The organism is Streptomyces sp. NPDC022910 (assembly GCF_055561075.1).
Map to the genome: position 1 here is coordinate 56275 of NZ_JBVHHL010000008.1, position 57127 is coordinate 113401.

The window sequence follows — 57127 nt, forward strand, 5'->3', positions numbered from 1 at the left end:
CGGCGATCACACGGGTCAGCAGGGTGACGGAGCGGATCGCGTCGTCGTTGCCCGGGATCTTGTAGTCGACCTCGTCGGGGTCGCAGTTGGTGTCGAGGATGGCGACGACCGGGATGTTGAGCTTGCGGGCCTCGCCGACCGCGATGTGCTCCTTCTTGGTGTCCACGATCCAGACGGCGCTCGGCACCTTCTGCATCTCGCGGATACCGCCGAGGGTCTTCTCCAGCTTGGCCTTCTCGCGCGAGAGGACCAGGAGCTCCTTCTTGGTCAGACCGGAGGAGGCGACGTCCTCGAAGTCGATCTGCTCGAGCTCCTTGAGGCGCTGCAGACGCTTGTAGACGGTCGAGAAGTTGGTGAGCATGCCGCCCAGCCAGCGCTGGTTGACGTACGGCATGCCGACGCGGGTGGCCTGCTCGGCGATGGCCTCCTGCGCCTGCTTCTTCGTGCCGACGAACATGACCGTGCCGCCATGGGCGACGGTCTCCTTGACGAACTCGTAGGCGCGGTCGATGTACGACAGCGACTGGAGCAGGTCGATGATGTAGATGCCGTTGCGCTCGGTGAAGATGAAGCGCTTCATCTTCGGGTTCCAGCGACGGGTCTGGTGACCGAAGTGGACGCCGCTCTCCAGCAGCTCCCGCATCGTGACGACGGCCATGGCCGTTCTCCTTGAGTTTTCTCGGTTGTGCCGCGGGTGCCGGATGACACTCGCGCCTGACGCCCGCGATGCGCCGTGCCGCGAAGGACCGAGAGGCGCTGACACCGGCCTCATGAGGGCCTGGTGTCGGGGCGTGCGAAGTCGACCCGGTGACCCGGATCGCCACAAGAAGTGTACGGGACACGCAGAGCAGCGGGTGACCCCGCTGTCCACAAAGGGGCAGTTGTCCACAGATCCGGCCATGATCGCCCGGCGTGCGGGACGGTTCTCGCATGCGAGCGAAACGATGTCTGCGGGCATGGTCCGCGGTGCTGTTGCTGGTGACGCTGAGCGTACTGGCCCCGGTGGCGTGGGCGGCCGTGCCGGCACGGCCGCATCCGGCCATGGCAGCCGCACCGGTCGCCGACGCGCCGGTGCCGGCCGTCGCCCGGGTCTGGCCGGTGGGCGTCCACCCCGTGGTCCTGCGCGGGTGGCAGCCTCCGGCGCATCCGTACGGCCCCGGTCACCGGGGCGTGGACCTGGCGGCGGCTCCGAGTGATCCGGTACGGGCGGTGGCCGGCGGCCGCGTGGCCTTCGCGGGGCGGGTGGCGGGACGGGGCGTGGTCTCCGTAGACCTGGCGGACACCGGCGACCCTCTGCTGCGGACGACGTACGAACCCGTACGCGCATCGGTGCGCGAGGGCGACGAGGTGGCGCCGGGCGAGGTGCTGGGGGTGCTGGAACCTCCGACCACCCACTGCGCGACACCCTGTCTGCACTGGGGTCTGCGCAGAGGGGACACGTATCTGAACCCGCTGTCCCTGCTGCCGCCGTGGCTGCTGCGGGCCGGACCGTCCCGGCTGTTACGGGTCGACAAGGTGCCGTTGCCGTAGCCGCGGGGCGCTCGGCCAGGGCGCCGCGTGCGCTCAGCCCCGGACGCCCCGCAGGGCCATCGCGACCGCCGCTTCGGTGATGTCGGCCGGATCCTCCGCGGCGCCGAGTTCGATGCGCCGCACCGCCGCGTCGACCACGCCCTGAAGCAGCATCGCGGCCAGCCGGGGCTCACGGTGCCCCATCCGGCCGAGCGCCTCGACGATCATCGCGACGAGCCCGCCGTGCGCGGCCCGGATCTTCTCGCGCGCCCCGGCGTCGAGTTCGCTCGCGGAGATGGCCACCACGGCGCGGTGCCGCCGGTCCCCCACGAGCGCCAGCTGCTGCCGTACATAGGCCTCGATCTTCTCCTCGGGCCCGTCCTCCGCGGCCATCGCCGCCTCGACCTCCGCCGCCCAGACGGGGAAGTCGACCGCGCACAGCTCCTCCACGACGGCCGCACGGGAGCGGAAGTACTCGTAGACGGAGGACCGCGCCAGGCCCGTCCGCTCGGCGAGGGCCGGGAAGGTCAGCGCCTCCGTACCGCCCTCGGACAGAAGGGATCGTGCCGCGTCCAGCAGGGCGGCTCGCTGCATCGACCGGTGCTCGGCCACGGAGGCCGCTCGAATCCTTGGCACGTCAACCACTGTACGGACGGACCGCCGCCGAAGGGAGGCGCACCCGCCGTGTGCCCCGGTCCCGGGCTCCGCCCGCGGGGCGTGTAAGAGCCGCGTCCGCCGGGGCCCATCACGCACCCCAGCGAATTCTCAGCGTCCGAAACCGGCCAGTTTGGCCCGCAGCTGGAGCACGGACTTCGTGTGGATCTGACTCACCCGGCTCTCGGTCACCCCCAGCACATTGCCGATCTCGGCGAGGGTCAGCCCTTCGTAGTAGTACAGCGTGACCACGGTCTTCTCGCGGTCGGGCAGGGTGTTGATCGCCCGTGCCAGGAACCGCCGCAGCTCCCGGTCCTCGGCCACTTCCACCGGGTTGTCCGCGGCGGTGTCCTCGAGGGTGTCCATCAGACTCAGCCGGTCGCCGCCCTCGCCGCCCACGTGCAGCAGCTCTTCCAGGGCCACCACGTTCGCCAGCGACAACTGGCTGAAGACGGCATGGAGCTCTTCCACGCCGATGCCCATCTCCGCGGCCACCTCACCCTCGGACGGCGTCCTCCGCAGCCGGGCCTCCAGGGTCGCGTACGCCCGCTCCACGCTCCGCGCCTTCTGCCGCACCGACCGGGGGATCCAGTCCAGCGCCCGCAGCTCGTCGATCATCGCGCCGCGGATCCGCGTGATCGCATACGTCTCGAACTTGATCTCCCGGTCGATGTCGAACTTCTCGATCGCGTCGATCAGCCCGAAGACCCCCGACGACACGAAGTCCGCCTGCTCCACATTGGCCGGCAGTCCCACGCTCACCCGTCCCGCCACGTACTTCACCAACGGCGAGTAGTGCAGGATCAGCTGCTCCCGCAACCGCTCGTCCCCCGTCTCCTTGTACGACCGCCACAACTCGTCGAGCGTCGAGGGAGCGGGCGGGCGCACGCTGCCGCCGTCACGGGCGGCTGGGGGAAGCGCCGCCCGGTCGGACCCGGAGGTGTGCTGGGGCATTCGTCGCCTTGTGCCGTTCTGCTGTGAGCTGGGGGTGGCTGGGTGAGCTGTCGGTCTGATGTCGAGATGCCTGTCTGAGTCGGGATCCTCGTGAGCGTAGCGTGACTGTGGTGTCGCAGTGTGCGAAGGGCAAGGGATCACCCGTGCGCGAAGCAGCTCGGCGGGGCACGTTCCGGGGCCACGGCCGTCGCCCTGTGTGATCGCCGGAAAGAGTCAACTACGGGAATTGCCAAGGCTGTCGGGGATCGCCCGGACGGCCGAACACGCTCGGTCAGCATCGACCATGATCTTGCCGGGCGTCGATCACGGCCTGGCGTGTCAACTTCCAGCCGTCGTCGTGTCGTTCGACGAAACCAAGTGATCGGAGTTCGTACAGCCTCGCGACCGCGTCGTCCTCGGTCGTCTGTGCGCCCCGCGCGATGTCGGACGCCGACGTCGCTCTCCGTGCAGGCAGTGCTGCCAGAACCCGCCGGGCGGCCGGTTCCAGCAGATCACGCGGCAGCACGGGGCCCCGCCGGTCCGGCGCCAGCTCGCCCATGTCACCGACCAGTTCGACCACGTCCGCGGCGTCGGAGACAAGCACGGCCTCTCCGCGCAGCAGTTCGTGCACACCGGCCGAGAGACCGCTGGTGACCGGTCCGGGCACGCCCATGGTGTACCGGCCGAGTCGCTCCGCCGCCCGTGCCGTGACCAGCGCGCCGCTGCGGTACGCCGCCTCGACGACCACGGTGCCCCGGGTGAGCGCCGCGATCAGGCGGTTTCTGAGGATGAATCTGCTCGGCGTCGGATGATCGCCGGGCGGCAACTCGCCGATGACCAATCCCTGGTCGGCGATCCTGGTGATCAGCTCGGTGTGTCCGCGCGGGTAGGACCGGTCCACTCCGCAGGCCAGCACGGCGACGGTGGCGCCGCCGGCGGCGAGGGTGCCCCGGTGCGCGGCCCCGTCCACGCCGTACGCGCCGCCGGAGACGACCACCCAGCCGCGCTCCGCGAGCCCCGCGCCGAGGGTGGCCGCCACATGAGCCCCGTACTCGGTGCAGGCCCGCGCGCCCACGACCGCGACGGATTTGAGGGCCCACATCCGCAGACTGGGACGCCCGCGCACCCACAGGCCGACCGGCCGGGCATCCCCGAGGTCGTCGAGCTGGGCGGGCCACTCGGACGCTCCGGGGATCACGAATCTCACCCCCGCTTCCCGGGCCGCGGTCCAGTCCCGCAGCGGCTCGGCCCGTGCGGCCCGCGCCCGCAGCCCGGCCCACCGTTTCTCGCTCACTCCCGGCAGCGGCTTGCTGCCCTCCCGCAGCCGCCGGGCCACCTCCTCGGCCCCGCGTTCCCGTAGCCAGCGGCCCACCATCTCGTCCCCGGGCTCGACGACCCGGCTGAGGAAGATCCGGGCGAAGCACTCACCGTCCGGGGCGGCGCCGCCGCTCACGTCAGCGCCCCGAGGGCCATCGGCACGCCCCGTGGGACGCCCGTGCGCAGTTGCAGGGCCAGAGCCACGTCCGTCGCGTCCGGCCGGTCATGGCCCACGAGGTCCGCGACGGTCCAGGCCACGCGCAGCACGCGGTCGAGTCCCCGGGCCGTGAGCACGCCCCGCTCGAGACTGCGCTCGGCCTCGTCCATCGCCCCGCTCGCGGCATACCAGCGGTTGCGCAGCTCGCGTCCCGGCACTTCGCTGTTGGTCCTCCAGGGTGTGCCCACCAGTCGCGCGGCAGCGCGCTCCCTGGCCTCGCGGACCCGGGCGGCGACCGTCGTGGTGGACTCGCCCCGCGCGCCGCGCTCGGTGAGTTCGGCGCGGGTGACCGGATCCACCTCGACACGCAGGTCGACCCGGTCCAGGAGCGGGCCGGAGAGCCGCGCCTGATAACGGCGGATCGCCGAGGGCGGGCACTCGCACAGGGTGTCGCGCTGCGAGAAGCGGCCACATGGGCACGGGTTGGCCGCGAGCACCATCAGGAACTTCGCCGGAAAGCGCACGACACCCGCGCTACGGGCGATCACGACGTGCCCGGACTCCAGGGGCTGACGCAGCGCGTCCAGGGCCTGGCTGTTGAACTCGGGCGTTTCGTCCAGGAAGAGGACGCCCCGGTGGGAGAGCGACACGGCCCCCGGGCGGGCGATGCCGGGGCCGCCGCCCACGAGTGCCTGCATGGTGGCCGAGTGGTGCGGGGCGCAGTAGGGAGCGACGTCGATCAGGGGTTTGCCCAAAGGAAGCAGACCCGCCACCGAATGCACCGCTGTGACCTCCAGCGACTCCTCTCTCCTGAGCTTGGGCAGGATGGCGGGCAGCCGCTCGGCGAGCATGGTCTTCCCGGCACCGGGCGGTCCTTCCAGGAACAGGTGGTGCCCGCCGGCCGCGGCCACCTCCGCCGCCGTGCGCGCCGAGACCTGACCCACGACATCGGCGAGATCGTGGCCCTGGTCGTGCTGGGCGGCGCCCATGCTGCGCATCCCGGTGGCCGCGCCGGTGCCCGGTAGACGCAGACCGGCGAGGAGCGGATCCGGGCGGCCCAGCCCGTCCGGCTCCTCGTCGGGCACGGGCTCGTCCGTGAGGACGGCGATCAGCTGGCGCAGACTGCGCACGCCCAGCACGGACACGCCGGGCACCAGCGATGCCTCGGCGGTGGCGCACTCCGGCACGACCACCTGTTCGTAACCCGCGTCCGCCGCGGCCAGAACCGCCGGCAGGATGCCCCTCACGGGCCGGACCCGTCCGTCCAGACCCAGCTCGCCGATCATGACGATGTCGGCGAGCACCCGCGGATCGATCCGCTCCGCGGCGCCGAGCACCGCGCAGGCCACGGCGAGGTCGAACCCGCTGCCCGCCTTCGGCACGGAAGCGGGGCTCAGCCCGACGGTGAGCTTCTTCTGCGGCCACTCGCCCCCCGAGTTCACCACCGCCGCCCGCACGCGGTCCCGGCTCTCCGTCAGGCTTTTGTCGGGCAGGCCCACCAGGGTGAACGCCGCGACGCCCGGTTCGAGGTCGGCCTGGACCTCGACCACCACTCCCTCCACGCCGACCAGCGCCACGGAGCACGTCCGTGCGAAGCCCATCAGGCCACCCCCCGCACGTGCTCGACCACGGCGGCGCCGCGCTCGGGCAGGACGACGCCGACCACGTCGATGCGCACGCCGCCCGGCGGGGCCCCTCCGTGTGCCTGGATCCAGCGTTGGGCGAGGTCTCGCAGCCGCTCGGCCTTGACCGGCGTGACCGCGGCCATCGGATGCTCGAAGCGGCCGCCCCTGCGGGTCTTGACCTCACAGACGACCAGGACGTCGCCGTCCCTGGCCACGATGTCGATCTCGCCGCTCCTGCCGGAGCGCCAGTTGCGCTCCAGGAGTGTCATCCCGGCGCCCGCCAGCCGCCGGGCGGCCAGCTCCTCGCCGTACTTGCCGAGTGCACCTTGTGCGTTCATGTCGGCACCACCTCCGGTGCCAACCGTCACGCATCCGCCTCCACGGAGTGGATCTTGGTGGACAACTCGGCGGTTGTGGACAACTCCGTCACCCTCGTGAGGGAGGCGACCGTGGCCGTCACCCGCCCGGGAGCTCCAGATCGCTCTTGTTCAGCTCCTCGATATTCACGTCCTTGAACGTCAGTACCCGCACCTGCTTCACGAAGCGGGCAGGCCGGTACATGTCCCAGACCCAGGCGTCCGCCATGGACACCTCGAAAAACACCTCGCCCTGGACCGAGTGCACCTGCATCTCGTAGTCGTTGGTGAGGTAGAAGCGCCGTTCGGTCTCGATCACATATTTGAACAGACCGACGACATCGCGGTACTCCCGGTAGAGCTTCAGCTCCATCTCGGTCTCGTACTTCTCGAGGTCCTCGGCGCTCATGGCATGTTCCCCTTCAGCCGTGCGATCCCACCATTGTGCGCCAGTCCCGTGCGCCTCTAGACGATTTCAGTGTCGAGGATCTCGGGCCTGGCCGGGGGACCTTCGTCGAGCAGTGTGCGCAACAGCTCGGCGAGTCTCTTCGGATACACCGTCTCATGCGCCTCGGCCAGCTCCCCGCACGTCCACCACCGTGCTCCGGCGACACTGCGCTTTTCCAGCTCCGTCAGGTTCAGCGCGGCCGTCGCCGTCTGGGCCGTACGGGCCAGGTAATACCACTCGTCCTGGTCCCAGCGGCGACCGGCGAAGGGAAACGAGCACGTCCGCCGCCACAGCACCGGGCCCAGCTCGACATCCGTGATTCCGGTCTCCTCGGCCAGCTCGCGCAACGCGGCCTGCTCACGCGTCTCCTCGCCCTCCACGCCGCCGCCGGGTGTGAACCACCAGTCGTCGGCCGGATCGTCCGGCTCGTGCCCGTGGAGCAGCAGGATGCGGTCCTGCGGATCGAGGAGCACCACCCGGGCCACCTTTCGCAGCCCGCTCGCGTACGAATCCTGCGGCGGCGGTGAAGCTTCAGCGGGCACCGGCCGGCTCCGTCCGCGGGGCGCTGCGCCTGCCGCCCGCGCGCTTGGCGATCGGGCCGTACGCCGCGCCGAGCATCACCAGCACCCCGCCCGCCACGATCGTGCCGACGATCGGCCGCAGGGGTCCGGGCGACGAGATCGCACCCAGCGCCTCGAAGCCCGTCGGTCGGTCCAGCATGCCGTTCATCGGCCACACCACGGCGTCCACACGGGCGTCGACCGCGCTGCGCCCCACCGTGCCGTTGAAGGCCTCCGTGAGGTGGGCCGTGGAGTCGAGGGAGCCGCTGCGCTCGTCGCCGAGCAGGAACAGCCGGCCCTTGGGGACCGTGATCCTGGGGATGGTCGTGGACTCCGCGGCCTGCCCCTTGGCCAGGTACGACTCGTGGATCTCCTTGCCGTTGACGGTGAGCTTGCCGTCGGTGCAGCAGGCGACCGTGTCGCCGCCGATCGCCACGACCCGCTTGACCATGGGCATGTCGCCCCAGCTCTTCTGCTGGAAGACGACGACGTCGCCGCGCTTGATGTCGGCCGTGTCGATGCGCTGGGCGAGGACCCGGTCACCGGCCATGATGGTGGGCGACATGGACTCGGTCGGCACGGTATAGGGCTTGTAGACGATCCCGCCCCAGACGAACCCGCCGAGGAAGAGCACGCAGCCGAGGGCCACAGTCAGTCCTGACAAGGTGCTGCCGAGCCGTCCGCGGCCCTCGCCCGTACGACCAGTCCTGCTCATCCCAGTGCTCCCCAGGTCGGAGATTCGATCCCGTGGCCCATACGGGGCCACGGAAGATCGGCGATCTGGGACGGCACCCTACCGGGCGGTACCGCTGCCAGAAACCCTCGGGTTTCCGGCGGTAAGGCGCGCAGTGATCCGGCGCCTGCGCCACAGCACCAGGGGAACCGCGCCCGTCAGACCGAGTGCTCCGGGGGCCGCCACGCTCAGGCCCTGATCGAAGGTGTCCGGGATCGGCAGCGTGTTCCAGCGGGTGGGGGGCCAGGCGACGACGACGGCGCGGCCCACGACGTTCCCCACGGGCACGAAGCCCTGGTACTTGTCCTGCTGGTGGTAGCGGGAGTCCAGCGAGTTCTGCCGGTGGTCGCCCATGACCCAGATTTTGCCCGCGGGAACGGTGACCTTGAACTGGCCGCCCTGGTCGTCGACGCTGCACGGGGTGTTGCCGGGGTACACATACGGCTCGTTGAGCGCCCTGCCGTTGACCATCAGCGGGCCGGTGCCCTTGCACTCGATGGTGTCGCCGGCGACGCCGACGACCCGCTTGATGAGGTCCTTCTCCTCCGCCGACGGCATCAGGCCGATCCAGCTCAGGGCCGTCTGAAGGGCGTTGGGGTTGGCGGTGGGCTCGCCCGCCAGCCAGTTGTCCGGGTCATGAAAGACGACGACCTCGCCGCGCGAGGGCTCGGATCCGAACCACGGCGTCAACTTGTCGACGAGGACACGGTCACCCTGCTGGAGGGTGTTCTGCATCGAGTCCGAGGGGATAGAGAACGCCTGCACCAGGAACGTCTTGATCAGCAGCGCGAGCACCAGCGCGATACCGATGAGGAGCGGGAGTTCCTTCCAGAAGGAGCGCTGCTTCTTCGACTGGGGTGGCTGCCTGTCGCTGTCCCCCGTGCCGCCGTCCGAGGAGTCGCTCCCGGAGCCTACGTGGTCTTCCGCGGCAGGGGCAGCCGTCCCGTCGGGTCGCTCCGGCCGCTCCTCGGGACCCTCGTGTCCGGACCGTGCGCCGACCGCCAAATCCCCCACGTCCACTCCTCACTCCGTATCGCCGCCGGCGTCCAAGTCGACGCAGGCCCACCACTCCCATAACGAGCGGGAGTTCCGCAGGGCTCGGGAGGGGGATCAATCCGTATCGATCCGCGGAGGCCACCCTATGCGACGGACCGAGTGCGGTGATCGACCCGCTGGGCACCGATGTGTAGGTGTCCGGCTCCTTCAGGCGTGTCCAGTGCCCGATGGGCCAGGCGATGACCATGGCGCGGCCGACGACGGACTTCTCGGAGACCGTACCGCTGAACGCCTCCGTGCGGTGGTAGCGCGAGTCGGCGGAATTGGCGCGGTGGTCGCCCATGACCCACAGACGACCCGAGGGCACGGTCACCGAGAACGAGAAGTCGGAAGGCTTGTTCCCCGGGTGAACGTAGGGCTCGTTCAGCGGCGTGCCGTTGACAGTGACGCGTCCTTGCGTGTCACAGCACTTGACGGTGTCTCCGCCGACCGCCACGACCCGTTTGATGAGGTCCTTGTCGTTGTCGGAGGGCAGCAGACCGATCCAGGTGAGCCCTTCCTTGATCTGCTTGACGACGACGGGGTCGTTCTGCTTGGTCGTCTTCTCGCCCGCGAGCCAGTCGCCGGGGTCCCGGAAGACGACGACGTCGCCGCGCTGCGGCTTGGAGCCGAACCACGGGGTCAACTTGTCGACGAGGACGCGGTCGCCGACCTGGATCGTGTTCTCCATGGAGCCCGACGGGATCACGAAGGCCTGCAGGAGAAACGTCTTCAGGACCAGCGCTATGAGGACGGCGACGCCGGCCAGGAGAGGTATCTCCTTGACGGCGGAGCGCCTCCTCTTGCGCCTGACCTTGCGCTGGAGCTTGCGCCGCTCGGCGCGGCTGCGCCCGGTGGGGACGCTCCCTCCGGCGCGCCGCGAGCCGGTGGGCAGGAGGTTCTGGGTGACGGTGTCGACCGGCATGCCGCGCGGTTTGCCGCGGTTACCCATGGACACCGTCCACGGCGGGCACATGCGCGTAGGCGCCGGGACGCGTGATGCGCCGCCAGTGTGCGGTGGGCCAGACCACCCAGTCGGCCCTGCCGATCACGACGTCGACAGGGATCATTCCGCCGCCCGGCGAGCCCAGATGGTCGCGGGAGTCGCTGGAGTCGCTGCGATGGTCGCCGAGCACGAAGAGTGTGCCGTCGGGCACGACGACGTCGAAGGAGACGTCGGACGGGCTGTTGCCGGGGTAAAGAAACGACGACTCGTCGACCGTCCGGCCGTTCACCTCGAGCCTCCCCTCCTTGTCGCAGCAGACCACGTGGTCTCCCCCCACACCTACTACCCGTTTGATGTAGTCGGCGTTCCCGAAGTACCCGGTGCCGTCGAACACGACGACGTCTCCCCGCTGCGGCTTCGATCCGAAACGGTACGCCAACTTATTTACGAGCACGCGGTCCCCAACCCTCAATCCGCGCTCCATCGAGCTGCTGGGGATGTCGAACGGCTGCGTCACGAATGTGCTGAGCGTGAGGAGAAAGAGCAGGCAGACCAGCACGGTCAGGGTGATCCGCCCGCCGGGCAGCCACTCGGCGATCCGGGTCACCAACGCGAAGCGCGACCGTCCCTCCGGACCCCGTGTGTCCGAGATCTCCTCGGAGTCGGCGGGGTCGGAGGAGCGGTCGCGCTCCCTGTGCTGTGCTTCGGTGTCCATCGGGGCCAGATGCTATCCGGCCCCGCTTCGAACCCCCGGAGGCGCTCAGTTCTCGCGCTTCTCCTTGATCTTCGCCGCCTTGCCGCGCAGGTCGCGCAGGTAGTACAGCTTGGCGCGGCGCACGTCACCGCGGGTGACGAGCTCGATCTTCTCCACGATCGGGGTGTGCACCGGGAAGGTGCGCTCGACGCCGACGGAGAAGGAGACCTTGCGGACCGTGAAGGTCTCGCGCACGCCGGAGCCCTGGCGACGGATCACCACGCCCTTGAACTGCTGCACACGGGAGCGGTTGCCCTCGATGACGCGGACGTGGACGTTGACGGTGTCACCCGGGCGGAAGGCCGGGACGTCGCTGCGCAGCGACGCGGTGTCGACGGAGTCGAGCAGGTGAGACATTTCGTCTGCTTTCTTCGCCAATGCCACAGGTCATCGGCGGGAGATAGTTTTTCGGTAAGAATCGTGGGCCCCGTCGGGGCGGGCGTCGTGTCCCCCTGTGGCAGGGGCGCACGCCGGACGGAGGACAACAGCCGCCTATTCTTCCACGCCGTCCGGCCTGCGCCAAAATCGGCCGTGCGGTGTGCCGTCCGGGTCGGGTGCCCAGCCCAGGATGGAGAGCATTTCGCGGTCCTTCTTGTCGAAGGCCGCCGGGTCGCAGCGCTCGATCAGGTCGGGCCGGCTGGCCGTCGTACGCTTCAGGGCCTCGTCGCGGCGCCAGCGGGCGATCCTGCCGTGGTGGCCGCTGAGCAGCACCTCGGGGATGCCCCGGCCGCGCCAGGTCGGCGGCTTGGTGTAGACCGGCCCCTCCAGGAGGTTCGCCATCGCGCCGGGTGCGAAGGAGTCGTCCCGGTGGGACTCGGCGTTGCCCAGGACCCCGGGCAGCAGCCTGGCCACCGCCTCGGTGATGACGAGGACGGCGGCCTCGCCGCCGGCAAGGACGTAGTCGCCGATGGACACCTCGTACACCGGTATCCGGGTGGCGTACTCGTCGATGACACGCCGGTCGATGCCCTCGTAGCGGGCGGGTGTGAAGACCAGCCATGGGCGCTCGGAGAGCTCGACGGCGAGTTCCTGGGTGAAGGGGCGGCCGCTGGGCGTGGGAACGATCAGTGCGGGTGCCGAGGAACCGGTCTCGTACCCGTCGGCCAGGACGTCGTCCAGTGCCTCGCCCCAGGGTTCGGTCTTCATGACCATGCCGGGGCCGCCGCCGTACGGCGTGTCGTCGACCGTGTTGTGGCGGTCGTACGTCCAGGACCGCAGGTCGTGCACGTGGACGTTCAGCAGTCCACGCGCGCGTGCCTTGCCGACCAGGGAGACGTTCAGGGGTTCCAGGTACTCGGGGAAGATCGTGACGACGTCGAGCCGCATTACGCCTCTTCTCCGGACGGCTCCCCGGATTCCCCGCCGGATGTCCTGGAGGAGGCGATCTCCGCACGGTCGTCGATCAGACCCGGCGGCGGGTCGATGACGGCACGCTGCTCCTCGAGGTCGATCTCGGTGACGATCTCCTCGACGAACGGGATGAGGACCTCGCTGCCGTCGGGGCGCTCGACCACGAACAGGTCCTGGGAGGGCAGGTGCGAGATCTCGGTGATCCGACCGACCGCCATGCCGCCCCCGGTCACCACGTCCAGGTCGATGAGCTGGTGGTCGTAGTACTCGTCCTCGCCCTCGGGGAGCTCGTCCGGGTCGACCTCGGCGATCAGAAGGGTGTTGCGGAGAGCCTCGGCGGCGCTGCGGTCCTGCACGCCCTCGAAGCGCAGAAGCAGTCTGCCGCTGTGCACCCGGCCGGTTTCGATGGTGAGCGGGCCCGCGGACGCGGGATCGGTGGCCAGTACGGCGCCGGGGGCGAGCCTGAGCTCCGGCTCGTCGGTACGTACTTCCACGGTGACCTCGCCCTTGACGCCGTGGGCTCGGCCGATCCGTGCGACTACCAGCTGCACTTCTGAAGATCTCCTGTCGTAACGACGACGGGCCGGGGACGGCCCAGCGGCCCTCCCCGGCCCGAGCCGGTTGCGATAAGCGTCAGCGGACGTGGTCCACGTCGACGAGGTCGACACGGACACCTCGGCCGCCGATGGCACCCACGACGGTACGCAGAGCGCGTGCGGTGCGGCCGTTGCGACCGATCACCTTGCCGAGGTCGTCCGGGTGGACCCGGACCTCGAGCACACGTCCGCGGCGCAGGGTGCGCGAGGCCACCTGCACATCGTCAGGGTTGTCGACGATGCCCTTCACGAGGTGCTCGAGAGCCTCCTCGAGCATGCTCAGGCCTCGGTCGACTCGGAGGACTCGGCCGCGGCCTCGTCCTTCTTCTCAGCCTTCTTCTTCTGGGTGATCGCCTCACCCTTGCCCTCGTCCTCACCGCCGATAGCCTCGAACGACGGACGCGTGGCCTTGGGCTCGGCCACCAGCAGCGGCGCCGGGGCGGGCTCGCCCTTGAACTTCTGCCAGTCGCCGGTCTTCTTCAGGATGGCGAGCACGGGCTCGGTCGGCTGGGCACCGACGGAGAGCCAGTACGCCACGCGCTCGGCGTCGACCTCGATGACCGACGGGTGGTACGTCGGGTGGTACTTGCCGATCTCCTCGATCGCCCGGCCGTCACGGCGGGTGCGGGAGTCTGCGACGACGATGCGGTAGTGAGGCGAACGGATCTTGCCCAGACGCTTCAGCTTGATCTTGACTGCCACGGGAGTGGGTTCTCCTGGATTTGACGTGGTTGGGCACGGCGGGAGAGCCGCGTGGGGTTGCGGTACCCGAGTGCCCGATGGACGCGTCAGCCGGAGGAGAGAGGGGTCCTGTGCGGCTGTCGAGTACAGCTAGCCATTCTGCCACACCGTGCGGGTCGCTTTGAGCGGAGGTCCGTGGGCATACGTGCGGGCATGACAAAACGGCACCCGGCGCCGGGCCCCCGGGCGGTGGCTACGCCCCCCCGGCGCTCACAGATGCTCTCGACTGCGTGCGGAGCTCGGGTACGGCTGCCACGAGCAGCCGTCGCATCAGCCCGCCGCCGCTCCCACCGGCTCCGGGATGCGGAACGGCTTTCCGCAGCCGCCGCACACGATCGGGGCCTGGGCCAGGACCGACGGAACGACGCGGACGTTTCGGCCGCAGTCGCAGACCGCCTTGACGCGGACGCCGCCTCCGGAGGAGCCGTGGCGGGCGGCCGGACCGCGGAACGAGCGGGCCGTGTCCGCGGCCGTCGCCGCCGAGTGGGCCTTCAGCGCGCGCTGAAGCCGCTCGATCGTCGGGCGGTAGCGCCGCTTCGCCTCGGGGGTCAGCGTGACCAGGGAGAAACCACTGCTCGGGTGTGGTTCCTCGGGGTGGTCCAGGCCCAGCTCCTCGGCGATCGCAAGGAATCTGCGGTTGTGGTAGCGGCCGGCGCGGGAGGTGTCGCGTACGCCGCGTGCGGCGGCGACGCCGTGGACTGCCTCATGAAGCAGTCGCTCGAAGGAGAGTTCGTGCCCGCAGGCGGACGACGACTCTCCGATCAGGGACTCGGGCGCGGCAAGATCGGGCAGCTCGGAGTGGTACCGCTGAATGTCGGCCCACGCCTGCGCCAGCTCTGCGGCGAGAACAGGTGGTGTCGTGCTCACGTAATGACAACGAGCCTGAGCGCCCCCGTGTTCCTATTCCGGGGCATCCCAAATAATTTGCACGTACCAGTCAGTTGCCGCTGATGCGTACGGACGAGGGCGCGTGCGCCGATCTGCGGAGAAGCCTCACAGCTCATACCAAGCTGGTGCGTAGCGACCAGTACGCCCCGGCGCGTAGGCGAACTACGCGCGCCGGGGCACCTGTGAGCTGCAGATGCGCAAGAGGCGTTTCGGCCGCTTCTCCTCGTACCTCAGTAAGCGCGCGCGACGACCGCGACGTTACCCGGTGCGTCGTCGGCGTCGGGAACCGACCCGTCCTCGGCGAGCAGACACCGTACGGTCACCGCGTGCTCACCCAGCTTGGCCTCGCCGTCCTCGCCGAGCACGGCCCACGGAATGCGCGCCCAGCCGCCGGCGGTGGCCGCCTCGACGGCCTCGTCGATCGTCGACACGTCCGCCGTACGGGACACACGGCGCTCGCGCGACTGCTTCAGGAGGAGCGCCTGGTCCTCTTCCAGGATCCCGGGAAGCAGCCCGACCACCGATCCGATCGCCACCGGCTCCTTGCCTCCGGGGATGCGGCGGGCCAGCATCGCCGTGCCGTTCTCCAGGTCACGGGGGCCGATCTCGATGCGTACGGGCACGCCCTTGAGCTCCCAGTCGACCGCGCGGCGGCCGAAGGGTGTGTCGGTGCGGTCGTCCACCTGGACGCGGATGCCGGCTGCCGTCAGCCGGTCTCCGAGTTCGCGGACCTTGGCCAGAACCGCATCGTCGTCCTTGATCGCCAGGACGACGACTTGAACGTGCGCCAGGCGCGGCGGAACGCGGAGGCCGTCGTCGTCGCCGTGCGTCATCACCAGGGCTCCGATCATGCGGGTTGTGGAGCCCCACGAGGTCTGCCAGACGTATTCCTGCGTGCCGTCCTTCGACAGGTAGCGGGTGTTGAACGCCTTGGCGAAGTTCTGGCCCAGCTCGTGGCTGGTGACCATCTGGAGTGCCTTGCCGTCGCCCATCATGCTCTCGAGCGTCAGGGTGTTGACGGCGCCGGCGAAGCGCTCCTTGAGCGTCTTGCGGCCGGACACGAAGTCCACCGCGAGGACGTTCTCCAGAAAGTCCCCGTACACGTTCCGCTGGATGTGCGCGGCGAAGTCGCGGGCCTCCTCGTAGGTGGCGTGCGCGGTGTGGCCCTCCTGCCACAGGAACTCGGAGGTGCGCAGAAAGAGGCGGGGCCGAAACTCCCAACGCACCACGTTCGCCCACTGGTTGATCAGCAGGGGCAGGTCACGGTAGCTCTGGATCCACTTGGAGAAGTACTCGTTGATGATGGTCTCGGAGGTGGGCCGGACCACGGCGGGCTCTTCGAGGTCCTTGCCGCCGCCGTGGGTGACCACCGCGAGTTCGGGCGCGAAGCCCTCGACGTGGTCGGCCTCCCTGGTCAGGTACGACTGCGGGATCAGCATCGGGAAGTACGCGTTCTGGGTGCCCGTCTTCTTGATGCGGGCGTCCATCTCCGCCTGCATCCGCTCCCACAGCCCGTACCCGTACGGTCGGATGACCATGGTGCCGCGCACCGGTCCGTTGTCGGCCAGTTCGGCCTTGCTGACCAGGTCCTGGTACCAGCGCGGGAAGTCGTCCGCTCGGGGCGTGAGAACGGGTGCCTTTGCCATGGCGCGATGGTACGGGGACACCTCCGCACACCGTGAATCATTTGTCTCCCGGGGCGCACGGAGGGCTCACAAGGAGTCGCCGCAACCCCTGGACGTGACGACGGGGGCGGAGTTACCTGGCATACGGAGGGCTACGGGGGAGTGCGAGCGCACGTCACGGGGGCTACGGAATCGGACACAGAGACAACTCTCGTCGGATTGGGGCGCTTTAGATGACACCTACGCTCGTGCGGCAGCACCTGCGCCACGCGGGGGCGGCTCCCCGCGCGGACCTGCGTGCACGCGCGCGTGACTGGGCCGAGATACAGGAGCGGATGCTCGTGCCGCTGTACGAGGCCGTCTACGAGCGGCTGGAGGTGGGCGCCGGGACGCGGCTGCTCGGGCTCGGGTGCGGTGCGGGTCTCGCCCTGCTGATGGCGGCCTCCCTGGGTGCCTCGGTCACCGGCGTGGATCACGGTGCCCGCGAACGGCTGGCCCTCGCCCGGGAGCGGCTGCTGCCCGGGACATGGGACACACGCGCGCGTGCGGACACCCGGATCGTCGACGGCTCCCCGCGGGACGCGGCGCCCGCCTCCGGAGCGCCGGCGTACAACCTGCTGACCGCCTTCGAACCGATCGGATGCGCGGCCGGGGACGGCGATGGCCTCGAGGAACAGCTCGCGGGGGCGACGCCGCTCGCCGAGCGCGGGGCGGCCGTGGTGCTCGCCGGATGGGGCCCGCCCGAACGGTGCAGCACCTCGTCCGTGCTCCGTGTCGCCACGAAACTGGCCGATCCCGAACGCGGCACGGGCAGTTGGCGTCCGGCCCGGCGCGACGATCTGGAGGAAGCGGTGCAGCGCTGCGGGCTGCGGCCGGACGGGTCGGGCCGGGTCGCCTGCCCCTTCGGGTACGCGGACATGGGCAGCGCGGTACGGGGGATGCTCTCGACGGGCTTCTTCGACGCGGCGATCGACGCCACCGACCGGGAGCAGGTCGACAAGGAGCTGACGGAGGCGCTGCACCCGCACCGGCGGGCGGACGGGACGGTGTGGATGCCGAACATGTTCCGGTACCTGATAGCGCGCGTGCCCTAGCCGAGCGCACAGAGGCTTCCCCCCTCCCGTCGGGTGCTCAGTCGTCCTTCCTCGGGCGCAGGACCCCCGCGATGCGGTACGCCTCCGCCTCGTTCAGGGTCTCGTTGACCAGGAGCGCTTCCGCCAGGGCGTCCAACTGGCCCCTGTGGTCGCCGAGTTTGCGGCAAGCCTCCTCATAGCACTCGTCCACGATGCGGCGCATCTCGCTCTCGATCATGTCCAGCGTCTGCGGTGCCGCGGCGAGGCCGTACGCCTGCTGCGCGTCGCTGGGCAGTGCCGAGAAGCGGCCCACCCGTTCGCTCATGCCCCAGCGGGCGACCATGCCGCGCGCGATGTTGGTGACCTGTTCTAGGTCGCTCTCGGACCCCGTGGTGATGACTCCGTAGACCACCTCTTCCGCCGCCATGCCGCCGAGGGCACCGATGATGCGGCCGCGCAGGTACTCCTCCGAGTGCGCGTACTTCTCCACTTCGGGGGTCGACAACGTCACTCCGAGCGCCCGGCCGCGCGGCACGATCGTGACCTTGCGGACCGGGTCTGCGCCGGGCTGCAGCATGCCGAGCAGGGCGTGCCCGCTCTCGTGGTACGCGGTGCGCCGACGATCCTCCTCGGGCATCAGGAGCGAGCGTTCGGCGCCGAGCTGCACCTTCTCCAGGGCTTCCAGGAACTCCGGCTGGGCCACCTGCCGCTGGCCCCGTTTGACCGCCAGCAGGGCGGCCTCGTTGGCGAGGTTGGCCAGTTCCGCGCCCGTCATGCCCGGGGTCATCCGTGCCACCTGGGCGAGGTCCACGTCCGGTGCGAGGGGCATCTCGCGCGTGTGGATCCTCAGGATCGCCAATCGGCCGTCGCGGTCCGGCGGCAGGACGGTGACCACCCGGTCGAAGCGGCCGGGCCGGGTCAGCGCCGGGTCGAGGACGTCGGCGCGGTTCGTCGCCGCGATGACGATCACGCCTTCGGAGCCGGAGAAGCCGTCCATCTCCGTGAGGATCTGGTTCAGCGTCTGCTCGCGCTCGTCATGGCCGCCCACGGAGGCGCCGCCGCCCCGCACCCGACCGATCGTGTCGATCTCGTCGATGAAGATGATCGACGGCGCTGTCTTGCGGGCCTCGGCGAACAGCTCGCGGACTCGGGAGGCGCCGACCCCCACGATCATCTCGATGAACTCGGAGGCGGAGGCGGAGAAGAACGGCACGCTCGCCTCGCCGGCGACCGCCCGCGCCAGCAGCGTCTTGCCGGTGCCCGGCGGGCCCGTCAGCAGCACGCCGCGCGGCATCTTCGCGCCCATGCTGCGGTACGCGTCCGGGTTCTTGAGGAAGTCGACGACGTCGTTCAGCTCGCCCTTGACCTCTTCGATCCCGGCCACGTCGGCGAACGTGGTGCGTTGCTTGCCCGGTCGCAGTTCGACCGGTTTGGGCGGCGCCCTGCGGCCCAACATGCCGCCCGCGCCGCCCAGGCCCGTTCGCACCCGCCGCGCGACGAAGATCCACACCGCCACCAGGATCAGCAGCGGCACCAGCGAGATCAGCAGGTTGGACAGGTTGCTGCGTTCCTGCACCACCGGCTGGGCGGTCACCGTGACGTGGTGCTTGGTCAGGTTCTGCCAGAGCTTGTCGTCCGCGAAGGCCGGGCGCTGCGTCTTGAACTTCGTGTACGTCCCGCCGCCCGGCTTCGGCTGGGCGTTCTTGAGCTGACCCTGGATCGCGTCGCCCTTGGAGTAGACCTTGGTGACGTTGCCGTCGTCGACCTGCCGGCTGAACTCCGTGTACGAGATCGTCGGCTCGTTGGCCGCGGTGAAGTAGGTCACCGCGAGGTAGGCGAGGGCGAAGACGATCACTGCGGCGACGACGAGACTCCACCAGCCGCCCGGCATTTTCCGGCCGCCGAGCCGCTTGGGCGGCTCCTCCGGAGTGCCTTCGGTGCGCCACGGCTGTTCCGGGGTCTTGCGTGGTGGCGCGGCATCGCTCATACCTCGGACGGTACGACACCCTGCAGACCCCGGCACGCGCTGAGGGCGCCCCTGAGGAGAGGGGCGCCCTCGGCGTCGTACGGCACGGCCCGTCGTGGACGTCAGCCCATGAATTTCTTGAACTCGTCGGGCAGCTCGAACTCCTGACCGCTCTGCTGCGGCAGACCGAAGGTGCCGCCGCCCTCGGCTGCGGCGGCGCGGCGCGCGGCCTCCTCCTGCTCCTGCTGCTTGCGCTTCATCGGGTTGCCGGAGCGCTGCTTGCCCTTGGCCTTCTTCGGCTGCTTCTTGGTCCGGCCGGGGCCGCCGCCCATGCCCGGGATCCCCGGCATGCCCGGCATACCGCCGCCCTGGGCCATGCGCGACATCATCTTGCGCGCCTCGAAGAACCGTTCGACGAGGTTCTTGACCGCGCTCACCTCGACACCGGAACCCTTGGCGATACGGGCCCGGCGCGAGCCGTTGATGATCGTCGGGTCCTGGCGCTCGACCGGGGTCATCGACTTGATGATCGCGGCAGTGCGGTCGACGTCCCGCTCGTCCAGGTTGTTGATCTGGTCCTTGATCTGGCCCATGCCCGGCAGCATGCCGAGCAGCTTGGAGATCGAACCCATCTTCCTGACCTGCTCCATCTGAGCCAGGAAGTCGTCCAGGGTGAAGTCCTGGCCCTTCTTGGACGCCAGCTTGGAGGCCATCTTCTCGGCCTCTTCCTGGCTGAACGTCTTCTCCGCCTGCTCGATCAGGGTGAGCAGGTCACCCAGGTCGAGGATGCGGGAGGCCATCCGGTCCGGGTGGAAGGCGTCGAAGTCGTCGAGCTTCTCGCCGTTCGACGCGAACATGATCGGCTTGCCGGTGACCGAGGCGATCGACAGGGCCGCACCACCGCGGGCGTCACCGTCGAGCTTGGAGAGCACCACGCCGTCGAAGCCGACGCCGTCGCGGAAGGCCTCCGCCGTGTTGACGGCGTCCTGACCGATCATCGCGTCGACGACGAAGAGGATCTCGTCGGGCGAGACCGCGTCCCGGATGTCCGCGGCCTGCTGCATCATCTCCTGGTCGATGCCGAGGCGGCCGGCGGTGTCCACGATCACGAGGTCGTGGACCTTGGTCTTCGCGAAGTCGATGGAGTCCCTGGCGACCTTGACCGGGTCGCCGACGCCGTTGCCCGGCTCCGGCGCGAAGACGGCCACGCCCGCACGCTCGGCGACCACGCTGAGCTGGTTGACGGCGTTCGGACGCTGGAGGTCGGCTGCGACCAGCAGCGGCGAGTGGCCCTGCTCCTTGAGCCACTTGGCGAGCTTGCCCGCGAGAGTGGTCTTACCGGCACCCTGCAGACCCGCCAGCATGATCACCGTCGGGGGCTGCTTGGCGAACCGGAGGCGGCGGGTCTCGCCGCCGAGGATCGTGACCAGCTCATCGTTGACGATCTTGAGGACCTGCTGGGCCGGGTTCAGGGCCCGGGAGACCTCGGCGCCGAGGGCCCGCTCCTTGACGTTCTTGATGAAGGTCCGGACGACCGGCAGCGCCACGTCCGCTTCGAGGAGCGCGATGCGGATCTCGCGCGCGGTGGCGTCGATGTCCGCCTCGGAGAGCCTGCCTTTCCCGCGGAGGCTTTTGAAAGTCGCGCTGAGGCGGTCGGAGAGGGTATCGAACACGGCGGCGTCGGTCCTCGGGGTCGGGGTCGTTTTGGGCTGCCCTCCAGGGTATCCGGCCCGGCAAGCAAATCGTCCCCGCCCGCCGGATGCAGCGAGCGGGGACACGATCCGGCCTCGGCGGGATCAGCCGGGAGTCACGCCCGCAACGCCTCCTCCAGCATCCGCGCCACGGACGCGGCGTCCTCCCTCGGCAGCGGCGCGCCCGTGGCCGTTGTCACATAGAAGGCGTCCACCGCGTTCGCACCCAGGGTGCTGACATGGGCGCTGCGCACCTGTACGCCCGACTTCTCCAGCGCCCGCCCGATCCGGAACAGCAGCCCCGGTGCGTCCTGGGCCCGTACCTCGATCACCGTGGCGTGCCGCGAGGCCGCCGGGGCCACCGTCACACGCGGTGGGGGCGCCACCACGCCCCGGCGGCGGGGGTAGGCGGCGTCCCGCTCCGCCAGGCGGGCCGCGATGTCCAGGGAGCCGTCCAAGGCCCGTACCAGGTCGGCGCGCAGCCGAGCGGCCTGCGGCAGCGAGCCGTACTCCGCCGCGACCCGCCAGTCCAGCAGCAGGACCGAGCCCTCGTGGACGCCGTCCGGCAGGTCCAGGGCGCGCAACTCCGCCGTGCGGACGGTGAGGCGGTGCATGGCCAGCACGCCCGATACCGCGGGCAGCACCCCGGGCTGGTCCGGGACGGCGATGAGCAGTTCCACGCCGAGAGGTTCCGGCTCGCCGGACGGCTCCTCGGACGGCGGCTCGGTCTGCGCGCGCAGCGCCAGGACCGGCCCGCCCGTACGGAACGCTTCGATGGAGAGCCGCTCCTGCTCGGCGGTGGGAGTGGCGGCCTCCGGGTCCGCGGGCTCGTCGCCCGCCAGCACCGCCGCGACCCGCTTGACCAGGTCGCTCACCAGCGTGCCCCGCCAGGACGACCAGGCGGCGGGCCCGGTGGCCAGGGCGTCCGCCTCGGTGAGCGCGTGCAGCAGCTCCAGCGTGCTCTGCGAGCCGACGGCCTCGGCGACCGCGCGCACGGTGGCCGGGTCCTCCAGATCGCGCCGGGTCGCCGTCTCGACCAGCAGGAGATGGTTGCGTACGAGGCCGGCGAGGACGGCGACGTCGTCGCGGTCGAAGCCGATGCGGGCCGCCACGTCCCGCGCGATGATCTCGCCCGCGACGGAGTGGTCGCCGGGCCAGCCCTTGCCGATGTCGTGCAGGAGCGCGGCGACCAGGAGCAGGTCGGGCCGGCCGACGCGGCGGGTCAGTTCGGAGGCGCGCACGGCCGTCTCGATGAGGTGCCGGTCGACGGTCCAGATGTGCACGGCGTTGCGCTGGGGGCGGCAGCGCACGCGCTCCCAGTCGGGCAGCAGGCGGGTGATCAGACCCTCGGCCTCGAGGGACTCCCAGACCTCGACGGTCGGGCGGCCGGAGCCCAGCAGGGTCACGAGCTGTTCCCGCGCCTCGGCGGGCCAGGGCGTGGGCAGGGCGCGCGCGGTGGAGGCCATGTGCCGTACGGCGTGCAGGGAGAGCGGGAGACCCGCCTGGGCGGCGGCCGCGGCGGCACGCAGGGGCAGCACGGGGTCGCGCTCCGGGCGCGCGGCGCGTGCGAGCACCACCTCGCCGTCCTGTTCCACCACGCCTTCCGCCAGCGGTGACCGCTCCGGGGCCGGTTTGGCGCCCCCGAGCATGGCGCGCAGCCGCGGCCGCACGGCGCGCGACCGCAGGACTCGGCCCACCTCGCGCCACGTCACATCGCTCGCATACGAGATAACGCGCGCCGCCTCGTACACCTGGCGCAGCAGCGTGTCGGCGTCCAGCAGCCCGAGCTCGGCGGCGACCTGGTCCTGTTCCTGCAGCGCCAGCCGGTCGGTGGCGCGTCCGGTGGTCAGATGCAGCGCGTCCCGTACGTCCAGCAGCCTGCGCCGGGCGTCCGCCAGCCCCTCGCGCGGGGCGTCCGCGAGCCAGGAGGCGGCCACCGCGCGCAGGGCGGTGGCGTCGCGCAGCCCGCCCCGCGCCTCCTTGAGGTCCGGCTCCAGCAGGTACTGCAGCTCACCCTGCCGCTCGGCCCGTTCGGCGCACAGTTTCTGGAGCTCCGGGAGACGTTTCGGCGCCTGGTTGCGCCAGTCGGCGAGGACGGCCGTACGCAGGCCCGCGGTCAGCCCGAGGTCGCCCGCCAGATGCCGCGCGTCGAGCAGGCCCAGCTGCGCCTTGAGGTCCTCACCGGCGGTCTTACGGGCCTCGGCCGGGGTGCGAACGGAGTGGTCGAGGGCGAGACCCAGGTCCCAGACGGGGTACCAGATGCGGTCGGCGAGAGCGGCGACGGCCTTGCTGTCGCCACCGTCGTGCAGCAGAAGCAGATCGAGGTCGCTGCGCGGGGACAGTTCGCCGCGGCCGTATCCGCCGACGGCGACCAGGGCGACATCGCGCAGCCCTTCGGCGCCGGCGGTGAACAGCTCGGCGAGCCAGCCGTCCGTCAGCTCGGCCAGGGCCGCACGGCGCGGCGGCCCGGACTGCGCCCCCTCCTGGAGGAGGCGCAGCCGGGCCGCCGCGTAGCCGCTGGGTCCCGAGCCCTCTGCTTCCGTTCGTACGTCGGTACTCGTCACCCAGCGACTCCTGTTCCTTGGTGCCTTACAGCGCGTCGGGTCCGCGCTCGCCGGTCCGGACCCGGACGGCCGTCTCGACCGGGATGGACCAGACCTTGCCGTCCCCGATCTTGCCGGTGCGGGCCGCCTTGACGATGACGTCGATCAGCTGTTCGGCGTCGTCGTCCTCGGCCAGCACCTCGATGCGGATCTTGGGCACCAGGTCGACCGTGTACTCGGCGCCCCGGTAGACCTCGGTGTGTCCCCGCTGACGACCGTAGCCGCTGGCTTCGGTGACCGTCAGACCGTGTACCCCGAAGGCCTGGAGGGCCTCCTTGATCTCGTCGAGGCGGTGGGGCTTCACGACGGCGGTGATGAGCTTCATGCGTCCACCTTCTTGCTCTCCGTGGCGGCCAGGACCGAAGCGGCGGACCCGACGATGCCGCCGCCCGCACCGCTGAAGTCGTATGCGGTCTCGGCGTGCTCGGCCTGGTCGATACCGGAGACCTCCTCGTCCTCGGGGACGCGCATGCCGATCGTCTTGTCGAGGAGGAAGGCGAGGATCGCGGAGGCGATCAGGGAGTAGGCCAGGACCGCGAAGACACCGGCGCACTGCTTCCAGAACTGGTCCATGCCGCCGCCGTAGAAGAGGCCCTTGACCTCGGACTGGCCCTTGCCGCTGGCGAAGAAGCCGATCAGCAGGGAGCCGATGACACCGCCGACCATGTGGACACCGACGACGTCGAGGGAGTCGTCGTAGCCGAACTTGAACTTCAGGCCCACGGCCGCGGCGCACGCGACACCGGCGATGGCACCGACGGCGATCGCGCCGAGCGGGGAGACCGCACCACCGGACGGGGTGATCGCGACCAGACCGGCGACGGCACCGGAGGCGGCGCCCAGCGTGGTGAACGCGCCGTGGCGGATCTTCTCGTAGGCGAGCCAGGCCAGCATGGCTGCCGCGGTGGCGATCTGCGTGTTGACGAACATCAGCGGGCCGACGCCGTCGTCGTTGCCGAGCCAGGAGCCGGCGTTGAAGCCGAACCAGCCGAACCACAGGAGACCGGCGCCCAGCATGACCAGCGGAAGGCTGTGCGGACGCATCGGGTCCTTCTTGAAGCCGACGCGCTTGCCGATGACGAGGATCACGCCCAGCGCCGCGGCACCGGCGTTGATGTGGACCGCCGTACCACCGGCGAAGTCGATCACGCCGAGGTCGAAGGCCCAGCCGCCGGTGCCCCATACCCAGTGGGCGACCGGGAAGTACACGATCGTGGCCCACAGCACCAGGAAGATCGACCAGGCCGTGAACTTCACGCGGTCCGCCAGGGCGCCGCTTATCAGGGCGGGCGTGATGATGGCGAACATCAGCTGGAAGACGGCGAAGACGAAGACGGGGATGGTGTAGCCGGGCCACAGGTCCGTCTTGCCGATGCCGCTGAATCCGACCCAGTCGGAGGTCCAGCCGACGATCGAGCCCTTGTCGGTGCCGAATGCCATGGAGAAGCCGTAGAGCACCCACAGGATGGTGACGATCCCGAGGCTGATGAAGCTCATCATCAGCATGTTCAGGGTGCTCTTGACGCGGACCATGCCTCCGTAGAAGAAGGCCAGGCCCGGTGTCATGAGCATCACCAGGGCGGAACAGATCAGCATGAAGCCTGTGTTGGCGGACGACAGCTTGGGTGCGTCCGCCGCAAGCATGATGGCTGGTGCCATCGGCGTCTCCTCGTCGGTTGGTACGGCCCCGTGCGGGCGAAGCCTGAGAGCGGTCTGGTCATGAGGGGTGGGCCGGTTATGCGCCACGAGATTGGCGCAGTGCGGTTTCGGTCGAAGCCCCTCGATGTTTCACCGCAGTGACGAAGGCGCTGGGCGTGTTACGGGTTGATGAACTGCCGGATGCCGGCCGCATTGATCGTTATCGTGACGCAACCTTTCGTAAACGTCCCTTCTAGCGCATAAACCGGCGCAGCTGCCGCACCGGCTCGTCGCCGCGGGATTCCTCATTCAAAGGTTGCGGTGCAGGCCGACCGCGACGGCCATCCGATGACCTGGCATGGGGGAGCCGAGTCGGGCAGTACGGGATGGCGGCCGCGGCCGGGGTTCCATGGAGCCCGTGCGAGTAACGGGCCCGGACGGGGTCAGACCGCGTCGGCGGTCTCGGGAAGATGGGTGGCGAGCTGGTCGGTCAGGTCGACGACCTCGGAAAGATCACCGAAATCGCGTACAGCCGTGTCGACAGTCTTTCGAATACGAGTGTTGACACGTTCGGACCGCACCTTTTTGGCGATTTGCATGGACCGCTCGGCCAGCACCGCGCTCTGCTCGGGCTCGCGCTGCAGCAGGTGCACGGTGGCCATGCCGATGAGGTTGAGTGCGTACGACCGCTGGTGCTCACTGTCCCCGGCGAAGAGGTCGACGGCCTGCTGCATCAGGGGCTCCGCGAGGGAGGCGTAGGTGGGGCTGCGGCCCGCGACGTAGGCGAGGTCGCGGAACGAGTGGGAGTTCTCCGCGTGCAGCTCGGCCTCGGAGAAGAAGCGGATCCAGTCGGGCTCGGGCTCGTCGAACTCGAGCGCGTCGGCGAAGGTGTCCTCCGCCATCCGGACGGCACGCTTGCACTTGCCGGGCTGCCCCATGTTCGCGTAGGCGCGGGCCTCCATCGCATACAGCATCGCCTGGGTTCGCGGGCTCGCGCAGTCCCGGCTGCCGTACTGGGCGAGGTGGATGAGCTCCAGGGCGTCCTCGGGCCGGCCGAGGTGGATCATCTGGCGGCTCATGCTGGAAAGGACGTACGAACCCAGCGGCTTGTCGCCCGCTTCCTTGGCGGCGTGCAGGGCGAGGACGAAGTACTTCTGGGCGGTGGGCTGCAGCCCGACGTCGTAGCTCATCCAGCCGGCCAGCTCGGCCAGCTCGGCGGCGACCTTGAAGAGCCGCCTGGCAGTGGACTCGGGCTGGGGCTCCTGGAGGAGGTCGGTCACCTCGTGCAGCTGGCCGACGACGGCCTTGCGGCGCAGACCGCCGCCGCACTGGGCGTCCCACTTGCGGAACATCACGGTGGTGGTCTCGAGGAGGTCGAGCTCTGGCCTGGACAGCCGGCCCCGGTTGCGCGCGGAGGACGCGGGCTCGGGCTCCTCGCGCGGGGCGGTGGGGCCCGGCACGAGCCAGCGCTGCATGGGCTCGATGAGGGCCGGGCCCGCGGACAGGGCCAGCGAGCTCCCGAGGAAACCGCGCCGCGCCAGCATCAGGTCGCTGCGCGAGAACTCACTGATCAGCGCCACCGTCTGCGGGCCCGTCCAGGGCAGGTCGATTCCGGACACGGAGGGTGACTGATGGGCGGTGCGCAGCCCAAGGTCCTCGACGGCGACCACACAGCCGAAGCGCTCGGAGAACAGCTCCGAAAGGATCCGGGGGATCGGCTCGCGCGGATTCTCTCCGTCGAGCCAGCGGCGCACCCGTGAGGTGTCTGTGGAGATGTGACTGGCCCCCAACTGGCGGGCCCTGCGGTTCACTTGACGCGCCAGCTCGCCCTTCGACCAGCCGCTGCGCACAAACCATGAACCGAGCAGCTCGTTGGGGCGCTTGTCAGCGTTCGCGCCGCTTCCGCCGTTGTCGCCCACTGGAACGCCCCCATCCCTCAAACCACTTGTGCGCTGTGTGCGCCAAGCCCTACCAGAATGCCGGTGAATACGGTCCCGCGTCCGGCAGTTCTCACCCGCCGAACGGAAAACCGCCTTGCCTCCGGCATACCCACGAGTGCGTGCGTCCCCAGGACTCGTGCACTCAAAGTAATCCTACGATCACGCACGCAGCCATGGCGATTCCAGAAACGCCACCATTCGCCACCCCTTCGAATGAACTCACCACCGCCAGCGCGCGATTCACTTGACACATGACAGCCGGAAGCGGATGGAGCGGTGCACTTACCGGCGCGCACCGCCGAACGCACCACCCCGGATGCAACGGGAAGCCGCTCGAACAGCACGGCACCCACCGGCGGGCCGGAAACACAGAGTCACGTTTCGCTTCCACCGCGTAACCATCGGCGCGTTGGACCCGTTGGAGGGGGCATGGGCTTCACGATCGGCGGCACGCGGGCCATCCGCGAGATCAGGCCCGGCGCTCGGCGCCGGGGCCGCTCGTCGGAGTGCACCGCCGTGGCCGAGTACACGGGCCTGTGGGGCTGGGACGTGGTGCCCGGCGCACGGGCGGCCGCGGGGGCGTGCTCGTGCGGCAAGAGGGACTGCGGCATGCCGGGCGCGCATCCTCTGGACTTCGCGCCCGTCGTGCGCGCCGGCGCGACACTCGACGAGGCGACCGAGACCTGGGCCGAGGTCCCGGGCGCCGCGGTGATGCTTCCGGTCGGCCGCGCGTTCGATGTGATCGAGGTCGCCGAGGCGGCCGGGCGGCGCGCGCTGATCCGGCTGGAGCGCATGGGCCTCCCGCTCGGCCCAGTGATGGCGACCCCGGAGGGCCGCGCCCACTTCTTCGTCGCCCCGGGCTCCGCGGCCGAGCTGCCCGCGCTGCTGTACCGGATGGCGTGGGACGACACGGCGCTCGACCTGCACGCGCTGGGCCCGGGCACATACATCACCGCCCCGCCCTCGGACCGCGGGGGGCTCGGCCCGGTCCGCTGGCTGCGTTCCCCCGCCCTCGACTCGGCGACGAAGCCGCCGGCCGCGCGCCTGCTGATCGGCACGCTGGCATACGTGGCCCACCGCTCACGCGCATAGCCTTGCCGGTCAGCACCAGCGAAGGGCCCTTGCCGCATCTGCACCGTGCGACGGGGGCCTTTCTCGGCCTCTCGTGCATTTCTCGCCATCCACGCACCGCAACCATCGATCGAGGCACCACGACGGCGAGCGACCAGGTCCGCGAGAGCGACACCGGATCAGGCGCAAAAGACAGCAGGGCCCCAGCCACATCTGCACCATGTGGCCGGAGCCCTTCTTCTCGTACGCCGCCGGTGACGCCGTACGCCGCGTCGTGTGCCGTCAGTCGCCGATAAGCGCATCCACGAACGCTTCCGGGTCGAACGGCGCCAGGTCGTCGGCGCCCTCGCCGAGACCGATCAGCTTCACCGGCACGCCCAGCTCGCGCTGGACCGCGACCACGATGCCGCCCTTGGCCGTGCCGTCGAGCTTGGTGAGCACGATGCCGGTGATGTCCACGACCTCGCCGAAGACTCGGGCCTGGACGAGACCGTTCTGCCCGGTCGTGGCGTCGAGGACGAGCAGCACCTCATCCAGCGGGGCGTGCTTCTCAACGACGCGCTTGACCTTGCCCAGCTCGTCCATGAGGCCGGTCTTGGTGTGCAGGCGGCCCGCGGTGTCGATGAGCACGACGTCGTAGCCCATCTCCTTGCCTTCCTTGACCGCGTCGAAGGCCACGGAGGCGGGGTCGCCGGCCTCGGGACCGCGCACGGTGTAGGCACCGACCCGCTCGCCCCACGTCTGCAGCTGGTCGGCGGCGGCGGCCCGGAAGGTGTCCGCGGCGCCGAGGACGACGGTGCGGCCGTCGGCCACGAGGACGCGGGCGAGCTTGCCGGTGGTGGTGGTCTTGCCGGTGCCGTTCACGCCGACGACCATCACGATGCCGGGCTTGCTGGCCTCGGGCTCGGTCTTGACGGTGCGGTCCATGTCGGGACCGACCAGCGTGAGCAGCTCCTCGCGCAGCAGCCCGCGCAGCTCCTCGGGCGTGCGGGTGCCGAGCACCTTCACGCGCTCACGCAACCGCTCGACCAGCTCCTGGGTGGGCTGCACGCCGACGTCGGCGGTGAGCAGGGTGTCCTCGATCTCCTCCCAGGTCTCGTCGTCGAGGTGCTCGCGGGACAGGAGCGTGAGCAGCCCCTTGCCGAGCGCGTTCTGCGAGCGGGACAGGCGGGCGCGCAGACGGACCAGACGGCCGGCGGTCGGCTCGGGGATCTCGATCGGGGGCGCTTCGACGACGGGCGGCTCCTCGACGACGACGGGAGCGGAACCTTCTGGAAGGTCCACCTCCTCGATCGTCCGGCGCTCCTCGTCGCGCGGTGTCTCGGCCTCTTCGCCGACGTGCGGCTCGGCCGGAGGGGCGGTGATGTCGGGCGTCGTGGGGGGCGCCGGGGGCAGCGGCTTCTTCCGCCGGCTGCCGACGAGGAGCCCGCCGAGCGCGACGAGCACGACCACGGCGATGACTACAGCAAGGATGACGATTTCCATAACACCCCCAGTATGGCGTGACCTCCTGCTCGGCCGTTCGTCGTACGCGCGGGGCCAGAGGCCCCTCCGGGCCGGGCCGGCCCGCGGTCCGCCCTCGCGTCGGCCGGAAGCCCGTCAGGGGCGGAGTCACGACGGGTCCAGTATCCGAAGGCCCGTCGGTTACGCAGAGCAGCGTCCCCAGGGTGTGACACGGCTCATGAAGTGGGCCGTGACACACCCTCGCCCCTCGTTCGGCGGCGGCTCCGGAGATGGCCGCGCACCCCTGGTTACCTGACACCCTGTCAGCTAACGTTTCCCTGCACACCCGCCCGGCGTAGGCGAAGGGGGCCTCTCCATGCCCGTCACGGTCGTACGGTTCAACCTCGTCGAGCCCGGTGCCACCCCCGCCTCGCTCGGCGCCCGCTACCGGGCGGCCCTGGAGATGGCCGCGTACGCCGATGACCACGGAATCACCACCGTGCAGACGGAGGAGCACCACGGGGTCGCGAACAACTGGCTGCCGACGCCCTTCGCCTTCGCCGGCGCGGTCTTCGGAGCGACCCGGCGGCTCGCGGTCACCGTCTCCGCGGTCATCGGCCCGCTGCACGACCCGCTACGGCTGGCCGAGGAGATCGCCGTGCTGGATCTGCTCAGCGGAGGCCGGCTGGTCACCGTCGCCGGAATCGGCTACCGGCCCGAGGAATACGCCCTCTTCGACGTGGAGTGGAAGCAGCGCGGAAGGCTCCAGGACGAGCTTCTCGACACCCTGCTCCGGGCCTGGACCGGCGAGGAGTTCCCGTTTCGCGGCCGCACCGTGCGCGTCACCCCCCGCCCCTGCAGCGACCCGCACCCCCTGCTGCTGGTGGGCGGCTCCTCGAAGGCGGCGGCCCGCCGCGCCGCCCGCCTGGGCCTGCCCTTCTTCCCGAGCGCGCACCTGCCGGAGCTGGAGACGTATTACAAGGAGCGGCTCGTGGAGTACGGCAGCGAGGGCTGGACGATGATGCCCGCCGCCGAGACCCCGCTGCTGCACATCACCGAGGATCCCGACCGGGCGTGGGCGCACTACGGCGAGCACTTCCTCCACGAGGCGCGTACGTACGCCTCCTGGCAGTCGGGCGGCATCCGCTCGGCGGTGAAGTCGTCGGCCACGACGGTGGACGAACTGCGCGCGGAGGGCGTCTACCGGATCCTGACGCCCGACGAGTGCGTGGCCCTGAGCCTGGACAACTACGTCCTGCACCCGCTGTCCGGCGGAATGCCCCTCGACGAGGGCTGGCGCAGCCTGCACCTCTTCTGCGAGAGCGTGCTCCCCCGTCTGGAGGACTGATCGTCGTATGTCGCCGCCTCCGCGCAGCGGCGCGCCCCGGAGGCGAACGAGCCCGAAAACACCCCCGCCCGGCACGGTCAGTGACCGGGCCGGGCGGCGGCAGGATCCGAGGAGAGGGGCAGCGGGGATGCGGCTTTTCTCCCCGAGCTCGAAGCGACGGGTCAGCCCATCTCCTCCAGGGCCTTGCCCTTCGTCTCCTTCACGAACTTCACAACGAACGGGACGGAGAGCGCGGCGAAGGCCGCGTAGATCACGTAGGTCGCGGAGAGGTTCCAGTCGGCCAGTGACGGGAAGCTCGCGGTGATGGCCCAGTTGGCGATCCACTGCGCGGCGGCGGCCACGCCCAGGGCGGCGGCGCGGATCTTGTTCGGGAACATCTCGCCGAGCATGACCCAGACGACCACACCCCAGGACAGGGCGAAGAAGAGGACGAACACATGGGCGGCGATCAGGGCGATCCAGCCCTGGGCGGCCGGGAGCTTGCCGTCGACGAGGTGGGAGGAGAACGCCCAGGCCTCCAGAGCCAGACCGACCGCCATGCCGACCGACCCGACGAGCGCGAGCGGCCTGCGGCCGATGCGGTCCACGAAGATCATCGCGATCACGGTGCCGACGATGTTGATGATCGACGTTGTGAACGAGTAGAAGAACGAGTCCGTCGGGTCGACGCCGACCGACTGCCACAGCGTCGAGGAGTAGTAGAACGCGACGTTGATGCCGACGAACTGCTGGAAGACCGACAGGCCGATGCCGATCCAGACGATCGGCTTGAAGAAGAAGCCGCCGCCCAGCAGGTCCTTGAAGGCCGACTTGTGCTCGCTCTTCATCGCGTGCTCGATCTCGGCGACGCGGGCGTCCAGGTCGACCTCCTTGCCCTCGACCTCGGCGAGGATCTCCCGGGCGCGCTCGCGCTTGCCGACGGAGAGCAGGAAGCGCGGGGACTCGGGGATGGCGAAGGAGAGCAGGCCGTAGAGGATGGCAGGGACGACCATGACGCCGAGCATGACCTGCCAGGCTTCCAGGCCCATCAGCTTGCCGCGCTGGTCGCCGCCCGTGGCGTTCAGCAGACCCCAGTTGACCAGCTGCGAGATGGCGATGCCGATGACGATCGCGGCCTGCTGGAAGGAGCCGAGCCGACCGCGGTAGGCGGGCGGGGCCACCTCGGCGATGTAGGCGGGGCCGATCACGGAGGCCATGCCGATGGCGAAGCCGCCGATGACGCGCCACAGGGCGAGGTCCCACAGGGCGAACGGCAGCGCGGAGCCGACGGCGCTGATGGTGAAGAGGACCGCTGCGATCTGCATGCACCGGATGCGGCCGATGCGGTCGGCTATCCGGCCCGCGGTGGCGGCACCGATGGCACAGCCGATCAGGGCGATGGCGATGACCTGGGCCAGCGCTGCGGAGCCGATGTCGTAGCGGTCCCGGATGGCCTCGACGGCGCCGTTGATCACGGAGCTGTCGTAGCCGAAGAGGAAGCCGCCCATGGCGGCCGCCGCCGCGATGAAGATGACATGCCCGAGATGTTCGGGGTGAGCCGTCCTGGCTCCTGTCTGAGGTGCCTGCGCTGTGCTGGTCACGTGTGTAACTCCTCGGGCCACCGGCAAGGCCGCCGGGGTGGGGGCGAGCCCTGTCAGGTAGCGAGACCTGAAGGTAAAAACAACATTGCAGAGGCTATGCCTTCAAGTTTCGAAGTCAATAGGGCTGAAGTCCTGGCGCTTTACCGCAAGCGCTAGCCGATTGCGTTCAGGAGTTGAATTTTAAGAGAGGCGCAGGTCAGGACACGTGTAGCTCACATGCATCTAGCGCAGCCGTTGGGAGATGACCTTCGACACACCGTCACCCTGCATGGAGACGCCGTACAGCGCGTCGGCGACCTCCATCGTCCGCTTCTGGTGCGTGATAACGATCAGCTGCGAGGCCTCCTGCAGCTCCTGCATGATGCGGATCAGCCGCTGCAGGTTCGTGTCGTCGAGGGCCGCCTCGACCTCGTCCATGACGTAGAACGGGCTGGGCCGCGCCTTGAAGATGGACACCAGCATCGCGACGGCGGTCAGCGACCGCTCGCCGCCGGAGAGCAGGGACAGCCGCTTGACCTTCTTGCCCGGCGGACGCGCCTCGACGTCGACGCCCGTGGTGAGCATGTTGTCCGGGTCGGTCAGCACGAGTCGCCCCTCACCGCCCGGGAACAGCCGGCTGAAGACACCCTCGAACTCCCGGGCCGTGTCCCGGTACGCCTCGGTGAAGACCTGCTCGACGCGCTCGTCGACCTCCTTCACCACCTGGAGCAGGTCGGCGCGGGTCTTCTTGAGGTCCTCCAGCTGCTCGCTGAGGAACTTGTGCCGCTCCTCCAGCGCCGCGAACTCCTCCAGGGCGAGCGGATTGACCTTGCCGAGCTGCTGGTAGGCCCGCTCGGCGGCCTTGAGCCGCTTCTCCTGCTCGACGCGCACGAACCGGCGGGGCTGGTTGCGCGGGTGCTCGGGGTCCTCGGGCAGCTCCTCGCCCTCGGCGGGCGGCGAGGGCGGCACCGGCTGGTCGGGGCCGTACTCGGCGATCAGCCCCGCCGGTTCGACACCGAGTTCCTCCAGCGCCTTGGTCTCCAGCTGTTCTATGCGCAGCCGCTTCTCGGCGCCGAGCACCTCGCCGCGGTGGACGGAGTCCGTGAGCTTGTCGAGCTCCGCCTTGAGGTCGCGGCCCTCGATACGGGCGGCGGCGAGCTCCTCCTCGCGGCGGGCTTTGGCCGCCTCGGCGGCGGTGCGCTCGGCTTCCGCACGTTTCAGGGACACCTCGACGTGGGCGAGGAGCTGCCGGGCGCCGGAGGCGACGGCCTCCGCCACGGCGGCCTCGTGCCGCAGCCGGGCCCGCCGCTGTTCGGCACGCGCGCGTGCCTCGCGTTCGGCACGGGCGCCCCGGTCGAGGGAGTCGGCGCGTCCGGCCAGCCCTTTGACCCGCTCCTCGTGCGTACGGACCTGCAGCCGGGCCTCCATCTCGGTCTGCCGCGCGTTCGCCCCGTCGGCGACGAGCCGGTCGCGTACGGAGGTGTCGGGCTCCTCCTCCACCGGCATCTCCTCGGCGACGGCGAGCCGCTCGGCGAGTTCCTCGACTTCCCCCAGGGCCTTCTCCAGGGCCTCCTGGGCCCGGGCAGCCGCCGCGGTGGAGCGCTCCGCCTCCCCGGCGGCGCCCCGCGCCTGCCCGGCCAGCCGTCCCAGCTGCTGGGCGACGGCGGACTTCTCCCGTTCGGCCGCACGCCGCCGTTCCGCCAGCTCCTCGACGAGGGCGGCGCACTCCTTGCGGCGAACCCCCGCGAGCCGCTGTTCCTCAGTCAATTCCTCGCATCTGACGGCGAGTTCCTCCAGCTCGGCGGCGGCCTCGTCGACGGAGGCCTGCACCTCGAGCAGGCTCGGCGCCCCGGCGGACCCGCCGTGCGCGAAGTGCGCCCCGAGGAGATCGCCCTCGGCAGTGACGGCGGTCAGATCAGGTCGCGTGTAGACGAATTCCTCGGCGTCCTCGAGGGTGCCGACCACGACGATGCCGCGCAGCAGCCGCCGCACGGCGGGCATCAGCTCGGCGGGACCGCGGACGAGATCGGCCGCGAAGGCAGGCCCGTCGGCACGGGACGGCCGGGGCACGCCGCCCAGGGCACCCCGCGCTTCAGCGGGCTCGCCGCCACGGATGACGGCTGGGGCGTCGAGGGCGTGGGGCTGCCTGCCGTCCGAGCCGGTCGCGCCCATGGCAGCTGAAGCGACGCCCGGGCCGTTCGCGTCCCCGCTCGCACTCGGGTCCCCGGCCGCACCGCCGCCGCCGACGCGTGCCTCGCCTGCCGGCTCCTCCGGCGCCCCCGCCAGCAACAGCGCCGCCCGCCCCGCGTCCTGCTTGCGCAGCAGCCTGATCGCCTCGGCCGCCTCGGCCGGGCTCGTCACGGCGATCGCGTCCGCGGCGGCACCGAAGGCGGCCGCCAGCGGCACCTCGTATCCAGGTGTCACCGTCAGCAGTTCGGCCGCCGGGCCCAGGAGTCCGGAGAGACGGTCCCTCGCGCCGAGCAGGGCGCCCGTGCCGTCCTTACGGCGCAGGCCCAGGGCGAGGGCCTCGTGGCGGGCCGCGACGGCGGCGCGCCGGCGCTCGGCGGCGGTGGCCGCCTCGCGGGCCGCCGAGAGGGCCGACTCCGCCTCCGCGAGGGTCCGCTTCACCGCCTCGTGCTGCTCGGTCAGATCCGCGTCTCCGGCGTCGAGTCCGTCGACCTCGGCTTTGAGGGCCTCGTACTCCTCCTGGGCGGCGACGGCGCGCTCCTGCGCCTCGTCACGGGCGGCGGCGAGCCGGTCGATCTCGGCCTGGGCGGAGGCGGCACGCGAACGGGCGGCGTTGACCTGCCCGTTCAACCGGGCCAGGCCCTCTCGGCGGTCGGCGATGGCTCGGGCCGCGTCCTTCAGCCGCCGCTCCTCGATCGCCAGTTCGCGCTCCAACTCGGCCCGGTGCGCGACGGTGTCCTCCAGCGCGCGCTCCGCCGCTTCCAGGGCCGCCTCCAGCTCGGCCTCCTGCTCGCGGATGCGCGCGGCCTCGCGCTCCATGTCCTCGGGGTCGCGTCCGCGCCGCTCCTCCGGGGGCGCGGAGGTCGCGCTCTTGACCCGGGCGTCGGCCAGCGAGACGGTGCCGCGCACCCGCTCGGCGAGCTGCGACAACTCGTACCAGGTCTGCTGGGCGCGCTGCAGACGCGGCGTCAGCCGCCGTACCTCGTCCTCCAGGAGCGCCTCTCGCTGCAGTGCCCTCTTCAGCTCGGCCTCGGCGGCCTCCTTGCGCTCCTTGAGCGCGGCCTCGTCCGCGATCTCTGACTTGAGTGCCTCCCGCAGCCGTACGAGATCGTCGGCGAGCAGGCGCAGCCGGGCGTCGCGGAGGTCGGCCTGGATCACGGCCGCCCGGCGTGCCACGGCCGCCTGCCGTCCCAGCGGCTTGAGTTGGCGGCGCAACTCGTCGGTCAGGTCCTGGACGCGGGCGAGGTTCGCCTGCATGGCGTCCAGCTTCCTGAGGGCCTTCTCCTTGCGCTTGCGGTGTTTGAGCACACCCGCGGCCTCTTCGATGAAGGCGCGGCGGCCCATGGGGTCGGCGTGCAGGACGGAGTCGAGCTGGCCCTGACCGACGATCACGTGCATCTCGCGGCCGATGCCGGAGTCAGAGAGGAGTTCCTGGATGTCGAGCAGACGGCAGGTGTCGCCGTTGATCTGGTACTCGCTGCCGCCGTTGCGGAACATGATCCGCGTGATGGTGACCTCGGCGTACTCGATGGGGAGGGCGCCGTCGGTGTTGTCGATGGTCAGGGACACCTCGGCGCGGCCGAGCGGTGGGCGCCCGGTGGTGCCGGCGAAGATGACGTCCTCCATCTTGCCGCCGCGCAGCGACTTGGCCCCCTGCTCGCCCATGACCCAGCTGAGCGCGTCCACGACATTGGACTTGCCCGAGCCGTTCGGGCCCACGACACACGTGATCCCCGGCTCGAACCGGAGCGTGGTCGCCGAGGCGAACGACTTGAACCCGCGGAGGGTCAGGGCCTTGAGGTGCACGCCGCCGGACTCTACCTTCCGCCGGTATCTCACTCCATGAACCCGCGGTTTCACCCCTGAACGTGCAGGGCACATCATCCGTTAAAGAGACTGAAAGGGTGCCGGGGGCAAGAAAGAAGGGACGCCGAGGCGTCCCTTGCAACCCTGACTGGTGAGCGGTTGATACGGGCAGCCCAACCACTGCTTGTGCCTTTGTGGAGCGATGCAGTGATCAGGTGAGCGCAGGCTCCGCCTGGTGTGCGTCGATGCTCTCCATGATCCTGTCGTGAGAAGCGGCAGCCGTCAGCGCGTCGTTCTCCGCCTGGATCCGTACGAGCTCGGATTCGAGCTCCTGGACGCGCTGCTGGAGCCGTCGCATCTCGGCGAGGAGTCGAGGGTCGGAGCCGCCGACGTAACCGAGAAGCGCCTTTGCCATGATGGATGGTCCTCCACACTGAGTGACCGACCGAAGCGGTGTGGGTCGTGAGGGATTCGCACCCGCGGTGCTTGGCACTCTTGAGTTTTGCGCCGTTCTTACATGCCAAACAGCTAAGGTGCGCGGGGCTTTCAGCGTCTCACCAAAAAGTTTGACGGTCAACACGATCACGCCCTGCATCGGCGGGCAACCCGGGAGTGCGCGGCCCTGGACGGGCGGCGCCACGGCTCCTGCGGGCCCCTGCGGGCGAGGAGATCATCCTTACCTGCGGAGCCTGCCACGACAGGCGATTCTTGGCAACCACCAGGCCCTTTCTGCTCCGGGCAAGTGCCAGTGGCATGTCCCTCCGCCTCCGGGACCGGTTTCGTGGGGTGGTCTCAGCGGATCGCGAAGCCGTCGTAGCCGCCGCGAGGGGTGTCCCAAATCTCAGTGACTCCGTCCACACGTCCGGGTGTGTCGTCGCCCCGCAGCCAGTCCAGCAATCCCTCGCACCCCTCGCGCGGTCCCTCGGCGACCACTTGGACCCGCCCGTCGTCCAGATTGAGGGCGAAGCCGCACAGGCTGCCGATCTCCAGCGCCTTGGCCCGGGTGAACCAGCGGAAGCCCACACCTTGGACACGTCCGCGCACCCACGCGACGAGCCGTGCATCGTCGTTCATGGGTGCACGCTAACCGGCCAATGTCCCACTGGGCACTTCCTCCCCTTGCGTCATGCTGTACCGTCCCCACCCATATGAATCTCATGTGAAACTCACTCGATCGAGTGAGTTGCGCTGACCGCAAGACCAGGAAGGCCAGCAGATGGGACGCCACCGACGCTCCGCCGCCGGACGCGCCGCCACGGGGGGCCGCGCCACCGAAGTCACGCAGAAGCATCAGCCTCCCGCGGAGGGTTACGGTCCGGAGAACCTCTACGGCTTTGCCGCGGTCCTGGAGGCGGAGCGGCGTGCGACCCGCTCGCACCGCAAGAAGAGGGCCGCGACCCCGGTGCGCACGGGTCTGCTGGGCGTCTCCGCGGCCGTCGCGCTGGGCACCGTGGCGGTCGCCACCGGGGTACTGCCGGGCGGCAAGCAGTTCTCGGTGAGCGGTGACTCCGGCAACGCCCAGGCGGGGGGCACCACCCCGTCGGGCTTCGCAACCGAGCAGGGTGGCACGAGCGGCACCGCGGACGGCCGCGGGTCCACCTCCACGAGCCGTGACTCCGACCGCACGGCCACGCCCACCGCGGCCCCATCGGCCTCGGCGTCCCCTTCGACGTCGGCGCCCGCGCAGGAGCCCTCGAAGACACCGTCCCCGACGGCGACCAAGACGGCGACGGCCGCGCCGCCGGCGCAGAAGAACACGAAGAAGCCGGAGACCACCCCTCCGGCGAAGGTGACCACCGAGGCGGCGGCCCAGGCCGAGGTGCTCAAACTGGTCAACCAGGAGCGGGCCAAGGCGGGCTGCAGCCCGGTGACCCCGAGCGGTCCCCTGCGGAAGCTGGCGGAGGCGTTCAGCCTGGACATGGCCCTGCGGAACTTCTTCGACCACACCGACCCGGGCGGCCAGGACCCCTGGGACCGTGCGGCCGCACTCGGCATCACCGACCTGGGCGGCGAGAACATAGCCCGTGGCCAGGCGACCGCCCAGGAGGTGATGGACGCCTGGATGAACAGCCCCGGGCACCGGGCGAACATACTGAACTGCGACTTCCAGACGCTGGGCGTCGGAGTGCACTTCGGAGCCGGCGGCCCTTGGTGGACGCAGGACTTCGGTTACTGAGAACTCCGCAGGTCAGCGCCCTGTGAGGTCTCCTGGGCCGTCGCGGGGCCGTCATCGGTAGTCCTCTGCTCACCGAAGACTGCATCGACGGCGGCCCGCGTACGGGTCGCGCTGGACGGCATCAGGTGCGTGCAGGTCCGCAGGGTGAAGCCGGGGCCATGGTGTCCCAGGTACTCGCTCAGGGCCTTGATGCTCTCCCCCGCGTCAAGACCCGCGCACGACGCGGGCGCGCGCCGCCTCTGCGGCGCGGCCTGCCTCCTGATGGCGCGATAAGACGTCGGGCGGTGACTCATGCCAGGCGTCCTGGGCGAGTGGGCATGTTACGGAGCTGACGGCGGGTGTCCCCGGACGGAACGGATGCTGCCCGACGCTGAGGAGACACCCATGGCCGACCGACCAGCCCCCCTCTGGGTCGGTATCGACGCCGGCAAGGCCCATCACTGGCTGGAGCCGACCTCATCCGCCATCGCAAGGCATTCGGGGCCCATGGCCACCATGGGAACTCCGTTCGCCGCACTCACGCTTGGCTCACCGGGGCGATCTCGTCGAGCAGGCCGCGGACACGCTTTTCGATCTCGTCGCGGATGGGGCGGACGGCGTCGACGCCCTGTCCGGCCGGGTCGGGGAGCTCCCAGTCGAGGTAACGCTTGCCGGGGAAGACGGGGCAGGTGTCGCCGCAGCCCATCGTGATGACCACGTCGGACGCCTGGACGGCCTCAGTGGTGAGCACCTTGGGCACCTCGGCGGAGATGTCGATGCCCGCCTCCGACATGGCTTCGACGACCGCGGGGTTGACCGTGTCGCCGGGTGCCGACCCGGCGGAGCGTACCTGTACGCGCTCGCCCGCCAGGTGCGTGAGGAACGCTGCGGCCATCTGCGAGCGCCCGGCGTTGTGGACGCAGACGAACAGTACGGACGGGTGCTCAGCAGGGGTGGTCATGGCGGGTGTCTTTCTGGGCGGAAGGCGGTCAGGGGAGCGTGGGGGCAGCGAGTTCGGGTTCGCCCTGAAGAGGGACGGTGCTGGCCTGCGCGGGTGCCGGGCGTCCGAACACCGCAATCACCAGCCCCAGCCCCAGCGCGGCACCGACCAGCTGGGCCGCGATGAACGGGCCGAGCGAGCCGGGGGCGATGCCGGCGAAGGTGTCGGTGAAGGCCCGGCCGATGGTGACTGCCGGGTTCGCGAACGAGGTGGAGGACGTGAACCAGTACGCCGCCCCGATGTAGGACGCCACGGCGGCGGGGCCGAAGTGGGCGCGGTCAGTGCGGGCCAGTCCGAAGATCAGCAGGACGAGTCCGGCGGTCGCGACCACCTCGCCCAGCCACAGGTGAGCCGCGAAGCGGTCATGGGCGGACCACTGCACCAGCGGCTTGCCGAACATGGCATCAGCCACGAGGGCACCGCCGACGGCTCCCGCGATCTGGGCCGGGATGTATGCGGCGACGTCCCCCGCTGTCGGGCCGTCACCGCTGCAACGGCCGGTGAACCAGGCCGCGAGCGTCACGACGGGGTTGAAGTGGGCGCCGGAGACCGGTGCGAGCAGCGTGATGAGTACGCCCAGGACGAAGACCGTGGCCAGCGAATTGGCCAGCAGTTGCACGCCGACGTCCCTGGTCAGCTCGGTGGCCTGGATGCCGGAGCCGACGACCACTGCGACCAGGGCGGCCGACCCCACGGCTTCGGCGAGGGCCCGGCGTGCCAGCGAGGCGGCCACGCGGTTGCCTCGGCCGTCTGCGGCGTCTTCAGGAACGCCGCGAGCCGGTCGAGGGTGGCGGGCATCGCCCAGTAGTAGACCCACGTCCCCCGCCGCTCGCAGTCGATCAGACCGGCCTGCCGCAGCAGCTTGAGATGATGCGAGATCGTCGGCTGGGACAGGTCGAAGGCCGGGGTCAGGTCACAGACGCAGACCTCACCGCCCGCCCTCGAAGCGATCATCGACAGCAGCCGCAGGCGTACGGGGCCGCCCAGCGCCTTGAACAGCTTCGCCAGCTCCGCGGCCTGGTCCTCGTCCAGGGGCGCGGTCACCAGCCCTGGGCAGCACGCGCCGTTCTCGTCGCTCTGTCCGAGCACCGCAAGCTCTTGCTTCGACATACGCCTATGTTGACATCCTTCGATCCAAGGCACAAGCTTGCATCGACAAACATCAATGCAAGCCGATGGGAGCCTTGCCATGCCCCGCGCTCAGCTCGCCCTGCGTGTCAGCGACCTCGAAGGGTCGATCGCCTTCTACTCGAAGCTCTTCGACACCGAACCGGCCAAGCGGCGCGAGGGCTACGCCAACTTCGCCATCACCGAACCCCCTCTCAAGCTCGTCCTGATCGAGGGCGAGCCCGGACAGGAGACCCGTCTCGACCACCTCGGCGTCGAGGTCGAGTCCACCGACCAGGTCACCGCAGCAACCAGCCGTCTGAAGGATGCCGGGCTGACCACTTCCGAGGAGAACGACACGTCCTGCTGCTACGCCCTCCAGGACAAGGTGTGGGTCCACGGCCCCGGCCAGGAGCCCTGGGAGGTCTACGTCGTCAAGGCCGACGCCGACACCCTCGGCAAGAGCACCGACCCCAACGCCACGGGCGACGGCTGCTGCACCAACCAGTCCAGCGAGACAGCACCAGCGGCAGCGAGGTGCGCTTGCGGCTGACCACCGCCAACAAGCCACGCAGTGGCACACTGGGGCCGTCGATCAGGGCGCTGCTGGCTCGAGGACGAGGCCCGCACGGGCGCGCGAAGGGCATGCGTGCCCCTTGCGTGCCCGATCAGGCGGCGACCGCCGGGGACTAGCGGGGAACCCCAGTCGGCGCATCGGGAACTCGCAGGTCAGCGCCTCGGCAGGTCAGCACCTATCCGCATACGCGATCTTCCAAATGGGTGCTCCAAGCCCCTGGCAGCGGCGCTTGACTGGGTCATTGAGCCTCCACCGGCCTGAGTGTCGTATGAGGTGTCGGCGGAGGACGTCGAGCCCTCCTGAACCCCCGGTCAGCTACTGGTGATGCAGAAGGGATGCCCAGCCGGATCGGTGAGAACCCGCGCCCTGGCAGCCTCATGAGGCTGGTGATCCGGCTTGCCCGCGCCCAGCTCCAGCAGGCGGGCTTCGACTGGTCAGCGCATCCTGCCGGTTGGCGCTGTGGTCGCGTACGCTTCGAACATGACCACCATGCAGGGGCAGAACCTGCCGTACGACGTGTTCTCCAAGGCATGCCCGTCGCGGGGCACGCTGGAGCACGTCACGGGACGCTGGGGGTCTCTCACGCTCGGCGCGCTGTACGAGGGCTCGTTCCGGTTCAACGAGCTGCGTCGCCGTGTCGACGGCGTCAGCGAGAAGATGCTGTCCCAGACCCTTCACGCGCTGGAGCGCGACGGCCTCGTGCACCGCGAGGCCCAGCCGACGAACCCCCCGCGCGTGGACTACGAACTGACGCCGCTTGGCCGCGAGGTCGCCGAGCGGCTGCTGGCCCTCATCCACTCCGTGGAGGGGCGCATGGACGAGGTGCTCGAGGCCCGCCGCCGGTACGACGAGGCACGGGCGGGCTAGGCGTATGCACAGCGGACGTCTACGGCAGGAGGCGCGGCGTCCGCTGGCACTTCGGGCAGAAGTAGCTGGACCGGTTCATCCAGGGGCGGCGGCGCATCGGCGTGGCGCAGCGCCGACAGGGCAGTCCCTCGCGGCCGTACGCGTCCAGTGACCGGTCGAAGTAGCCCGACTCCCCGTTGACGTTGACGTAGAGGCTGTCGAAGCTCGTGCCGCCCACGGCGAGCGCGGCGTTCATCACGTCCCGTACATGGCTGAGGAGTTCGGCGGTGCGCGGCCGGGTGAAGTTCGCGGTGGGGCGCTCGAAATGGATGCGGGCACGCCAAAGGGCCTCGTCCGCATAGATGTTGCCGACGCCGCTGATCAGCGACTGGTCGAGCAGGGCCCGCTTGATGGTCGTGCGCTTGCGGCGCAGCGCCTGGTGGAAGGCCTCGTCGTCGAAGAGCGGGTCGAGGGGGTCACGGGCGATGTGCGCGATGACGTCGGGCAGCCCGTCGGTGGCGGTGTCGTGCAGTGAAAGGCCGCCGAAGGTGCGCTGGTCGACGAAGCGCAGCTCGGTACCGAGGGCGTCGTCGAACCGGAGACGGATGCGCAGGTGCTTCTCGTCCGGGGCCTCGTCCGGCTGGACGAGTAGCTGGCCGCTCATGCCGAGGTGGGCCAGGATCGCCGCACCGGTGGCTTCCACCGGGACCCAGAGGTATTTGCCGCGACGGCTGGGCGCGCCGAGACGCTGCCCCTTCAGCCGGTGCGCGAAGTCCTCGCCACCCGCGGTGTGCCGGCGGACGGCGCGCGGATGCAGCACCTCGACGTCGGCGACGGTCCGGTGGGCGGCCCAGCGCTCCAGGCCGCGCCGCACGACTTCGACCTCGGGCAGCTCGGGCACGGGGCTCCTTCGGAAGGGTGAACAGGGGCGACGTCCGCAGAGTACCTCGTGATCAAGGAGCCCTGGCGAGCCCTTCCGGCCCGGTCGGGAGAACGGCAGCTCACCCGCCCCTCGACCGCGACCGGGACCGGGACCTCACCATGAAACGGACCCCGCCCCGGCTCGGGCGCCGGGGCGGGGTCCGTGATGAAGGATTCAGGCCGTGGCCGCGTCGCTCGCCGGGGCCGAGGCGGTATCGGTGCCCCCGTCGGGAGACTCCGCCGCCGCGGCCGCCGCCTTCGCGCGCTCGTCCGCGTCGGCGCGGATGGAGCGCCAGGCCGACTCCGCGGCCTGCTGCTCCGCCTCCTTCTTGCTGCGGCCGGTGCCGGTGCCGTACGAGACGCCTCCGACGCGGGCGGCAGCAGTAAAGGTCTTCTCGTGGTCCGGGCCGGTCTCCGTGACCAGGTACTCGGGCACGCCGAGCCCCTCGGTCGCGGTCAGCTCCTGGAGGCTGGTCTTCCAGTCCAGGCCGGCACCGAGATTCGAGGACTTCTCGATCAGCGGATCGAACAGGCGGTGCACCAGCTCCGCCGCCGAGTCCAGACCCTGGTCGAGATAGACAGCGCCGATCACCGCTTCAAGGGTGTCGGCGAGGATGGACGCCTTGTCCCGGCCGCCCGTGCCCTCCTCGCCCCGGCCGAGCCGGATGAAGGAACCGAGCTCGAGCCCGCGGCCCACCTCCGCCAGCGCACGCGAGTTGACCACCGCGGCCCGCAGCTTGGCCAGCTGGCCCTCGGGCAGGTCGGGGTGGATGCGGTACAGCGTGTCGGTGACGACGAGGCCGAGGACGGAGTCCCCGAGGAACTCCAGGCGCTCGTTCGTCGGCAGACCGCCGTTCTCGTACGCGTAGGAACGATGGGTCAGCGCACGCACCAGAAGGGCGGACTCGAGCTTGTAGCCGAGCCGCCCTTCCAGAAGCGTGTGGGACGAGGCTGTGTTGTCCGCCTTCTTCCTGGCGTTTGGGTCCGCCTTGGCGTCAGACATCAGACCTCTCACCAGCCGCTCAGACCTCGAGGACCTGGCGCTTGTTGTAGGTGCCGCACGACGGGCACGCGATGTGCTGCTGCTTGGGCTCGTGGCAGCGCTCGCACGCAACCAGGGTGGGGACCGCAGCCTTCCACTGCGACCGGCGGTGGCGCGTGTTGCTGCGCGACATCTTCCGCTTCGGAACAGCCACGGCTACTTCTCCTGCTTCTCGTCGACGCCCGCTTCGGCGCCGCTCATCTCGTCCTTATCGCCGTCTTCGAGTGAATCGGCGAGTCCCTGCAGTGCCGCCCAACGGATGTCGACGGCGTCATGGTGGTGGTCCGGGTCGTCCGCGAGCCGCGCCCCGCACTCGGAGCACAGACCCGGGCAGTCTTCCCGGCACACCGGCTGCATCGGCAGTGCGAGCACCACCGCATCACGCAGCAGAGGCTCGAGGTCGAACATGCCGTCCTCGAGAAAGAGCCTGTCCTCGTCGTCCTCGGCGTCGTCACCGGGCTCCGTGATGGCACGGCCCCGGTCGTCGGCGTCAGGGTACGAGAACATCTCCTGGAAGTCCGCTTCGAGCTCCAGCTCCAGCGGCTCCAGACACCTTACGCACTCCCCCTCGGCCGATGCACGGGCGGTGCCTGTGACGAGCACCCCTTCCATGACCGACTCGAGTCGGAGTTCGAGCTCCACCGGGGCGCCTTCCGGCACTCCGACGACCCCTTGGACACCGAAGTCCTTCGGGGCGTCGACCGTGCGGGACAGGCGCTGCAGCGCACCAGGACGCCGCCCCAGCTCGTGTGTGTCGAACACGAGGGGGTTGCGGTGGTCGAGGCGGGCGTTCAGGGCCATTCCTGCTTTCGGTCTTCGAGACTCGACGGGGGGATGCTGTCCCGTGGTGTTCCGGGCAGCGCTGATCGCGAAGGGTACGCGCGACCGAAGAGCCAGGATACTGGACCTTTCGCTCTCGGCCCAATCCGGTGCGCTCGGGGGCAGTCTGAACCCTCAGTGACCGCCGCGTCCCTGTTCGTACGCCCGCAGCTGCTCGGCGCTGATCATGCTGGTGTCGAAGAGGCTGGTCTCGTCGAGGGCATGGCCCTGGTCGTAGCCCTGCCCCTGGTGCCCCTGGTCGTAGCCCTGCCCCTGGTCGTAGACGCCCTGCTGGTCGTACCCCTGCGCCTGCGGGTAGGCGGCGTACGGATCGGCCTGCTGGTAGCCGTACGCGTCCTGCTGGACATATGTCTGCTGGTAGCCGTACTGGTCGGTCTGCTGATACCCGTAGGGGTCCTGCTGCTGCGCGTAGGCCGGCTCGACCTGCTGGGCCGGGATCACCGGCGTCTGGGCCGGCGTCGCGGGGGCCTGGGCGGGGGTGTCGGCGAGGGCGGCGAGGTCGGCCAGGTAGTCGGCGTCACTGGAGTGCCGGACCGTCGTCGTGTCTTCGGCCAGGGCGCCGAGGTCGTCGGTGGCGATCCGGCCGTGCAGCTTCTGGCGGCCCTTGCCGACGGCCTCCAGGGTCTTGGCGAGCACGGCCTCGAAGGCGCCGAGCTTGACGTCCACGTACGCGTCGGCGTCGCGGCGCAGCGTCTCGGGGTCGTGGCTGCGCTCGGGGGCGTCCTCGTCCTCGTAGCCCTGCTCGTCGAGCCCGGGACCGGTGCCGAGGAGCTTCTCACGGCCACGGCCGACCGAGCCCAGCGTCTTGGTGAGGACGACCTCGAAGTTGGCGAGCTTGGAGTCGACGTAGTCGTCGGCCTCGGCGCGGATCTCCTCGGCCTCCCGGCGAGCCTCGGTGAGGATGCGGTCGGCCTCGTTCTGAGAGCGGCGGGCCACCTCCGTGTCGGAGATCAGGGAGCCGCGCTCGGCGTGCGCGCCCTCGATGATCCGTTCGGCCTCCTGGCGGGCCCGCTCGACCATCTGCTCGCGGTCCCCGATCAGCTCCTGTGCCTGGGCCAGGGAGTCGGGCAGCGCCGCGCGCACCTCCTCGAGCATCGAGAGCAGCTCGGCGCGGTTGACCACGCACGAGGCCGACATGGGCATCGACCGGGCGCTGGAGACCATCGCGACGATCTCGTCGAGCTTTTTCTGCACGTCCACCGTGTGCTCGCCACTCTCTACAGCTGTGTTGGAGACGGACGGATCGACTGTACGACCACTCCTGCCCCGCACGACACCGGATGACGGGCTGTCAGGTTCCGAGATGTCCCCTGTGAACCCGCTCAGTCCTTCCTGAGGCGCTTGTCCAGGGCCTCCAGAACGACCGGAGGCACCAGGTGGGACACGTCACCGCCCCAGGCCGCGACCTCCTTGACCAGCGAGGAGGACAGGAAGCTGTAGGTGGGGTTGGTGGGGACGAACAGGGTCTCCACGCCGGTGAGGCCGTTGTTCATCTGGGCCATCTGCAGTTCGTAGTCGAAGTCGCTGACGGCGCGCAGGCCCTTGACGATGGCCGGGATGTCGCGCTGCTTGCAGAAGTCGACGAGGAGGCCGTGGAAGGCCTCCACCCGGACGTTCCCGAAGTCGGCGGTGACCTGGCGGATGAGGTCGATCCGCTCCTCGATCTCGAACAGGCCCTTCTTGGATTTGTTGATCATCACCGCGACGTACACCTCGTCGTACAGCTTGGAAGCTCGGGCGATGATGTCGAGGTGTCCGTTGGTGATCGGGTCGAACGACCCGGGACAGACGGCGCGGCGCACTTGTGATCCCTCGCTCTCCGGTCCGGTCATCGTGCGTCTTCGCACGTAGAGGCGGCGCGACCGTACCAAAACGTCCCTTCGCCATAGCGACGGGCCCGGATCGCGTCGAAGCCCTCCGGCCACCGGAATTCTCCGCCTCTGGTGCTGCGCTCCACGGTGACGAGGGCTTCGGCCGCGAGCCAGCCCCCCGAGCGGAGTGTGAGCAGAATCTCGCGAAGATCGTCGTCGGAGACCGCGTAGGGCGGGTCCAGGAAGACGATGTCGTACGGCTGCGCCGGCGCCGGAGTCTGGATGATCTGTTCTGCTTTGCCCGCTCGGACCTCGGCGCCGGGAAGCCCGAGCGCCTTCACGTTCCCGCGGACGATGCGGGCGGCCCGGGCGTCGGCCTCCACGAGGAGCGTGTGGCCGGCCCCTCGGGACAGCGCCTCGAGGCCCACGGCGCCCGAGCCGGCGTACAGGTCGAGGACCCGCTCGCCGTCCAGCGGGCCGCCGAGGAGGGACTGCCAGGTGGAGAAGAGGCCCTCGCGCGCCCGGTCGGACGTGGGACGGGTGCCGTTCCCGGGCGGGACGGCCAGACGGCGTCCGCCGGCCCGGCCGGCGATCACGCGGGTCATCTCTTGGGTCCTTGTCGGTGTGCGGTCGGAGCCCTGTTCCACGGGGCGGTGTGCCCGTCCAGTCTCTCAGCCGAAGGCATCCGTGCCAGTGCCGCGCCCGGGCGATCGGCGGATCCGGTCCACCCGGGGACGGTCTCGGGCCCACATCGCTCCGGGAACCGGGCTGCCCCCGGCCCCCGTCAGCCGGCTCACCCCTTGTCCAGGTACTGCTCCCGCTCCTCGTCCAACAGGGCCTCCAGGGCCGTGCGCAGGCCGGGCAGGTGCTCGAGGTCCGGATCGGCGGAGACCACCGCGGCGGCCTCCTCCCGAGCCTCGGCGATGATCTCCTCGTCGTCGATGACGGCGAGCATGCGCAGCGAGGAGCGGGCGCCGGACTGGGCCTGGCCGAGGACATCACCCTCGCGGCGCTGTTCGAGGTCGATACGGGAGAGCTCGAAGCCGTCGAGGGTGGACGCCACCGCGTTCAGCCGCTGGCGTGCCGCACTCGCCTCGGGCATCTCGGTCACCAGCAGACAGAGCCCGGGCGCCGAGCCACGGCCGACGCGGCCGCGTAGCTGGTGGAGCTGTGAGACCCCGAAGCGGTCGGCGTCCATGATCACCATCGCGGTGGCGTTCGGGACGTTGACGCCGACCTCGATGACTGTCGTCGCGACCAGGACGTCGGTCTCACCGGCGGCGAACCGGCGCATCACCGCGTCCTTGTCGTCGGGCTGCATCCGGCCGTGCAGCACCTCGACCCGAAGACCGTGGAGGGGTCCCTTGGCGAGCTGGTCGGCGATGTCGAGGACGGCGAGCGGAGGCCGCTTCTCCGCCTCGTCCTCGGGCGACTTCCTGGCGGTCTTCTTCGGATCGGCGGACTCGTCGATGTCGTCGCCGATGCGCGGGCAGACGACGTAGGCCTGATGGCCGTTCGCCACCTCCTCGCGCACCCGCTCCCAGGCCCGGGCCAGGAAGTGCGGTTTGTCGGCCGCCGGCACCACGTGGCTGGCGATCGGCGAGCGCCCGGCCGGGAGCTGGTCCAGGACGGAGGTCTCCAGATCGCCGAAAACGGTCATGGCGACGGTCCGGGGAATCGGCGTCGCGGTCATCACCAGAAGATGCGGCGGTTGCTTCCCCTTGCCGCGCAGCGCGTCCCGCTGCTCGACGCCGAACCGGTGCTGTTCGTCCACCACGACCAGACCCAGGTCGTGGAACTGGACCTTGTCCTCGATCAGCGCATGGGTGCCGATCACGATCCCGGCCTCTGCGGTGACGAGATCGAGCAGCGCCTGCCGTCGCGCGGCCGCTCCCATGGAACCGGTGAGCAGCACCACCTTGGTGGCCTGCTCGGCCCCGCCGAGCATGCCTCCCTCGGCCAGCTCCCCCATCATCTCGACGATGGACCGGTGGTGTTGCTGGGCGAGCACCTCGGTGGGCGCGAGCATGGCCGCCTGACCGCCGGCGTCGACCACGGCGAGCATGGCGCGCAGCGCCACCATCGTCTTCCCGGAACCCACCTCCCCCTGGAGCAGCCGGTGCATCGGGTGTTCGGTGGCCAGGTCGTCGAAGATCTCCTTCGAGACCTTCTGCTGACCCTCGGTGAGGGTGAAGGGCAGGCGGTCGTCGAAGGCCGCGAGGAGGCCGTCCGGTTTCGGTTTCCGCGCGACTGCCGGGAGTTGGGCGTCCGCGTGGCGGCGGCGGGCCAAGGCGACCTGGAGGACGAAGGCCTCGTCCCACTTCAGGCGGGAGCGGGCGTCGGCGATGTCCGCCTTGGTGTGCGGACGGTGGATCTTCAGGAGTGCTTCGGGGAGGGAGACCAGATTCCTGCCGTCGCGAAGGGAGTCCGGCAGTGGGTCGATCGCCTCCTGGGCGCTGGGCAGCACCGTCTGCACCGACTTGGCGATCTTCCAGGACTCCAGCTTGGCCGTGGCCGGGTAGATCGGGATCAGCGCGCCCGCCCAGCTGTCCACCGTCTCGGCCACATCCTCGCCGTGCAGCAACTCGTACGCCGGATGGGCCAGTTGCAGCCTGCGGTTGAAGACCGAGACCTTGCCCGCGAACAGGGCGCGCGTGCCGGGCAGGAGTTCCTTGTGGGGCTTGTGCACGCCGTTGCCGAAGAAGACCAGTTGGAGGCGGCCGCTGCCGTCGGTGATCGTCACCTCCAGGCGCTGGCCCTTGCCGCGGGGGGCCTTGGGCGAGGCGAAGGTGTGCAGACGGGCGTCGGCGACCTGGGCGACCACCGTCACATGCTCGTCCATGGGGAGGTCGGCGAGGTGCGTGAGCTGACCGCGCTCCTCGTATCTGCGCGGGTAGTGGTGGAGCAGGTCTCCGACGCTGTGCAGGCCGAGGTGCTCGGCCATCACCTTCGCGGTGGCGGGGCCGAGCACCTTCTTCAGCGGTTCTTGCAGTGCGGGCACGAGATCCATTGCACACCACGGCACTGACAATGCCGTATAGGTCTTGCAAATCCGCTGGTCAGCGACGTGGCTCCCGGCCTAGGATGACCCACCTTCCGGCTCGCCCCGCGGTCACCGCCCCACCGGGACCGCCCGACCCCGCGCCGTCGACCGTCCCCACCCACGGCGCTGTGACGATGGACTCCCAGACCTCGCAGTCATCCCAGGCACCTCAGCCACCTCAATCACCTCATACGTTCCAGGTCGACCTGCGCGGTCTCGTGGACCTGCTCTCCCATCACCTCTACTCGAGCCCCAAGGTCTATCTGCGCGAGCTGCTGCAGAACGCGGTGGACGCCATCACCGCCCGCCGCGCCGAACAGCCGGACGCGCCCGCCAGGGTTCGGCTGTACGCCGACGGTGGCAGTCTGCGCGTCGAGGACTCGGGCGTCGGGCTCACCGAGTCCGACGTGCACAGCCTGCTCGCCACCATCGGGCGCAGCTCGAAGCGGGCCGACGGGCTCCAGGAGGTCCGTTCCGACTTCCTGGGGCAGTTCGGCATCGGGTTGCTGGCGTGTTTCGTCGTCGCCGAGCGCATCCGGGTCGTCAGCCGCAGCGCCCGTACGCCGGGCGCGGCGCCCGTGGAGTGGACGGCCACCGACGACGGGTCCTACGTCGTACGGACCCTGCCCCACGACGCCCGGCCCGAGCCCGGCACCACCGTGTACCTGGTGGCGCGTCCCGGCGCCGCCGACTGGCTCTCCGCGGACCGGGTGCGGTCGCTCGCGCGGGACTTCGGGTCGCTGCTGCCGTACGACGTCCGGGTCGGCGACGAGGCGATCACGGATCTGCCGGCGCCCTGGGACCGCGCGTACCCGTCCCCCGCCACCCGAAGGGTGGCCCTGGCACGCCACTGTCACGACCTGTTCGGTTTCACTCCGCTGGACTCGATCGACCTGGACGTGCCGCTCGCGGGGATCCGGGGCGTGGCCTACGTACTGCCGACCGCGGTGAGTCCGGCCCAGCGGGCGAGCCATCGCGTGCACCTGAAGGGCATGCTGCTGACCGAGCGGGCCGAACAGCTGCTGCCCGACTGGGCGTTCTTCGTGCGCTGCGTGCTCGACACGGACAGTCTGCGGCCCACGGCGTCGCGCGAGTCGCTGTACGAGGACGAGACCCTGGCGGCCGTGCGTGATGCGCTCGGCGAGCGCATCCGGTCCTGGCTGACCGGGCTCGCCGCCGGTGATCCCGAGCGTCTGGCGGCCTTCCTGTCCGTGCACTATCTGGGCGTGAAGTCGCTCGCACGGCACGACAAGGAGATGCTGCGCACGATGCTGCCGTGGCTCCCCTTCGAGACGACGGACGGACGGCTGTCCCTGGAGGAGTTCGCGCAGCGGCATCCGGTCGTGCACTTCACACGGACCGTGGAGGAGTACCGGCAGGTCGCCCCCATAGCGTCCGCGCAGGGCGTCGGGGTGGTCAACGGCGGTTACACCTACGACAGCGAGCTGGTGGAGGCACTGCCGTCGGTGCGCCCGGGGACGGTGGTCGCGGAGCTGGACGCGGACACCGTGACCGCGCACCTGGACGCGGTGGACGCGGCCGAGGAGCTGGCACTGTCGGCCTTCCTGGGTGCGGCGCGCGCCAAACTCGACCCGCTCGGCTGCGATGTCGTGCTGCGCGCGTTCCATCCCCTCTCCGTGCCCGCGTTGCACCTGGACGACCGGGCGGCCCGTCACGAGCAGGCGCGCGCGGACGCCGAGGAGCAGGCCGACGACCTGTGGGCGGGGATCCTGGGCTCGCTGCGGGGCAGCGCTCCCCGTGCGCGGCTCGTCCTCAACCACCTCAACCCGCTGATCCGCAGGATCAGCTCCCTGGACGACCCGGAGCTGATCGGCACCGCCACCGAGTCCCTCTACGGGCAGGCGCTGCTGATGGCCCAGCGCCCGCTGCGGCCCGCCGACTCCGCGCTCCTCAACCGTGCGTTCATCGGTCTCCTCGAATGGGCCACCCACACCAACTCCCCGGAGGACGGCTCCCGATGAGCCAGGTCATGGACTTCGACTCGCTGCGCCAGGCGATGGCGGACAACTACGAGCAGCCGGAGGGCCCGGCGCGCAACGCGCGTGCGGAGCAACTGCTCGTGGAGGCGGAGAAGCTGAACATCCCGCTGGCCGTGATCGAGGCGCTCGGACACCAGCTGAAGGTCTACAACTACAGCTCCGAGAAGGACAAGATGTTCGTCCCCTTCGCGCGTCTGCTGCGGATGTGGGACGAACGCCCCGAGGACTTCGACGAGTACGAGGCCCACTCGCTGCACTGGGTCTTCAAGTGGATGTCGGCGGGCATGCTGGGCCAGCCGCACATCCCGCTCGCCTCCATGGAGAAGTGGCTCGGCGAGATGGAGCACCGCTACCGGCTGGCCGGTCACTCCGAACGCGCCGTGCGCAGCGCCGAGTTCAGTGTCGCCGCGCATGTCGGGGACCTGGAGCGCGCGGAGCGGGCGTACACGGCGTGGCTGGCCGCCGACCGTGACGAGATGGCCGACTGCCACGCGTGCGAGCTGCACGACCAGGGGTGGTGGCAGGCGCGCAAGGGCGAGGACGAGCGGGCGCTGGAGTCGTGGCGGCCGGTCCTGGAGGGCGAGTACGTGTGCGCGCACGAGCCGCACGCGGTGCTGGCCTCCTCGCTGCTGTCGTTGCTGCGTCTGGGCCGCCTGGACGAGGCGCGGGCGCACCACCTGCGCGGTTTCCGGCTCGTCCGGACCATGGAGAGCATGCGAGGTTCGTACGCGGACCACGTGGAGTTCTGCGCGCTCACCGGGAACGAGGCGCGCGGCCTGGAACTTCTGGCCGAGCGGCCCGCGTACTTCACGGACTCCGGGGAGCCGCGCAGCAGACTGGACTTCCTGGCCGTGGTGGCGCTGCTGATGGACCGGCTGGTCGAGCGGGGGGTCGGCGACCGGGCGGTGCCGGGCCCGGCGGACCGAGAGTGGACCGCGCGGGAACTCGCCTCCCACGCGCGCGGGGAAGCGCTGGCACTCGCCGCCCGCTTCGACGCGCGCAACGGTACGTCCTACATCAGTGAGCGCACCCGGGAGCGGATGGACCGCCGCCCGCTGGTGGACCGGCTGCCGCTCGGCGTGCGCACGACACGTCCGGCACTCGTGGTGCCTTTGCCGCCCGCTGCCCCGGTCCGGGAGGACCGGGACCTGCCCGATCTGCTGGCCGAGGCCCGGCGGCTGTCGGACGCCCTGCATCCGGACGCCATGGACGCGTGGGCCGCGGTGGCGCACGCCGCCGAGGGCCGGGAGCTGGACGTCCGGGACCGCGCGGAGGTCGTCGACCACGAGGCGATGAGCCGGGGCCCGGAGGGCGCCGAGCTCTTCGAACGGGCGGCCGGGTTGTACGCCGAGGCGGGCGACCGGGGTGAGGCGCTGGCGGCACGCGCGCGTGGAGCGTTCGTACGGGCCCTGACGGGTCACGCCGACGAGGCGCTGGAGACGGTCACCGGGCTGCGCGAGCATGTGCTCGCTCTCTTCGGGGAGGGCGGGACGGGGGTGCGGCAGACGGCGTCCGTGCTCGTCGGGCGGGCCCGCATCCTGATGCACCGGCTGCACGAGGGCGAGGGCTCCGCCGATGCCGCTCAGGAGGCCGTACGGGAGCTGCTGGCGCTCGCCGGGCCGCACGCGGCCGAGGTGCGCCTCGCGTCCCGGGCCGCCGAGGCGAAGGCCATGCTCGGGGAGCTGGCGGCGCACACCGGGGATGCTCGGGCCGCGGCGGAGCTGCTGGCGCAGGCGGCCGAGGAGTACGTGGCGGCGGGCCTGCCGTGGTTCGCGGTGGAGCGCGAGGTGCGGCTGTCCCAGATCGCGCGGCAGCTCGGTGAAGCGGAGACCGCGCAGCGGGCCGCGCGGGCGGCGCTGGAGCACGGCCGGGAGCATCTGGAGCCCGTGGCACAGGCGCAGCTGCACCTGCAGCTGGCGGAGGCGCTGGGGGCGTCGGGGCACCTCGCGGAGGCCGCCGAGCACACCTTGGAGGCGGCGCACTGGGCGGACGAGGCGGGCGAGGCCGCGACGCTGGGCGCGTGGGCGCGGCACCAGCTGGGCGGCTTCCTGCTTCGCCAGGGACGTTTCGCGGAGGCGGCCGAGGTGCTGGAGTCGGCCCTGCCCGATCTGACCGCCGAGACGCACGGCGACGGGGCGATCGTGCAGACGCAGTGGTGGCTCGGCGACTGTCACACCGAGCTGGGCGAGCACCGCGCGGCGGCGGAGCGGTGGCTGCGGGCCGCGGAGATCGCCCGGCACTGGCCGGAGCAGCGCGATCACGCGATGCTGGCTCATCTGGCCGCCGAGGCGCTCGGACACGCCGAACTTCCCGAGGAGGCGGACCGGGCGTATGCCCGGGCCGTCGACCTGTGGCGCGAGCTGGGCAACCCGCACGGACTGGTGCGCGCCCTGCGCGCCCGGGCCTGGCTGGCGGCCCGTGGGGCGGCGGGCCTGGACTCGGCGCGGGAGCTGATGACGCAGGCGGCACGGGAGTGCGCCTCGGCGGCGGCCGCCGCCGAGGACGTCGAAGCACGTGACGGTCTGACCATGGAACTCGGCCAGTCGCACCGCCAGTTCGGCGAGCTGATCGCCCGGTCGGTCGATGACGACGCGGGCGAGGAGGCGACGCGCACGGCCTTCGAGGAGGCGCTGACGCACGTCACGGAGGCGATCGCGGCCTTCGCGTCCCTCGGCGCCGACGCCCTCGACGCCCGCACCGGCGCCGACTTGGCCGCGGGTTGGCTGGAGGCCGACCTCGGCCGCCCGGACGCGGCGTCGGCACGCGCGCGTGCGGTGCTGTCGGCGTACGAGGACGCGGACGGCGACACGGAGACGGCCCGGGCGCGGCGGGCGGAGGCGGAACGGATGTTGAAGCTGCTGGAGGCGCACCGGGAGCGGTGACGAGTGCCGGGTGCCCGCGGCGGCGAGCGGGCACCCGGCGGCTCACTCCCTGGTGCTCTTCACCCTTGGTGAGCTTCCGCGTTCACTCCACGCCGATCAGCAGCAGCGACCCCTGGCGGCCGCCCCGGTACACCACCGTGTCGACCGCGAGGTACGACTCGCGCACCCGCGACTCCAGGTGCGCCGCGATCGACTCCGGGGCCTGGTCGCCCAGGACCAGAGTGACCAGCTCGCCACCCGCCGCGAGCATGCGGTCCAGGACCGTCTCCGCCGTTTCCGTGACGTTCGAGCCGATGACGGCGACGTCGCCGTCGATCAGGCCGAGGACGTCGCCGGCCTGGCAGATGCCGGCCATCGTCCAGGACTGCCGTTCCGCGACCTCGACTTCGGCATACCGCGTCGCGCCCGCCGCCGACGTCATCGCCACGACGTCCTCGTCGAAGCGCCGCTCGGGCTCGTGCACGGCCAGCGCCGCGATGCCCTGTACCGCGGACCGGGTCGGGATCAGCGCTACGCGGACGCCCTCGGTGCGTGCCTGCTCGGCCGCGGCGGCCGCGGTGTGGCGCAGGTCCGCGTCGTTGGGCAGCAGCACCACCTCGTGCGCGTGCGCCCGGCGCACCGCCTGCACCAGTTCTCCGCTCGCGGGCGGCTCCCCGGCCCGGGCGAGCACGGTGGTCGCCCCGGCCTCCTGGTACAGCCCGGCCAGTCCCTCCCCCGGCACGACGGCCACCACGGCGCGCTGGACCCGCTCGCGCGGCGGCCGTCCGGCGCCGGAGGTGTGCACGTCCCCGGCGGCGAAGTGGGTGATCCGGATCCGGTGCGGGCGCCCGGCCTCCACCCCCGCCTCGACGGCGGCACCCGCGTCGTCGACGTGCACGTGGACGTTCCACAGCCCGTCCCCGCCGACCACCACGAGGGAGTCCCCCAGCGCGTCGAGCCGCCCGCGCAGCCGCGCCACGGCCGCGTCGTCGGCCTCCAGGAGGTAGATCACCTCGTAGGCGGGCCCGCCTCCGTCCGCCGGGACGACGTCGGCGCACTCCTGGGGAGCGACCCTCGGCTCGCCGTCCACGCGCTTGTGGACGATGCGTCCCGCTCCCTCCTGGACCCGCGGCGCCTCTCCCGTGAACGTCTCCACCAGGGCCGCGAGCACCGCCACAAGGCCCCGGCCGCCGGCGTCGACCACTCCGGCGCGTTCCAGCACCGCCAGTTGCCCGGGCGTCGCCGCCAGGGCCGCCCGGGCCCCCTCGTACGCCGCGCGCGCGACGCCGCCGCAGTCGCCCTCGGCGCCGGTGACCGCGTCGGCGGCGGCCGAGGCGACGCTGAGGACGGTCCCCTCCACGGGGTGTGCGACGGCGTCCCGGGCGGAGTCGGCCGCCCGCCGGAGCGCGAGCCGCAGTCCCTGCGCGTCGGTGTGAGCCGTCTCACCGTCGGCGAGCACTTGCGCCATGCCCCGCAGCAGCTGCGCCAGGATCGTCCCGGAGTTTCCGCGGGCCCCGATGAGCGCTCCGTGGGCCATGGCCCGCACGGCGTCGGCGAGCGTCGGGCGCTGCGCGCCGCCCGCCTCGTATCCGGCGAAGACCGCCTCGACGGCCGCGGCGGCCGACTCCACGGTCAGATAGAGGTTCGTACCGGTGTCCCCGTCGGCCACGGGATAGACGTTGATCGCGTCGATCTCCTCGCGCGCCCGCCCAAGCGCCTGGAGCGCGAGACCGCACCAGGTGCGCACCGCGAGAGCATCCAATGGCTGCGGCACCTGCGCCACCTGCGCCTCCTTGAGCTGCTGGACGTGGGACGCAGCGTAGACCCAGAGGGGTTCGCGCCCGGAAGAGGGCCGGACGGACCGGACACGGGGCTTGGGGCGGGCGACCCGGGGGCCGGAACGGGGGTCGCGGCAGCCGTGGTAGTTTCGTTCTACGGGCGCAGCCGTTGTATGCTGCTCCGGTTGCCCGATCCAGGTCGGGCCCTCCCCCTGGCAGCGCCACTCAGATCCTACGATCTTGATCCCGGCATGCCGGGATCAACCGTAAGTGCATCTGAAGTCTTTGGAGTGACCCGTGGCTGCCAACTGCGACGTCTGCGGCAAGGGGCCGGGCTTCGGCAACAACATCTCGCACTCGCACCGCCGTACGTCCCGTCGCTGGAACCCGAACATCCAGCGTGTGCGTACCGTGGTGGGCGGGACGCCGAAGCGCGTGAACGCTTGCACCTCGTGCATCAAGGCCGGCAAGGTCGCGCGCTGACGCCCAGTTAAGCGCGCGGCCACCGCTGGTTCGCTGCAGACAGCCGGTCCACGATCGTGGACCGGCTTTTTGCTGTACCCGCGCGACCACGGCCTGTCAGAATCCGCCGCA

At 70.6% G+C, this 57127-nt stretch carries 52 protein-coding genes and 3 pseudogenes (2 of these 55 running past the window's edge); 11 read left to right on the forward strand and 44 right to left on the reverse strand.

What is annotated here, in order from left to right:
- Positions 1-658 carry the 5' portion of a 30S ribosomal protein S2 gene (rpsB, locus tag ACZ3TS_RS10405; protein WP_467615833.1) on the reverse strand. It extends 233 nt beyond the left edge of the window, so 658 of the gene's 891 nt are visible here — the first part of the coding sequence; it begins with the start codon at positions 656-658; the stop codon falls past the left edge of the window.
- Positions 659-930: 272 nt separating this feature from the next.
- Between rpsB and ACZ3TS_RS10410 the strand changes: the two genes are divergently transcribed.
- Complete coding sequence (locus ACZ3TS_RS10410; protein ID WP_467615835.1) at positions 931-1530, forward strand: murein hydrolase activator EnvC family protein; 600 nt, start codon at positions 931-933, stop codon at positions 1528-1530.
- 33 nt (positions 1531-1563) lie between these two features.
- On the opposite strand, the gene ACZ3TS_RS10415 is transcribed toward ACZ3TS_RS10410, so the two are convergent.
- The 18 genes and pseudogenes from ACZ3TS_RS10415 to proS form a co-directional block, all read right to left on the reverse strand.
- Positions 1564-2121 (reverse strand): TetR/AcrR family transcriptional regulator, encoded by a 558-nt coding sequence (locus ACZ3TS_RS10415; RefSeq protein WP_467616126.1) that lies wholly within the window; start codon positions 2119-2121, stop codon positions 1564-1566.
- A 153-nt stretch (positions 2122-2274) separates the two neighbouring features.
- On the reverse strand, positions 2275-3117 hold the full coding sequence (gene whiG, locus ACZ3TS_RS10420; RefSeq protein WP_467615837.1) for an RNA polymerase sigma factor WhiG: 843 nt from the start codon (positions 3115-3117) through the stop codon (positions 2275-2277).
- A gap of 271 nt (positions 3118-3388) precedes the next feature.
- Positions 3389-4549 carry a DNA-processing protein DprA gene (gene dprA, locus ACZ3TS_RS10425; RefSeq protein ID WP_467615838.1) on the reverse strand — a complete coding sequence of 387 codons (1161 nt, stop codon included), beginning with the start codon at positions 4547-4549 and terminating at the stop codon, positions 3389-3391.
- A complete protein-coding gene (locus tag ACZ3TS_RS10430) occupies positions 4546-6171 on the reverse strand; it encodes a YifB family Mg chelatase-like AAA ATPase (protein WP_467615841.1) in 1626 nt (541 codons plus the stop codon). Before ACZ3TS_RS10430 ends, dprA begins: the two co-directional genes overlap by 4 nt.
- The gene (locus tag ACZ3TS_RS10435; protein WP_467615844.1) at positions 6171-6563 is read right to left on the reverse strand and encodes a YraN family protein; all 393 of its coding nucleotides are present in this window, start codon (positions 6561-6563) and stop codon (positions 6171-6173) included. The genes ACZ3TS_RS10430 and ACZ3TS_RS10435 overlap by 1 nt, the downstream gene beginning before the upstream one ends.
- A gap of 88 nt (positions 6564-6651) precedes the next feature.
- The gene (locus tag ACZ3TS_RS10440; protein ID WP_003965949.1) at positions 6652-6960 is read right to left on the reverse strand and encodes a DUF2469 domain-containing protein; all 309 of its coding nucleotides are present in this window, start codon (positions 6958-6960) and stop codon (positions 6652-6654) included.
- 56 nt (positions 6961-7016) lie between these two features.
- A complete protein-coding gene (locus ACZ3TS_RS10445; protein ID WP_467615846.1) occupies positions 7017-7541 on the reverse strand; it encodes an NUDIX hydrolase in 525 nt (174 codons plus the stop codon).
- A complete protein-coding gene (gene lepB, locus ACZ3TS_RS10450) occupies positions 7531-8274 on the reverse strand; it encodes a signal peptidase I (protein ID WP_467615849.1) in 744 nt (247 codons plus the stop codon). Before lepB (ACZ3TS_RS10450) ends, ACZ3TS_RS10445 begins: the two co-directional genes overlap by 11 nt.
- Before the next feature lie 78 nt (positions 8275-8352).
- Complete coding sequence (gene lepB / locus ACZ3TS_RS10455) at positions 8353-9306, reverse strand: signal peptidase I (protein WP_467615851.1); 954 nt, start codon at positions 9304-9306, stop codon at positions 8353-8355.
- Positions 9194-10279, reverse strand: a pseudogene (gene lepB / locus ACZ3TS_RS10460) (signal peptidase I); the annotation flags it as partial. The gene lepB (ACZ3TS_RS10455) and the pseudogene lepB (ACZ3TS_RS10460), both read right to left, overlap by 113 nt.
- Positions 10272-10988: a signal peptidase I gene (gene lepB / locus ACZ3TS_RS10465; protein ID WP_467615853.1), complete on the reverse strand. Its 717-nt coding sequence runs from the start codon at positions 10986-10988 to the stop codon at positions 10272-10274. The pseudogene lepB (ACZ3TS_RS10460) and the gene lepB (ACZ3TS_RS10465), both read right to left, overlap by 8 nt.
- A gap of 45 nt (positions 10989-11033) precedes the next feature.
- Positions 11034-11384, reverse strand: a complete 351-nt coding sequence (rplS, locus tag ACZ3TS_RS10470) for a 50S ribosomal protein L19 (protein ID WP_467615856.1) — start codon at positions 11382-11384, stop codon at positions 11034-11036.
- 135 nt (positions 11385-11519) lie between these two features.
- On the reverse strand, positions 11520-12353 hold the full coding sequence (gene trmD, locus ACZ3TS_RS10475; RefSeq protein ID WP_467615859.1) for a tRNA (guanosine(37)-N1)-methyltransferase TrmD: 834 nt from the start codon (positions 12351-12353) through the stop codon (positions 11520-11522).
- The gene (rimM, locus tag ACZ3TS_RS10480; RefSeq protein WP_467615861.1) at positions 12353-12928 is read right to left on the reverse strand and encodes a ribosome maturation factor RimM; all 576 of its coding nucleotides are present in this window, start codon (positions 12926-12928) and stop codon (positions 12353-12355) included. Before rimM ends, trmD begins: the two co-directional genes overlap by 1 nt.
- An 82-nt stretch (positions 12929-13010) precedes the next feature.
- Positions 13011-13250: an RNA-binding protein gene (locus ACZ3TS_RS10485; RefSeq protein ID WP_007384965.1), complete on the reverse strand. Its 240-nt coding sequence runs from the start codon at positions 13248-13250 to the stop codon at positions 13011-13013.
- 2 nt (positions 13251-13252) lie between these two features.
- The gene (gene rpsP, locus ACZ3TS_RS10490) at positions 13253-13675 is read right to left on the reverse strand and encodes a 30S ribosomal protein S16 (RefSeq protein WP_467615864.1); all 423 of its coding nucleotides are present in this window, start codon (positions 13673-13675) and stop codon (positions 13253-13255) included.
- A gap of 309 nt (positions 13676-13984) precedes the next feature.
- The gene (locus tag ACZ3TS_RS10495) at positions 13985-14581 is read right to left on the reverse strand and encodes a hypothetical protein (protein WP_467615866.1); all 597 of its coding nucleotides are present in this window, start codon (positions 14579-14581) and stop codon (positions 13985-13987) included.
- A 251-nt stretch (positions 14582-14832) separates the two neighbouring features.
- Positions 14833-16248 (reverse strand): proline--tRNA ligase, encoded by a 1416-nt coding sequence (proS, locus tag ACZ3TS_RS10500; protein ID WP_467615868.1) that lies wholly within the window; start codon positions 16246-16248, stop codon positions 14833-14835.
- Positions 16249-16460: 212 nt separating this feature from the next.
- Here proS and ACZ3TS_RS10505 point away from each other — a divergent pair, with 212 nt between their 5' ends.
- A complete protein-coding gene (locus ACZ3TS_RS10505; protein WP_467615871.1) occupies positions 16461-17321 on the forward strand; it encodes an SAM-dependent methyltransferase in 861 nt (286 codons plus the stop codon).
- 37 nt (positions 17322-17358) lie between these two features.
- Here the strand turns inward: ACZ3TS_RS10505 and ftsH are convergent, their stop codons facing one another.
- The 6 genes from ftsH to nsdA form a co-directional block, all read right to left on the reverse strand.
- On the reverse strand, positions 17359-19287 hold the full coding sequence (gene ftsH / locus ACZ3TS_RS10510) for an ATP-dependent zinc metalloprotease FtsH (RefSeq protein WP_467615873.1): 1929 nt from the start codon (positions 19285-19287) through the stop codon (positions 17359-17361).
- Positions 19288-19388: 101 nt separating this feature from the next.
- A complete protein-coding gene (gene ffh, locus ACZ3TS_RS10515) occupies positions 19389-20939 on the reverse strand; it encodes a signal recognition particle protein (protein WP_467615876.1) in 1551 nt (516 codons plus the stop codon).
- A gap of 134 nt (positions 20940-21073) precedes the next feature.
- A complete protein-coding gene (locus ACZ3TS_RS10520; RefSeq protein ID WP_467615879.1) occupies positions 21074-23521 on the reverse strand; it encodes a [protein-PII] uridylyltransferase in 2448 nt (815 codons plus the stop codon).
- Positions 23522-23546: 25 nt separating this feature from the next.
- Entirely contained in the window at positions 23547-23885 is a 339-nt protein-coding gene (locus tag ACZ3TS_RS10525; RefSeq protein ID WP_009308760.1) for a P-II family nitrogen regulator, read from the reverse strand.
- Positions 23882-25219 carry an ammonium transporter gene (locus ACZ3TS_RS10530; RefSeq protein WP_467615882.1) on the reverse strand — a complete coding sequence of 446 codons (1338 nt, stop codon included), beginning with the start codon at positions 25217-25219 and terminating at the stop codon, positions 23882-23884. Before ACZ3TS_RS10530 ends, ACZ3TS_RS10525 begins: the two co-directional genes overlap by 4 nt.
- 422 nt (positions 25220-25641) lie before the next feature.
- Complete coding sequence (nsdA, locus tag ACZ3TS_RS10535; RefSeq protein ID WP_467615885.1) at positions 25642-27117, reverse strand: transcriptional repressor NsdA; 1476 nt, start codon at positions 27115-27117, stop codon at positions 25642-25644.
- A gap of 450 nt (positions 27118-27567) precedes the next feature.
- Between nsdA and ACZ3TS_RS10540 the strand changes: the two genes are divergently transcribed.
- Positions 27568-28230: a bifunctional DNA primase/polymerase gene (locus ACZ3TS_RS10540; RefSeq protein WP_467615888.1), complete on the forward strand. Its 663-nt coding sequence runs from the start codon at positions 27568-27570 to the stop codon at positions 28228-28230.
- 261 nt (positions 28231-28491) lie between these two features.
- Here ACZ3TS_RS10540 and ftsY read toward each other — a convergent pair whose 3' ends face one another.
- Complete coding sequence (gene ftsY, locus ACZ3TS_RS10545) at positions 28492-29694, reverse strand: signal recognition particle-docking protein FtsY (protein WP_467615891.1); 1203 nt, start codon at positions 29692-29694, stop codon at positions 28492-28494.
- A 334-nt stretch (positions 29695-30028) separates the two neighbouring features.
- Between ftsY and ACZ3TS_RS10550 the strand changes: the two genes are divergently transcribed.
- Positions 30029-31000 carry an LLM class flavin-dependent oxidoreductase gene (locus tag ACZ3TS_RS10550; RefSeq protein WP_467615893.1) on the forward strand — a complete coding sequence of 324 codons (972 nt, stop codon included), beginning with the start codon at positions 30029-30031 and terminating at the stop codon, positions 30998-31000.
- 161 nt (positions 31001-31161) lie between these two features.
- On the opposite strand, the gene ACZ3TS_RS10555 is transcribed toward ACZ3TS_RS10550, so the two are convergent.
- The 4 genes from ACZ3TS_RS10555 to ACZ3TS_RS10570 form a co-directional block, all read right to left on the reverse strand.
- Positions 31162-32580: a sugar porter family MFS transporter gene (locus tag ACZ3TS_RS10555; protein ID WP_467615895.1), complete on the reverse strand. Its 1419-nt coding sequence runs from the start codon at positions 32578-32580 to the stop codon at positions 31162-31164.
- A gap of 222 nt (positions 32581-32802) precedes the next feature.
- Positions 32803-36552 (reverse strand): AAA family ATPase, encoded by a 3750-nt coding sequence (locus ACZ3TS_RS10560; RefSeq protein ID WP_467615897.1) that lies wholly within the window; start codon positions 36550-36552, stop codon positions 32803-32805.
- Positions 36553-36763: 211 nt separating this feature from the next.
- Positions 36764-36967: a hypothetical protein gene (locus ACZ3TS_RS10565; RefSeq protein ID WP_043444185.1), complete on the reverse strand. Its 204-nt coding sequence runs from the start codon at positions 36965-36967 to the stop codon at positions 36764-36766.
- Between the two features lie 377 nt (positions 36968-37344).
- Positions 37345-37626 (reverse strand): acylphosphatase, encoded by a 282-nt coding sequence (locus tag ACZ3TS_RS10570; protein WP_467615900.1) that lies wholly within the window; start codon positions 37624-37626, stop codon positions 37345-37347.
- 142 nt (positions 37627-37768) lie between these two features.
- Here ACZ3TS_RS10570 and ACZ3TS_RS10575 point away from each other — a divergent pair, with 142 nt between their 5' ends.
- On the forward strand, positions 37769-38728 hold the full coding sequence (locus ACZ3TS_RS10575; RefSeq protein ID WP_467615903.1) for a CAP domain-containing protein: 960 nt from the start codon (positions 37769-37771) through the stop codon (positions 38726-38728).
- Here the strand turns inward: ACZ3TS_RS10575 and ACZ3TS_RS10580 are convergent.
- The 4 genes and pseudogenes from ACZ3TS_RS10580 to ACZ3TS_RS10595 all read right to left on the reverse strand — a co-directional run.
- Positions 38722-38937, reverse strand: a pseudogene (locus ACZ3TS_RS10580) (hypothetical protein); the annotation flags it as partial. The gene ACZ3TS_RS10575 and the pseudogene ACZ3TS_RS10580 overlap by 7 nt on opposite strands.
- 308 nt (positions 38938-39245) lie before the next feature.
- Entirely contained in the window at positions 39246-39668 is a 423-nt protein-coding gene (locus tag ACZ3TS_RS10585; RefSeq protein WP_467615905.1) for an arsenate reductase ArsC, read from the reverse strand.
- Positions 39669-39696: 28 nt separating this feature from the next.
- Positions 39697-40440, reverse strand: a complete 744-nt coding sequence (locus tag ACZ3TS_RS10590) for an aquaporin (protein ID WP_467615908.1) — start codon at positions 40438-40440, stop codon at positions 39697-39699.
- Positions 40341-40817 carry an ArsR/SmtB family transcription factor gene (locus ACZ3TS_RS10595; RefSeq protein ID WP_467615909.1) on the reverse strand — a complete coding sequence of 159 codons (477 nt, stop codon included), beginning with the start codon at positions 40815-40817 and terminating at the stop codon, positions 40341-40343. Before ACZ3TS_RS10595 ends, ACZ3TS_RS10590 begins: the two co-directional genes overlap by 100 nt.
- 79 nt (positions 40818-40896) lie before the next feature.
- Here ACZ3TS_RS10595 and ACZ3TS_RS10600 point away from each other — a divergent pair, with 79 nt between their 5' ends.
- On the forward strand, positions 40897-41367 hold the full coding sequence (locus ACZ3TS_RS10600) for an ArsI/CadI family heavy metal resistance metalloenzyme (protein ID WP_467615911.1): 471 nt from the start codon (positions 40897-40899) through the stop codon (positions 41365-41367).
- 335 nt (positions 41368-41702) lie between these two features.
- On the opposite strand, the pseudogene ACZ3TS_RS10605 reads toward ACZ3TS_RS10600, so the two are convergent.
- A pseudogene (locus ACZ3TS_RS10605) lies at positions 41703-41819 on the reverse strand (VOC family protein); the annotation flags it as partial.
- Between the two features lie 52 nt (positions 41820-41871).
- Between ACZ3TS_RS10605 and ACZ3TS_RS10610 the strand changes: the two are divergent.
- Entirely contained in the window at positions 41872-42258 is a 387-nt protein-coding gene (locus ACZ3TS_RS10610) for a winged helix-turn-helix transcriptional regulator (RefSeq protein WP_467615913.1), read from the forward strand.
- A gap of 19 nt (positions 42259-42277) precedes the next feature.
- Here ACZ3TS_RS10610 and mutM read toward each other — a convergent pair whose 3' ends face one another.
- The 8 genes from mutM to recG form a co-directional block, all read right to left on the reverse strand.
- On the reverse strand, positions 42278-43138 hold the full coding sequence (gene mutM / locus ACZ3TS_RS10615; protein WP_467615915.1) for a bifunctional DNA-formamidopyrimidine glycosylase/DNA-(apurinic or apyrimidinic site) lyase: 861 nt from the start codon (positions 43136-43138) through the stop codon (positions 42278-42280).
- Positions 43139-43333: 195 nt separating this feature from the next.
- Complete coding sequence (gene rnc, locus ACZ3TS_RS10620; RefSeq protein WP_467615917.1) at positions 43334-44161, reverse strand: ribonuclease III; 828 nt, start codon at positions 44159-44161, stop codon at positions 43334-43336.
- Positions 44162-44180: 19 nt separating this feature from the next.
- Complete coding sequence (gene rpmF / locus ACZ3TS_RS10625; RefSeq protein ID WP_003951102.1) at positions 44181-44354, reverse strand: 50S ribosomal protein L32; 174 nt, start codon at positions 44352-44354, stop codon at positions 44181-44183.
- 2 nt (positions 44355-44356) lie between these two features.
- Positions 44357-45001 carry a YceD family protein gene (locus ACZ3TS_RS10630; protein ID WP_467615919.1) on the reverse strand — a complete coding sequence of 215 codons (645 nt, stop codon included), beginning with the start codon at positions 44999-45001 and terminating at the stop codon, positions 44357-44359.
- Positions 45002-45154: 153 nt separating this feature from the next.
- Entirely contained in the window at positions 45155-46240 is a 1086-nt protein-coding gene (locus ACZ3TS_RS10635) for an ATP synthase F0 subunit B (protein WP_467615920.1), read from the reverse strand.
- A 122-nt stretch (positions 46241-46362) separates the two neighbouring features.
- The gene (coaD, locus tag ACZ3TS_RS10640; RefSeq protein ID WP_467616127.1) at positions 46363-46842 is read right to left on the reverse strand and encodes a pantetheine-phosphate adenylyltransferase; all 480 of its coding nucleotides are present in this window, start codon (positions 46840-46842) and stop codon (positions 46363-46365) included.
- 26 nt (positions 46843-46868) lie between these two features.
- Positions 46869-47456: a 16S rRNA (guanine(966)-N(2))-methyltransferase RsmD gene (rsmD, locus tag ACZ3TS_RS10645; RefSeq protein WP_467615921.1), complete on the reverse strand. Its 588-nt coding sequence runs from the start codon at positions 47454-47456 to the stop codon at positions 46869-46871.
- Between the two features lie 188 nt (positions 47457-47644).
- Positions 47645-49861, reverse strand: a complete 2217-nt coding sequence (recG, locus tag ACZ3TS_RS10650) for an ATP-dependent DNA helicase RecG (protein WP_467615923.1) — start codon at positions 49859-49861, stop codon at positions 47645-47647.
- Positions 49862-50028: 167 nt separating this feature from the next.
- On the opposite strand from recG, the gene ACZ3TS_RS10655 reads away from it, so the two are divergent.
- Entirely contained in the window at positions 50029-51876 is a 1848-nt protein-coding gene (locus ACZ3TS_RS10655) for an HSP90 family protein (protein WP_467616129.1), read from the forward strand.
- Positions 51873-54776 (forward strand): tetratricopeptide repeat protein, encoded by a 2904-nt coding sequence (locus ACZ3TS_RS10660; protein WP_467615926.1) that lies wholly within the window; start codon positions 51873-51875, stop codon positions 54774-54776. The genes ACZ3TS_RS10655 and ACZ3TS_RS10660 overlap by 4 nt, the downstream gene beginning before the upstream one ends.
- Positions 54777-54858: 82 nt before the next feature.
- Here the strand turns inward: ACZ3TS_RS10660 and ACZ3TS_RS10665 are convergent, their stop codons facing one another.
- On the reverse strand, positions 54859-56538 hold the full coding sequence (locus ACZ3TS_RS10665; RefSeq protein ID WP_467615927.1) for a DAK2 domain-containing protein: 1680 nt from the start codon (positions 56536-56538) through the stop codon (positions 54859-54861).
- Between the two features lie 292 nt (positions 56539-56830).
- Between ACZ3TS_RS10665 and rpmB the strand changes: the two genes are divergently transcribed.
- Together rpmB and ACZ3TS_RS10675 are read left to right on the forward strand one after the other, a co-directional pair.
- Positions 56831-57016: a 50S ribosomal protein L28 gene (rpmB, locus tag ACZ3TS_RS10670; protein WP_220646355.1), complete on the forward strand. Its 186-nt coding sequence runs from the start codon at positions 56831-56833 to the stop codon at positions 57014-57016.
- Between the two features lie 110 nt (positions 57017-57126).
- On the forward strand, position 57127 holds a 1-nt sliver of the coding sequence (locus tag ACZ3TS_RS10675; RefSeq protein ID WP_467615930.1) for an AfsR/SARP family transcriptional regulator. Its footprint extends 3134 nt past the window's final position; just 1 of its 3135 coding nucleotides falls inside the window; the start codon is cut by the window's right edge — 1 of its three bases falls inside, at position 57127; its stop codon lies off the right edge, out of view.

Excerpts from the sequence above, each read along its gene's own strand:
- ACZ3TS_RS10530 (WP_467615882.1), bottom strand. The coding sequence starts at position 25,219 with ATGGCACCAGCCATCATGCTTGCGGCGGACGCACCCAAGCTGTCGTCC.
- rplS (WP_467615856.1), bottom strand. The coding sequence starts at position 11,384 with ATGTCTCACCTGCTCGACTCCGTCGACACCGCGTCGCTGCGCAGCGAC.
- trmD (WP_467615859.1), bottom strand. The coding sequence starts at position 12,353 with ATGCGGCTCGACGTCGTCACGATCTTCCCCGAGTACCTGGAACCCCTG.
- ftsY (WP_467615891.1), bottom strand. The coding sequence starts at position 29,694 with ATGGAAATCGTCATCCTTGCTGTAGTCATCGCCGTGGTCGTGCTCGTC.
- ACZ3TS_RS10575 (WP_467615903.1), top strand. The coding sequence starts at position 37,769 with ATGGGACGCCACCGACGCTCCGCCGCCGGACGCGCCGCCACGGGGGGC.
- ACZ3TS_RS10630 (WP_467615919.1), bottom strand. The coding sequence starts at position 45,001 with ATGGCCCTGAACGCCCGCCTCGACCACCGCAACCCCCTCGTGTTCGAC.
- ACZ3TS_RS10550 (WP_467615893.1), top strand. The coding sequence starts at position 30,029 with ATGCCCGTCACGGTCGTACGGTTCAACCTCGTCGAGCCCGGTGCCACC.
- ACZ3TS_RS10610 (WP_467615913.1), top strand. The coding sequence starts at position 41,872 with ATGACCACCATGCAGGGGCAGAACCTGCCGTACGACGTGTTCTCCAAG.
- recG (WP_467615923.1), bottom strand. The coding sequence starts at position 49,861 with ATGGATCTCGTGCCCGCACTGCAAGAACCGCTGAAGAAGGTGCTCGGC.
- ACZ3TS_RS10595 (WP_467615909.1), bottom strand. The coding sequence starts at position 40,817 with ATGTCGAAGCAAGAGCTTGCGGTGCTCGGACAGAGCGACGAGAACGGC.
- ACZ3TS_RS10525 (WP_009308760.1), bottom strand. The coding sequence starts at position 23,885 with ATGAAGCTCATCACCGCCGTCGTGAAGCCCCACCGCCTCGACGAGATC.
- ACZ3TS_RS10585 (WP_467615905.1), bottom strand. The coding sequence starts at position 39,668 with ATGACCACCCCTGCTGAGCACCCGTCCGTACTGTTCGTCTGCGTCCAC.
- ACZ3TS_RS10570 (WP_467615900.1), bottom strand. The coding sequence starts at position 37,626 with ATGAACGACGATGCACGGCTCGTCGCGTGGGTGCGCGGACGTGTCCAA.
- ACZ3TS_RS10540 (WP_467615888.1), top strand. The coding sequence starts at position 27,568 with ATGGGCTTCACGATCGGCGGCACGCGGGCCATCCGCGAGATCAGGCCC.
- ACZ3TS_RS10440 (WP_003965949.1), bottom strand. The coding sequence starts at position 6,960 with ATGAGCGCCGAGGACCTCGAGAAGTACGAGACCGAGATGGAGCTGAAG.
- proS (WP_467615868.1), bottom strand. The coding sequence starts at position 16,248 with ATGGCAAAGGCACCCGTTCTCACGCCCCGAGCGGACGACTTCCCGCGC.
- ACZ3TS_RS10660 (WP_467615926.1), top strand. The coding sequence starts at position 51,873 with ATGAGCCAGGTCATGGACTTCGACTCGCTGCGCCAGGCGATGGCGGAC.
- ACZ3TS_RS10565 (WP_043444185.1), bottom strand. The coding sequence starts at position 36,967 with ATGGCAAAGGCGCTTCTCGGTTACGTCGGCGGCTCCGACCCTCGACTC.
- lepB (WP_467615853.1), bottom strand. The coding sequence starts at position 10,988 with ATGGACACCGAAGCACAGCACAGGGAGCGCGACCGCTCCTCCGACCCC.
- lepB (WP_467615849.1), bottom strand. The coding sequence starts at position 8,274 with ATGAGCAGGACTGGTCGTACGGGCGAGGGCCGCGGACGGCTCGGCAGC.
- ACZ3TS_RS10655 (WP_467616129.1), top strand. The coding sequence starts at position 50,029 with ATGGACTCCCAGACCTCGCAGTCATCCCAGGCACCTCAGCCACCTCAA.
- ACZ3TS_RS10485 (WP_007384965.1), bottom strand. The coding sequence starts at position 13,250 with ATGCTCGAGGAGGCTCTCGAGCACCTCGTGAAGGGCATCGTCGACAAC.
- ACZ3TS_RS10505 (WP_467615871.1), top strand. The coding sequence starts at position 16,461 with ATGACACCTACGCTCGTGCGGCAGCACCTGCGCCACGCGGGGGCGGCT.
- ACZ3TS_RS10430 (WP_467615841.1), bottom strand. The coding sequence starts at position 6,171 with ATGGGCTTCGCACGGACGTGCTCCGTGGCGCTGGTCGGCGTGGAGGGA.
- ACZ3TS_RS10600 (WP_467615911.1), top strand. The coding sequence starts at position 40,897 with ATGCCCCGCGCTCAGCTCGCCCTGCGTGTCAGCGACCTCGAAGGGTCG.
- rnc (WP_467615917.1), bottom strand. The coding sequence starts at position 44,161 with ATGTCTGACGCCAAGGCGGACCCAAACGCCAGGAAGAAGGCGGACAAC.
- ACZ3TS_RS10410 (WP_467615835.1), top strand. The coding sequence starts at position 931 with ATGCGAGCGAAACGATGTCTGCGGGCATGGTCCGCGGTGCTGTTGCTG.
- whiG (WP_467615837.1), bottom strand. The coding sequence starts at position 3,117 with ATGCCCCAGCACACCTCCGGGTCCGACCGGGCGGCGCTTCCCCCAGCC.
- ftsH (WP_467615873.1), bottom strand. The coding sequence starts at position 19,287 with ATGAGCGATGCCGCGCCACCACGCAAGACCCCGGAACAGCCGTGGCGC.
- rsmD (WP_467615921.1), bottom strand. The coding sequence starts at position 47,456 with ATGACCCGCGTGATCGCCGGCCGGGCCGGCGGACGCCGTCTGGCCGTC.